Annotated in this window: 58 protein-coding genes (2 of these 58 only partly in view); 31 read left to right on the top strand and 27 right to left on the bottom strand. The window is 70.9% G+C overall.

What is annotated here, in order from left to right; genetic code table 11:
• Together ACRWK8_RS02020 and ACRWK8_RS02015 are read left to right on the top strand one after the other, a co-directional pair.
• A protein-coding gene (locus ACRWK8_RS02020) for a DUF5919 domain-containing protein (protein WP_431867965.1) crosses the window boundary here: on the top strand, positions 1-286 show its 3' portion. It extends 452 nt beyond the left edge of the window; only the last 286 of its 738 coding nucleotides appear in the window; the start codon falls outside the window, past its left edge; it ends in the stop codon at positions 284-286.
• A gap of 14 nt (positions 287-300) precedes the next feature.
• Positions 301-774 carry an NUDIX hydrolase gene (locus ACRWK8_RS02015; protein ID WP_431867963.1) on the top strand — a complete coding sequence of 158 codons (474 nt, stop codon included), beginning with the start codon at positions 301-303 and terminating at the stop codon, positions 772-774.
• Between the two features lie 4 nt (positions 775-778).
• Here the strand turns inward: ACRWK8_RS02015 and ACRWK8_RS02010 are convergent, their stop codons facing one another.
• Together ACRWK8_RS02010 and ACRWK8_RS02005 are read right to left on the bottom strand one after the other, a co-directional pair.
• The gene (locus tag ACRWK8_RS02010; RefSeq protein WP_431867961.1) at positions 779-1,330 is read right to left on the bottom strand and encodes an HD domain-containing protein; all 552 of its coding nucleotides are present in this window, start codon (positions 1,328-1,330) and stop codon (positions 779-781) included.
• 10 nt (positions 1,331-1,340) lie between these two features.
• Positions 1,341-1,826 (bottom strand): GntR family transcriptional regulator, encoded by a 486-nt coding sequence (locus ACRWK8_RS02005; RefSeq protein WP_431867959.1) that lies wholly within the window; start codon positions 1,824-1,826, stop codon positions 1,341-1,343.
• A 920-nt stretch (positions 1,827-2,746) separates the two neighbouring features.
• Between ACRWK8_RS02005 and ACRWK8_RS02000 the strand changes: the two genes are divergently transcribed.
• Positions 2,747-3,481, top strand: coding sequence for an XRE family transcriptional regulator (locus ACRWK8_RS02000; RefSeq protein ID WP_431867957.1), 735 nt, complete (start codon positions 2,747-2,749; stop codon positions 3,479-3,481).
• A 40-nt stretch (positions 3,482-3,521) separates the two neighbouring features.
• On the opposite strand, the gene ACRWK8_RS01995 is transcribed toward ACRWK8_RS02000, so the two are convergent.
• Together ACRWK8_RS01995 and ACRWK8_RS01990 are read right to left on the bottom strand one after the other, a co-directional pair.
• Positions 3,522-5,744 carry an nSTAND3 domain-containing NTPase gene (locus ACRWK8_RS01995; protein WP_431867955.1) on the bottom strand — a complete coding sequence of 741 codons (2,223 nt, stop codon included), beginning with the start codon at positions 5,742-5,744 and terminating at the stop codon, positions 3,522-3,524.
• A gap of 780 nt (positions 5,745-6,524) precedes the next feature.
• Positions 6,525-7,397, bottom strand: coding sequence for a helix-turn-helix domain-containing protein (locus tag ACRWK8_RS01990; RefSeq protein WP_431867953.1), 873 nt, complete (start codon positions 7,395-7,397; stop codon positions 6,525-6,527).
• 267 nt (positions 7,398-7,664) lie between these two features.
• Here ACRWK8_RS01990 and ACRWK8_RS01985 point away from each other — a divergent pair, with 267 nt between their 5' ends.
• On the top strand, positions 7,665-8,561 hold the full coding sequence (locus ACRWK8_RS01985; protein ID WP_378735550.1) for an SDR family NAD(P)-dependent oxidoreductase: 897 nt from the start codon (positions 7,665-7,667) through the stop codon (positions 8,559-8,561).
• A gap of 76 nt (positions 8,562-8,637) precedes the next feature.
• On the opposite strand, the gene ACRWK8_RS01980 is transcribed toward ACRWK8_RS01985, so the two are convergent.
• From ACRWK8_RS01980 to ACRWK8_RS01970, 3 genes are all read right to left on the bottom strand, one after another.
• Positions 8,638-10,029 carry a DEAD/DEAH box helicase gene (locus tag ACRWK8_RS01980; protein ID WP_431867950.1) on the bottom strand — a complete coding sequence of 464 codons (1,392 nt, stop codon included), beginning with the start codon at positions 10,027-10,029 and terminating at the stop codon, positions 8,638-8,640.
• A 234-nt stretch (positions 10,030-10,263) separates the two neighbouring features.
• Positions 10,264-10,467, bottom strand: a complete 204-nt coding sequence (locus tag ACRWK8_RS01975; protein ID WP_378735555.1) for a cold-shock protein — start codon at positions 10,465-10,467, stop codon at positions 10,264-10,266.
• Positions 10,468-10,760: 293 nt separating this feature from the next.
• Positions 10,761-11,708, bottom strand: coding sequence for an SDR family NAD(P)-dependent oxidoreductase (locus ACRWK8_RS01970; protein WP_431867948.1), 948 nt, complete (start codon positions 11,706-11,708; stop codon positions 10,761-10,763).
• 84 nt (positions 11,709-11,792) lie between these two features.
• Between ACRWK8_RS01970 and ACRWK8_RS01965 the strand changes: the two genes are divergently transcribed.
• Positions 11,793-12,365 carry a TetR/AcrR family transcriptional regulator gene (locus tag ACRWK8_RS01965; RefSeq protein WP_378735559.1) on the top strand — a complete coding sequence of 191 codons (573 nt, stop codon included), beginning with the start codon at positions 11,793-11,795 and terminating at the stop codon, positions 12,363-12,365.
• A gap of 230 nt (positions 12,366-12,595) precedes the next feature.
• On the opposite strand, the gene ACRWK8_RS01960 is transcribed toward ACRWK8_RS01965, so the two are convergent.
• Positions 12,596-12,904 carry a GNAT family N-acetyltransferase gene (locus ACRWK8_RS01960; protein ID WP_378735561.1) on the bottom strand — a complete coding sequence of 103 codons (309 nt, stop codon included), beginning with the start codon at positions 12,902-12,904 and terminating at the stop codon, positions 12,596-12,598.
• 14 nt (positions 12,905-12,918) lie between these two features.
• Positions 12,919-13,563: a hydrolase gene (locus tag ACRWK8_RS01955; RefSeq protein WP_431867945.1), complete on the bottom strand. Its 645-nt coding sequence runs from the start codon at positions 13,561-13,563 to the stop codon at positions 12,919-12,921.
• 138 nt (positions 13,564-13,701) lie between these two features.
• Between ACRWK8_RS01955 and ACRWK8_RS01950 the strand changes: the two genes are divergently transcribed.
• From ACRWK8_RS01950 to ACRWK8_RS01905, 10 genes are all read left to right on the top strand, one after another.
• Positions 13,702-14,631 carry a DUF5996 family protein gene (locus tag ACRWK8_RS01950; protein WP_378735565.1) on the top strand — a complete coding sequence of 310 codons (930 nt, stop codon included), beginning with the start codon at positions 13,702-13,704 and terminating at the stop codon, positions 14,629-14,631.
• Between the two features lie 78 nt (positions 14,632-14,709).
• A complete protein-coding gene (locus ACRWK8_RS01945) occupies positions 14,710-15,177 on the top strand; it encodes a MarR family winged helix-turn-helix transcriptional regulator (protein WP_378735567.1) in 468 nt (155 codons plus the stop codon).
• Between the two features lie 48 nt (positions 15,178-15,225).
• Entirely contained in the window at positions 15,226-15,780 is a 555-nt protein-coding gene (locus ACRWK8_RS01940; protein ID WP_431867943.1) for a Clp protease N-terminal domain-containing protein, read from the top strand.
• Positions 15,777-15,968, top strand: coding sequence for a hypothetical protein (locus ACRWK8_RS01935; protein WP_378735575.1), 192 nt, complete (start codon positions 15,777-15,779; stop codon positions 15,966-15,968). Before ACRWK8_RS01940 ends, ACRWK8_RS01935 begins: the two co-directional genes overlap by 4 nt.
• Before the next feature lie 572 nt (positions 15,969-16,540).
• Entirely contained in the window at positions 16,541-16,915 is a 375-nt protein-coding gene (locus ACRWK8_RS01930) for an urease subunit gamma (RefSeq protein ID WP_431867940.1), read from the top strand.
• Complete coding sequence (gene ureB, locus ACRWK8_RS01925) at positions 16,912-17,421, top strand: urease subunit beta (RefSeq protein WP_378735589.1); 510 nt, start codon at positions 16,912-16,914, stop codon at positions 17,419-17,421. Before ACRWK8_RS01930 ends, ureB begins: the two co-directional genes overlap by 4 nt.
• Positions 17,418-19,127, top strand: a complete 1,710-nt coding sequence (locus ACRWK8_RS01920; protein ID WP_378735591.1) for an urease subunit alpha — start codon at positions 17,418-17,420, stop codon at positions 19,125-19,127. The genes ureB and ACRWK8_RS01920 overlap by 4 nt, the downstream gene beginning before the upstream one ends.
• Positions 19,128-19,135: 8 nt before the next feature.
• Positions 19,136-19,846 carry an urease accessory protein UreF gene (locus tag ACRWK8_RS01915; RefSeq protein ID WP_431867938.1) on the top strand — a complete coding sequence of 237 codons (711 nt, stop codon included), beginning with the start codon at positions 19,136-19,138 and terminating at the stop codon, positions 19,844-19,846.
• Between the two features lie 52 nt (positions 19,847-19,898).
• Positions 19,899-20,600 carry an urease accessory protein UreG gene (gene ureG, locus ACRWK8_RS01910; protein ID WP_431868070.1) on the top strand — a complete coding sequence of 234 codons (702 nt, stop codon included), beginning with the start codon at positions 19,899-19,901 and terminating at the stop codon, positions 20,598-20,600.
• Positions 20,597-21,367 (top strand): urease accessory protein UreD, encoded by a 771-nt coding sequence (locus tag ACRWK8_RS01905; protein WP_431867936.1) that lies wholly within the window; start codon positions 20,597-20,599, stop codon positions 21,365-21,367. Before ureG ends, ACRWK8_RS01905 begins: the two co-directional genes overlap by 4 nt.
• Before the next feature lie 199 nt (positions 21,368-21,566).
• Here the strand turns inward: ACRWK8_RS01905 and ACRWK8_RS01900 are convergent, their stop codons facing one another.
• The 5 genes from ACRWK8_RS01900 to ACRWK8_RS01880 form a co-directional block, all read right to left on the bottom strand.
• Positions 21,567-21,743 (bottom strand): hypothetical protein, encoded by a 177-nt coding sequence (locus ACRWK8_RS01900; RefSeq protein WP_431867934.1) that lies wholly within the window; start codon positions 21,741-21,743, stop codon positions 21,567-21,569.
• 49 nt (positions 21,744-21,792) lie between these two features.
• Positions 21,793-22,440, bottom strand: coding sequence for an ABC transporter ATP-binding protein (locus ACRWK8_RS01895; RefSeq protein ID WP_431867932.1), 648 nt, complete (start codon positions 22,438-22,440; stop codon positions 21,793-21,795).
• The gene (locus tag ACRWK8_RS01890) at positions 22,424-24,202 is read right to left on the bottom strand and encodes a dipeptide/oligopeptide/nickel ABC transporter permease/ATP-binding protein (RefSeq protein ID WP_431867930.1); all 1,779 of its coding nucleotides are present in this window, start codon (positions 24,200-24,202) and stop codon (positions 22,424-22,426) included. Before ACRWK8_RS01890 ends, ACRWK8_RS01895 begins: the two co-directional genes overlap by 17 nt.
• 94 nt (positions 24,203-24,296) lie before the next feature.
• The gene (locus ACRWK8_RS01885) at positions 24,297-25,325 is read right to left on the bottom strand and encodes an ABC transporter permease (protein WP_378735603.1); all 1,029 of its coding nucleotides are present in this window, start codon (positions 25,323-25,325) and stop codon (positions 24,297-24,299) included.
• On the bottom strand, positions 25,322-26,929 hold the full coding sequence (locus tag ACRWK8_RS01880) for an ABC transporter substrate-binding protein (protein ID WP_431867927.1): 1,608 nt from the start codon (positions 26,927-26,929) through the stop codon (positions 25,322-25,324). Before ACRWK8_RS01880 ends, ACRWK8_RS01885 begins: the two co-directional genes overlap by 4 nt.
• 164 nt (positions 26,930-27,093) lie before the next feature.
• Between ACRWK8_RS01880 and ACRWK8_RS01875 the strand changes: the two genes are divergently transcribed.
• The gene (locus tag ACRWK8_RS01875; RefSeq protein WP_378735607.1) at positions 27,094-27,408 is read left to right on the top strand and encodes an ArsR/SmtB family transcription factor; all 315 of its coding nucleotides are present in this window, start codon (positions 27,094-27,096) and stop codon (positions 27,406-27,408) included.
• A gap of 78 nt (positions 27,409-27,486) precedes the next feature.
• On the opposite strand, the gene ACRWK8_RS01870 is transcribed toward ACRWK8_RS01875, so the two are convergent.
• The 7 genes from ACRWK8_RS01870 to ACRWK8_RS01840 all read right to left on the bottom strand — a co-directional run bounded on the left by ACRWK8_RS01870 (position 27,487) and on the right by ACRWK8_RS01840 (position 37,482).
• Positions 27,487-29,175, bottom strand: a complete 1,689-nt coding sequence (locus ACRWK8_RS01870; RefSeq protein ID WP_431867925.1) for a choice-of-anchor I family protein — start codon at positions 29,173-29,175, stop codon at positions 27,487-27,489.
• A gap of 362 nt (positions 29,176-29,537) precedes the next feature.
• Positions 29,538-32,399, bottom strand: coding sequence for a DEAD/DEAH box helicase family protein (locus tag ACRWK8_RS01865; protein ID WP_431867923.1), 2,862 nt, complete (start codon positions 32,397-32,399; stop codon positions 29,538-29,540).
• 315 nt (positions 32,400-32,714) lie between these two features.
• On the bottom strand, positions 32,715-33,176 hold the full coding sequence (locus tag ACRWK8_RS01860) for a hypothetical protein (RefSeq protein ID WP_378735613.1): 462 nt from the start codon (positions 33,174-33,176) through the stop codon (positions 32,715-32,717).
• Between the two features lie 404 nt (positions 33,177-33,580).
• Complete coding sequence (locus ACRWK8_RS01855) at positions 33,581-34,357, bottom strand: hypothetical protein (protein WP_431867921.1); 777 nt, start codon at positions 34,355-34,357, stop codon at positions 33,581-33,583.
• A gap of 57 nt (positions 34,358-34,414) precedes the next feature.
• Positions 34,415-35,170, bottom strand: coding sequence for a L,D-transpeptidase family protein (locus ACRWK8_RS01850; protein WP_378735618.1), 756 nt, complete (start codon positions 35,168-35,170; stop codon positions 34,415-34,417).
• Between the two features lie 66 nt (positions 35,171-35,236).
• Positions 35,237-36,484: a hypothetical protein gene (locus tag ACRWK8_RS01845; protein WP_378735620.1), complete on the bottom strand. Its 1,248-nt coding sequence runs from the start codon at positions 36,482-36,484 to the stop codon at positions 35,237-35,239.
• A gap of 146 nt (positions 36,485-36,630) precedes the next feature.
• Positions 36,631-37,482, bottom strand: coding sequence for an ACT domain-containing protein (locus tag ACRWK8_RS01840; RefSeq protein ID WP_431867919.1), 852 nt, complete (start codon positions 37,480-37,482; stop codon positions 36,631-36,633).
• Positions 37,483-37,669: 187 nt separating this feature from the next.
• On the opposite strand from ACRWK8_RS01840, the gene ACRWK8_RS01835 reads away from it, so the two are divergent.
• The gene (locus tag ACRWK8_RS01835; protein WP_378735624.1) at positions 37,670-38,269 is read left to right on the top strand and encodes a CHRD domain-containing protein; all 600 of its coding nucleotides are present in this window, start codon (positions 37,670-37,672) and stop codon (positions 38,267-38,269) included.
• Positions 38,270-38,384: 115 nt separating this feature from the next.
• Here the strand turns inward: ACRWK8_RS01835 and ACRWK8_RS01830 are convergent, their stop codons facing one another.
• The 4 genes from ACRWK8_RS01830 to ACRWK8_RS01815 form a co-directional block, all read right to left on the bottom strand.
• Complete coding sequence (locus ACRWK8_RS01830) at positions 38,385-39,050, bottom strand: zf-HC2 domain-containing protein (RefSeq protein ID WP_378735626.1); 666 nt, start codon at positions 39,048-39,050, stop codon at positions 38,385-38,387.
• Entirely contained in the window at positions 39,047-39,625 is a 579-nt protein-coding gene (locus ACRWK8_RS01825; protein WP_378735628.1) for a sigma-70 family RNA polymerase sigma factor, read from the bottom strand. The genes ACRWK8_RS01830 and ACRWK8_RS01825 overlap by 4 nt, the downstream gene beginning before the upstream one ends.
• A gap of 152 nt (positions 39,626-39,777) precedes the next feature.
• Positions 39,778-40,344, bottom strand: a complete 567-nt coding sequence (locus tag ACRWK8_RS01820; RefSeq protein ID WP_431867916.1) for a hypothetical protein — start codon at positions 40,342-40,344, stop codon at positions 39,778-39,780.
• On the bottom strand, positions 40,335-40,886 hold the full coding sequence (locus ACRWK8_RS01815; RefSeq protein WP_378735632.1) for an RNA polymerase sigma factor: 552 nt from the start codon (positions 40,884-40,886) through the stop codon (positions 40,335-40,337). The genes ACRWK8_RS01820 and ACRWK8_RS01815 overlap by 10 nt, the downstream gene beginning before the upstream one ends.
• A gap of 204 nt (positions 40,887-41,090) precedes the next feature.
• On the opposite strand from ACRWK8_RS01815, the gene ACRWK8_RS01810 reads away from it, so the two are divergent.
• From ACRWK8_RS01810 to ACRWK8_RS01795, 4 genes are read left to right on the top strand one after another with little or no spacing between them, the layout of a single operon-like run.
• Positions 41,091-41,597 (top strand): Asp23/Gls24 family envelope stress response protein, encoded by a 507-nt coding sequence (locus ACRWK8_RS01810; RefSeq protein WP_378735634.1) that lies wholly within the window; start codon positions 41,091-41,093, stop codon positions 41,595-41,597.
• A 38-nt stretch (positions 41,598-41,635) separates the two neighbouring features.
• Positions 41,636-41,827, top strand: a complete 192-nt coding sequence (locus ACRWK8_RS01805) for a hypothetical protein (protein WP_378735636.1) — start codon at positions 41,636-41,638, stop codon at positions 41,825-41,827.
• Complete coding sequence (locus ACRWK8_RS01800; RefSeq protein ID WP_378735638.1) at positions 41,821-42,444, top strand: DUF6286 domain-containing protein; 624 nt, start codon at positions 41,821-41,823, stop codon at positions 42,442-42,444. Before ACRWK8_RS01805 ends, ACRWK8_RS01800 begins: the two co-directional genes overlap by 7 nt.
• Positions 42,441-43,049, top strand: a complete 609-nt coding sequence (locus ACRWK8_RS01795) for a hypothetical protein (RefSeq protein ID WP_378735640.1) — start codon at positions 42,441-42,443, stop codon at positions 43,047-43,049. The genes ACRWK8_RS01800 and ACRWK8_RS01795 overlap by 4 nt, the downstream gene beginning before the upstream one ends.
• A 100-nt stretch (positions 43,050-43,149) precedes the next feature.
• On the opposite strand, the gene ACRWK8_RS01790 is transcribed toward ACRWK8_RS01795, so the two are convergent.
• Positions 43,150-44,367: a DUF418 domain-containing protein gene (locus tag ACRWK8_RS01790; protein ID WP_378735642.1), complete on the bottom strand. Its 1,218-nt coding sequence runs from the start codon at positions 44,365-44,367 to the stop codon at positions 43,150-43,152.
• 184 nt (positions 44,368-44,551) lie between these two features.
• On the opposite strand from ACRWK8_RS01790, the gene ACRWK8_RS01785 reads away from it, so the two are divergent.
• The 9 genes from ACRWK8_RS01785 (at position 44,552) to ACRWK8_RS01745 (ending at position 52,826) form a co-directional block, all read left to right on the top strand.
• On the top strand, positions 44,552-45,547 hold the full coding sequence (locus tag ACRWK8_RS01785) for a dihydroxyacetone kinase subunit DhaK (RefSeq protein WP_431867912.1): 996 nt from the start codon (positions 44,552-44,554) through the stop codon (positions 45,545-45,547).
• Between the two features lie 11 nt (positions 45,548-45,558).
• Positions 45,559-46,167: a DAK2 domain-containing protein gene (locus ACRWK8_RS01780; protein ID WP_431867910.1), complete on the top strand. Its 609-nt coding sequence runs from the start codon at positions 45,559-45,561 to the stop codon at positions 46,165-46,167.
• 152 nt (positions 46,168-46,319) lie between these two features.
• Entirely contained in the window at positions 46,320-47,075 is a 756-nt protein-coding gene (locus ACRWK8_RS01775) for an SDR family oxidoreductase (RefSeq protein WP_378735648.1), read from the top strand.
• A gap of 172 nt (positions 47,076-47,247) precedes the next feature.
• Entirely contained in the window at positions 47,248-48,048 is an 801-nt protein-coding gene (locus ACRWK8_RS01770) for an ABC transporter permease (protein WP_431867907.1), read from the top strand.
• Complete coding sequence (locus ACRWK8_RS01765; RefSeq protein ID WP_431867905.1) at positions 48,041-48,898, top strand: ABC transporter permease; 858 nt, start codon at positions 48,041-48,043, stop codon at positions 48,896-48,898. Before ACRWK8_RS01770 ends, ACRWK8_RS01765 begins: the two co-directional genes overlap by 8 nt.
• A gap of 212 nt (positions 48,899-49,110) precedes the next feature.
• Positions 49,111-49,917 (top strand): ABC transporter permease, encoded by an 807-nt coding sequence (locus tag ACRWK8_RS01760; protein ID WP_378735655.1) that lies wholly within the window; start codon positions 49,111-49,113, stop codon positions 49,915-49,917.
• Positions 49,910-50,776 carry an ABC transporter permease gene (locus tag ACRWK8_RS01755; RefSeq protein ID WP_378735657.1) on the top strand — a complete coding sequence of 289 codons (867 nt, stop codon included), beginning with the start codon at positions 49,910-49,912 and terminating at the stop codon, positions 50,774-50,776. The genes ACRWK8_RS01760 and ACRWK8_RS01755 overlap by 8 nt, the downstream gene beginning before the upstream one ends.
• Positions 50,777-50,779: 3 nt before the next feature.
• Positions 50,780-51,886, top strand: coding sequence for an ABC transporter ATP-binding protein (locus ACRWK8_RS01750; protein ID WP_431867902.1), 1,107 nt, complete (start codon positions 50,780-50,782; stop codon positions 51,884-51,886).
• A 43-nt stretch (positions 51,887-51,929) separates the two neighbouring features.
• Entirely contained in the window at positions 51,930-52,826 is an 897-nt protein-coding gene (locus tag ACRWK8_RS01745; RefSeq protein WP_431867900.1) for a DMT family transporter, read from the top strand.
• Between the two features lie 231 nt (positions 52,827-53,057).
• On the opposite strand, the gene ACRWK8_RS01740 is transcribed toward ACRWK8_RS01745, so the two are convergent.
• Positions 53,058-53,660, bottom strand: coding sequence for a GntR family transcriptional regulator (locus tag ACRWK8_RS01740; RefSeq protein ID WP_431867898.1), 603 nt, complete (start codon positions 53,658-53,660; stop codon positions 53,058-53,060).
• A 751-nt stretch (positions 53,661-54,411) separates the two neighbouring features.
• Between ACRWK8_RS01740 and ACRWK8_RS01735 the strand changes: the two genes are divergently transcribed.
• Positions 54,412-54,568, top strand: the 5' portion of a protein-coding gene (locus tag ACRWK8_RS01735; RefSeq protein ID WP_431867896.1) for an ATP-binding protein. 422 nt of this gene lie beyond the right edge of the window; 157 of the gene's 579 nt are visible here — the first part of the coding sequence; its start codon is at positions 54,412-54,414; its stop codon lies beyond the right edge, outside the window.

Raw genomic sequence — 54,568 nt, 5'->3', positions numbered from 1 at the left:
AGATGAGGGCCTGGACGAGTTGTTCGCTTCCAAGATCAGGAACGTGATCGTGCTCTACCGGAGCCTTCGCCAGGTCGAGGGCATCGAGTTCCGCCTACACGGGACGACGCTGTACAACTCGATCTACCAGGCCGACGACCAGATGATCGTCAACACCCATGTCTACGGCGCCATGGCGTCCGAGGCCCCGGTGTTCCATCTGCGCAAGATCCCCGGTGGTGACATGGTGAGCACCTACCAGGAGAGCTACGAGAAGGTCTGGCAACTCGCGTCCCCGCTGGACTGAGTAAGGTCGCACGCATGGGCAAGCGGATTGACTACTACAACGACCCCCAGGCCCCGGCCGCCAACAGCCTCGTCCCATCCGTGAACGTGTTTGTGGTCAACGACCACGACGAAGTCCTGATGATCCGCCGCAGCGACAACAACAACTGGGCCGTGCCCGGTGGCGCGGTGGACCTGGGCGAATCCGTCCCGGAAGCCGCGGTACGCGAGACCCTGGAAGAGACCGGCATCCACTGCGAGATCACCGGGATCAACGGGATCTACAGCGACCCGAAGCACATCATCTTCTACACCAGCGACGGCGAGGCCCGCCAAGAGTTCTCGTTGGTCTTCACCGCACGCCCGGTGTCCGGCGAACCCACCCCGAGCGACGAGTCCAAAGAAGTTGTGTGGGTGCCCAAGGCCGAGCTTGCCGGGTACCGGATGGACCGTTCCATGCGCCTACGCGTGGACCAGTTCCTCACCGAAGGCCCCACCCACATCGGGTGAGCGGTCAGCCCACCTCGGCCAGGCGCTGTTGCACCGAGCGCACCGAGGCCGTCAGCAGTGGTGAGGACCGGGAGATGGACCGGTGCACCAGGTGCTCGGGCGGGTAGCGGTTCAGGATCTCCGACAACCGGCGCTCCACCGCCAAGTGGTTCCCGTCCGGGCCGGTGGTCATGTCCGAGTAGGTGAGTGCGTCCAGCAGATCATCCCGGGGCGGAGCGAACTCGCCCTTGAGCACGTCCACCAGCCCCCGTTCCTCGGCTTCCACCACCGCGCAGGAGTGGTAGGCCACCAGGGACACCAAGGTCTCGTCCGCCTCCTGGACGTCGCGCAGGTACCGGGCACCGTCGAGCGGGTGAAAGCCCGTGGTGGCCAGGTCGGGTGTGTACCCGATGTCGTGCAGCCAGGCGGAGGACTCCACCAAGTCGGCATGTTCGCCGAGCACCGCGCGCAGGGACCACGCCCGTTCGGCTACCCCCTGGGAGTGCGCCCAGCGACGGGGAAGCGGTCCTTCGAGCAGTTCTCGCGCGAGATCCCGCGCCCAGTGAACATGTCCCACATGCACCAGGCTAGCGGGAGCCCTCTCCGTCCCCAGCGACGAACCTGCCCTTACCGTGTACGGCGACCACGAGCCCGGTCCCCTCCAGCTCAGAGAGCGCCTGACGAGCCGTCCCCCGCGAGACCCCGTACTGACGCACCAACGCCGCCTCACTCGGGAGCCCGGCACCAGGGGCCAGCTCGCCGCTGGTGATCTGTTTCCGGAGTGCGGCGGCGATGCGTCGGTACTGCGCGGGAGGAGGCCCGTCCTCCAGGGCCGCTTCCCGTTCCTGGGGAGTACAGACCACGCGACCTGTACCCGGCAGAGCCTTGATCAGACGCTCCGACTTCAGTTCAGCCAGAGCCCGACGCACCGTCGTGCGAGCCACCCCGAACTCCTGGCCGAGAGCGGCCTCGGACGGGAGCGCGTCACCTGGAGTCAGGTCCCCGCTGGTGATGCGGGATCGCAGGGCGTCTGCGATCTGGTGGTAGGTCCCCCACGGGGTACGCGGGCTCAAACGGGTTCCTCCAGAACGAACAGGTGGGCAAAACGACGTCTAGACAACTCACTTGGCCAAGTGGGTTGGCAAAGCGATACCGCCAGTATGGCTGGGACATGTACATGACGTCCTGTTGTACATCTCGCATGTACGCCCGCCGATGCCGACCAGGCCCGAGAGCCTTCCCCTCGGTCAGCATCAGGCGAAGACAGCGTTATCGGCCCACGGTCGGCCCTGCCCCCTCCAGCCCTCCGCCGGAGAGGTCGGGACGGAACCGGCTTTCGGTGACCTGATCTTCCGAACCACGCGAGCGACCGATGCCGCTTGGTGGATGCATGAGTTGGTGGGCGAAGGTCTCCACGTCCTCTTCGATCAACGTGGGTGCATGTGTGCACTCGGGATCTCTCGTGGTCGCCACCCACAACCCGCCATTGCGGCGGATCGTCCACTCCCGCGCGAACTGACGTTGGAGAAGGAGCAACAGCGTCGTGGGGCGTTCCTCAGCCGTCATGACGCCATCACCTCCGTGCGAGAGATTTCCAGCAGCAGTTCCAGCCCAAGCCAGGATTGGTCAACCAGTTCCACCACACGATGCTTCTCGGCATGCAGGACGTAGGGCCGAACCACACAGGCCAGGGGCGCGACGGGGTGAGCCGGAGGGGGCGGGGTGAACGGCAGTGGCTTGCACGGTTCAGGCCGCACGGCCCGCAGTGTCGTAGGCCTTCGCTCCCGACTGCGTGGGATCAGGTTCCGCATGGTCACCTCTCTTCAGGTCAGGTGAAGCTCGCGGCGAGATCGCAGGATGTGCCGGAGCCCTCTTCCATGCGGAAACGATGCTCTGAGTGAGCGGACATGTGTACCACGTATTGGACAACTGGAGGGACGTCTAGGGACGTCTTCTGTTATCGTCAGGTTCCCGTACCCCGGAGGGCACCGCCGTGAACGTTGCACTGCGCAAGGCACTGACCGCGTCCCAACTCACCGAGACCGACGTAGCCGCACACCTCGACGTGGACCCCAAGACCGTCCGCCGCTGGCTCTCCGGCCAACGCCCCTACCCCCGGCACCGTTGGGCACTGGCCGACCTGCTCAGGTCAGACGAGGGGAGCCTCTGGCCGGAGCAGAGCCAGACAACCGAGGACAGTCCCCCAATCTCCGAGCACGCCCACCGTGTCTACGCGCACCGCTGGCAAGTTCCGCGGCAAGTCTGGTACGACCTTTTCAGCGAAGCGGAACAGGAGATTGGGATCCTGGTCTATAGCGGCCTATTCCTAGCCGACGATGCAGGAATCTTGAAGCTTTTAGAGGACCGCGCGAATAGTGGCGTAAGCATCCGCATAGTCCTTGGAGATCCTGGATCACAGCGGGTGAGGCAACGCGGGCAGGAGGAGAAAATAGGTGAGATCCTTGCATCTAGAGCTGAAAACGCGCTTCTGCTCTTCCGAAAGCTTATCGAAATCGACGGAGTAGAACTTCGCACCCACTCCACCACTCTCTATAATTCCGTCTATCTCACAGAAGGGAGATTGATCGTGAATCAACACGTCTATGGGCTTCCAGCGGCAGAGTCTCCCGTTATGGAAATCGATCGACTCCAGCAATCATCGTTGTACGAAACCTACTTGAGAAGCTTTGAGAAAGTATGGCAGGCGACCATGAATCCCGAAAAATGATCGGATGCATTAACCCAATCGTCTTAACATAACGAGGCTTCTAAATATCCCTCAGAGTGCTAAAGATTTGGTTGATTTGCGCCGCCTCGGAACTCTTGGAGGCACCCCCAGAGCTCAATCTTGAGAAGCTACCCACTTTATCCGAGCTCACCTGCTCCGCTAGGCCGCGTGCTGCAGCATCATCGTAAGTGTGGATACCATTTTGCCGAGCATACTCAAGCATCTCAGGAATAGCGTAATCGTACTCGCCATCTTCGGCTTCCGAAAAAGCCCTATCGATCAATTCCGCTATGGTGAGATCCACGTACTCCGTCACTTCCCGGGGAATCGGAGCGACAATCTGCTGCAGCATGCTCTCTGCGTACGTTGCATTATCCCAGTCACTCATGTCGTCGGCAATGAATTTGGTCGCGCCCAAAGTCACTTTTGCTAAATATTTCTCCATGAAATCGTGTTTGCTCTTAAATATCGCATTTACTAGTTCGACTAGATTTTCGGGGTCGTCCCATCTTCCAATGTACTCACCTGAATCCAGTAACGCCAAGCCGTGCTCCAGCATCCCCGGATCTACGAAAATATCCGAAAGCTTAATTCGCTCAGCCAAGATCATTGCAGTATAGGATGCCTCTTCAGAACTATCCGGATTAGAAAAATGATCCAAGCGTTCCAAGCAAGCAGACTTCAATTCTCTGTCGTTTTTAAAAGATTGACCTTCTGGCGTCTCTATCAGGACGCGTACATTTGCATACTCGCGCAGCGTGGAGGCGGATTTTACTAGATTTACTAAAATCTGACGTTCCCCACGGATTCGTGCCCCCATGTAATCTCGAATCGAAGGGTTATGATACGCAACCGTGCTTTCTCTCCCACGGTCCTGGCCAATAGTCACCATGGAGTTTTCAAGGACTTTAAGCGACCTTCTAAAATCTAAAGGTGAGGAAGTAGCTCCCAGGACGGACCGGTATCTAAAGTAGGCATCCTTTAGCATATTAAGGAGGCAAGGTTGAATAGTTAGCATGATCTCCAGAAGGTGTACGCTTGCCTCGTCTAATTGCTCGGCGACAATATGTTCCCACAATCGCGTCGGGTTCTCCAGGTTTTCAAGAACGAACTTTGCCGGAGTCACGTGTGGATCAAGTGAGGTCAAACGAAAAAGGTCAATCGCGGTAGTTACCAGTCGTGGGTTGAACCCGCGATGATTGATAATTCTTAGATAGGATTCCCTTTCTGAAAATTGCCTTTTTCCTGCCAGGTCCAAACTTGAAAAGTAGACATGATTGTAGAGGATTTTGGCCCGGATAGATGGGGCGTAGTCAGCTAGATTGACCAAGCTCTTCCAAGGATCAAAATCAAACCGCGCCACTGGCTCATACTGAAGTTTTGCCTGTTCAAGGATATAGTCTCTTGTTGTCAGGACAAACTTTTTATTATGTGCGCGACTCACACGACTCAGGGTTTTCAGAATTCGGCTATCTTCGTTCTTCCCAAGCTTTTCATGGGCAGAAGTTTGTCCCAAAAAATCATCATAGAGATAGAGTTGAGGGGCCTCTTCATCCCAAGTATCGTAAACCTCATTTATGTTTTCTGATATCTCTATAATTTCGTACCCTTCCTGCATTGCCTGGATCGCAAGAATGTGGGAGAGAGTAGTCTTTCCGATGCCTGGGAGTCCAGAAATTATACAGACATTTCTTTCTTGAAGTAAATCCTGAGCTCGACGGAGGCTGGGATTCTCTACGTAGGTTAGAGTTGCCTCTTCAATCTCCTCACGCAAAAAGCTTGACCTCAGGAGAACGCCCTTGGAAAGTAAAGTCTGAAACACTGAAGAACTACTCAGCCACAACCTAAGATGTCGCCTTACAATATCACTCCTCCTTCCAAGGAGAGAAACTATCTCACTCAGGCCGATTATGTCGGATGGGTTTTTTATATAGGGATCGAATGCTTCCATAATTTTATCTTTGGAACCTGGGGTCAGTGGGCATGTCGTGATCAAAATATAGCGATCGGGGTCTTGTGCACGTACCTTTGGCAGCTCCTCCTTCTTGAGCTTGCTGATTAATGTCCCCCTCGTGCTCTTTGGCCAATGCTTGCATTGTGCTATTATTTTGTTTTCCTTATTGAAAAAGTACCGCAAGTCTATTCCACCGTCAGGTCCAGGTGTGAATATCTCAAAGGGCAGAGAGAGGGTCTCTTGCAGAATGTCCTGGCAAAGGACCTCAAAGTCAAAATCAGTCAACCTTCCCAGGTCGAAATGATCCATTTCTTCTCTCGTTTCTTCTGTGTTCTTTGCCGAGTTGGGCTGTATGGGATCAAGGCGACGGCGCGAGCGCCGTCGCGGCGGCCTCTGGCCGCTGCTCGGGCTGCGGGCTGACGCCCGGTCCCGAGCGCGGCCGAAGGCCGTGCTGCTTGCCATACTGACGTCGGCTAGCGACCAACGGTTGCCGTTCCGAGACAATCGGCTGATGACGTGCGGGGTTCCGAGGCACCCGATAGCGGACAGGGCTGTCTTGGGCCGCTGTCCCTGTCGCTATCGGGCACCTCGGCCGAGAAGTGTGGTTGCTGGCGCTCTGTGGCTGATGGAGCTTGGCGGGGGAAAGGCAGCCCGGCGCGGCGCCGCTGGGGTCTCCCTGCTTCGCCTCCGCCCGAAACTGCGAAGAAGCGTGAGCGCCAGGAGCAGAGGGCACCGTCCGCCGCGATGCAGATTCAGTGCAGATGACTCCGGGGAGCCGCCGGAAGCAGTGGGAAGCCGCCGGGGCTCACGCCCAGGTCACAAGCGGATCTGTCGGCTTGTCGACAGGTCGACGCTCGCCCCCGGGAGATCAGAAGGTTGGGGGTTCGAGTCCTCCCGAGTGCACCACCTTGAGACAGTGGAGACGATGCCCGGACCTGGAGACAGGTACGGGCATCGTCTTGTGTTGTCCCGTACCCCGTGCCCGAACCGCTCACGCAGCTCGGGCGGCTTCTTTTGTGGGCGGGGGGCCTCGTGCGGGTGCCGCCGGGCCGAGGGTGTCGGGCACCGGCCGCGTGTCGGGTCGACGGACTAGCGTTCGTCGTCTCGGTCGGCGGTGGTCACGCTGGTGAACCGCGTGGAGCCGAGCACCGAGAGCAGTCGCAGTTTCTCCGCCTCGGCGCCGCGCGGGTGAACCGACAGCACGACGAGCGTCTGGGACTGGTCCTCGCTGAAGAGCGCCTGGCAGTCGAAGCGGATCGTTCCGACCTCGGGGTGGACGAGGACCTTGTGGTCCTCGAACCGGTGGGCCACGTCATGGTCCGCCCACAGCCGCGCGAACTCCGGGCTGCTCCGTTCGAGTTCGCGGGCGAGGCGGGCGGCGGCGGAGTTCGCTCCCCGACGAGTGACGGCGATGCGCAGGGAGGCCACGAGTGAGCGGCCCTGGCGCTCCCGGTCCTCGGGCGGGTACACGGCCCGTTCGCTGTCGGGTCGCGTGAACCAGCGGTGGATACCGCTGCGGTCGTCGCCCGAGAACCGACTCCAGTCCCCGAAGAGCGCCACCGCCAGCGAGTTCTGCGCCAGGGGCTCGGCGATGTCGGAGACGACGAAGGCAGGGGTCGCGGAGAGGTTGTCCAGGACCCGCAGAAGAGCGGGTGAGACGTGCGAGGTTCCGGAGACCCGGTCCGGGGCGTTGTGCCCGGCCAACCGGTACAGGTGGTCCCGCTCGTCCAGGCTCAGGCGGAACACGCGTGCCAGGGCGTCCAGCATCGACGTGCTCGGCTCACTGCCGCTGCCGCGCTCCAGGCGGCTGTAGTAGTCGACCGACATCGCGGCCAGCTGCGCGACCTCCTCGCGTCGCAGTCCCCGCACCCGCCTGCGCGCGCCGGCGACCACGCCCACGTCCTCCGGGCGCAGGCTCTCCCGGCGCGACCGCAGGAACTCGGCCAGCCCAGTTCTCTCCATGGGAGACACTCTCCTCCGCCGCGCCACCCGTATCCAGGCCCTGCCAGGGCACGGTTCCACATGTCCTGGATGTGCCCCCGCCACGACCCTAGGTTTCCTGAGTGAACACCACCGGCGGCCGCGTCGTCGTTTCCGGACGCTTCCGAAACCGGCTGTGGCCAGGTCGGATCTCGCGTCGCCCAGCGCGAGGAGGTCGGCCCTCGGGAACCACCCTCGCGGACGCGGTCCCGCCGTTCCCCGAACCAGAGAGCAGACGAGGACATGAGTGTGAAGTGGACAGCGGCGCATCTCCCCGACCTGACCGGCAGGACCTTCGTCATCACTGGCGCCACCGGCGGGATCGGCCTGGTCGCGACGCGCGAACTCGCCCTTGCCGGAGCCGATGTCGTCATGGCCGTGCGCGACCCGGCCAAGGGCGCGCGGGTGGCCGACACCTTCGGCCGCGGCCGCGGCCGGATCGACGTGCGGCGGCTCGACGTCGCGAGTCTGGAGTCCGTCCGGGCGTTCGCCGACTCCTGGACCGGCCCCCTCGACGTCCTGATCAACAACGCCGGGGTCATGATGGTGCCCTACGCGAGCACCCACGAGGGTCTGGAGAGCCAGACGGCCACGAACTACTTCGGCCCGTTCGCGCTCACGAACGCGCTGCTCCCGCACGTCACGGACCGCGTCGTCCACGTGGCGTCGCAGCTGCACCGGTTGGGTACCGTCCGCCCCGACGACCTCAACTGGCAGAAGCGCGAATACGACCCCTGGAAGGCCTACTGCGACTCCAAGCTCGGCCTCCTGCTGTTCTCCCACGAGTTGCAGCGCAGGCTCGACGCCGTCGGCAGCCCCGTGCGGTCGGTCGTCGCGCATCCGGGGATCGCCAGGACGAACCTGGTCAGCCACGTCGGTGGTGTGGCGGGCTGGCTCAACGGTCTGGCGCGGCCCCTGCTGAACGACGCCGAGCACGGCGGGCTCCCCACCCTGTTCGCCGCGACACAGGAGGTCGGCGGCAACGCCTACGTCGGCCCCGACGGGATCGCCAGCGTCCGGGGCTATCCGAAGGTGCGCAGGGCCTCACGGTCCGCGCGCGAGCCGGAGTCGGCCGCGGCCCTGTGGGACGCCACGGTCCGGATCGTCGGTCCGGAGTTCTCCTTCGCGCTCGACCGGCCGAGCTGACCCCACACCGGCCGATGCCTCCGGGCGGTTCTCCCGTTCCCTCCGAGAGAGGCCGGGTGACGGGAGGGGCCCGGGCTCAGCGGCGCGGGCGCCGTCGTCCACGGGGCGTCTGCGCGCGTGCGCGCTCCTGCGGCACGGTGGACCGCACGGTCACCGGCAGGCCCGAGGGTTCGCGCGCCCCGGTCACCTCGGCCAGCTCCGGGGTGTCCGCTCCGGCGCCCAGGGTGCGCGGTTCGATCCGTGCCCTGCCGACCAGACGGGTCATGTCGCGGCGCTGGGCGGGCATCACCAGGGTGACCACGTTGCCGGACTCGCCGGCCCGGGCGGTGCGCCCGCCCCGGTGCAGGTAGTCCTTGTGGTCGGTGGGCGGGTCGATGTTCACGACCAGGTCCAGGCCGTCCACGTGGATACCGCGTGCCGCGACGTTGGTCGCGATCAGTGCCGTGACGTCGCCCCGCTTGAACTGGTCGAGGGTGCGGGTGCGTTGGGGTTGGGTGCGTCCGCCGTGCAGGGGCGCGGCGAGCACTCCGTTGGCGAGCAGGTGTGCGGCCATCCGGTCCACCGCGCGCTTGGTGTCGAGGAACATGATCACCCGGCCCTGTCGAGCGGCGATCCTGGTGGCGACCGACCTCTTCTCACCGGGGGAGACGTGCACGACGTGGTGCTCCATGGTGGACACGGCGCCCTCGGACAGGTCGACCGAGTGGACCACCGGGTCCTCCAGGAACCGGCGGACCAGCTGGTCGACGTTCCGGTCCAGGGTGGCGGAGAACAGCATGCGCCGCCCACTCTTCGGTACCACCTGGAGGATCGCGGTCACCTGGGGCATGAAGCCCATGTCGGTCATCTGGTCGGCCTCGTCCAGGACGGTGGTCTCCACCCGGTCCAGCACGCAGTCGCCGCGCTCCATCAGGTCGCGCAGCCGTCCCGGGGTGGCCACGACCAGGTGGCTCCCCTGCTGAAGGGAACGCGCCTGCCGGTGGAGGGGCATGCCGCCCACGACGGTGGTGGTGCGCACCCCCACCGAACGCGCGTAGGGCTCCAGGGATCCGGCGACCTGCTGGGCCAGCTCCCGGGTGGGGGCCAGGACCACGGCCAGGGGGCGCCGCGGTTCCGCGCTGCGACCGTCGAGGCTGGCGAGCAGGGGCAGGCCGAAGGCCAGGGTCTTGCCGGAACCCGTCCGGCTACGGCCCAGCACGTCGCGTCCGGCCAGGGAGTTGGGCAGGGTCGCCGCCTGGATGTCGGACGGGGTCGTCAGCCCTTGGCGGGCCAGGGTCCGCTTCAGGGCCGAGGGCATGTCCAGTGCCTCGAAGGAGTCCACGGGCGGCAGGGCCGGGGTGACGGTGACGGGGAGCGCGAACTCACCGGAGGGGCCCGCGTTGCGAGGGCGGGCGGAGCCGCCGGGACGCTGTCGACCGTAACTCCGTGCCGGTCGGGCACGGTCAGTGGTGGGGTGGGGATGGCTCATGAATGGCCTTTCGCCGTCGGAGTTCGCCGGGCGGGAGGCCTCACGGCCTCACAGAGAAAACCGGTGACACCGGATGAATGAAATCTGTACGCCCGACTGGAGGATTTCCGGGGCGAGTGGAGATGGTTTGAGAATCGGCGCGCGTGAAACCGGGCGCGGGAAAACAAAAAGACGGGGTCCGGCTCCTGGAGGGCGGACCCCGTCACGGGGGGAGTCGCCTCCCCCGGATCAGGCTTAGCGCAGCGTGATGTTCTCGGCCTGGGGGCCCTTGGCCCCGGCGACGGCGTCGAACTGCACGGACTGGCCTTCCGACAGCTCACGGTAGCCCGTGGCCTGGATGTTCGAGTAGTGGGCGAAGACGTCGGGGCCGCCACCGTCCTGCTCGATGAAGCCGAAGCCCTTTTCGCCGTTGAACCACTTGACTGTACCGGTGGCCATGATGGCACCTCTCGCTCGACAATGAAGAAAACCGCAGATGACGATTTTCCCGTCACTGCGGTGATCTCCTATGGAAGTGAGGTTCCATGGGGCCACTACTGCAACTCGTCTGACAGTAGCACAGAAAATTCCATTATCCCGATTATCTGGTGTGCCACGTGGCGTCAGAAAGAGTGGTGCGGAAAAGAGGGGGTGCACTGGGAGTCGTCGATCCGGTTCTCATGGGCCCCGTCGCGCGTTCGCCCCCGGGAGCGGCGCGAGTCACGACGGTGCGGCCCGTCGTGACCCACCGCTCAGGCCGGGGCGGGGACGGCGGTCGGCAGCCGGACCCCGGCGAGCTCCTCCAGCTGGCGCCACACCGACTCCATCGTGTCCGGAGGGGGCGACTGGGTCAGCGGGTTCGGGGTCAGGCGGACCGGCGGCCCCTTCACACCGCCGCTGGGGGAGTAGAGGTCGCCGCCCTGGGCCCGTGGGTCGGTGAGGGCGCGCAGGGCGGACCAGGCCGCCGCGTCCTTGCCCTGGGCCCACAACGTGTAGGGGTTGCGCTGGAAGGGGACCGTCTCGTCCCGGATGCCCGGGCGGCGCGGTGTCCGGGCGTCCACGCCGACCCCCGGGCGGGAGACCAGGGAGGCCACCGGCGCACTCGAGGCCCGCAGCCGCCGGTCGAGTTCGTAGGCGAACATCTCCGTGACCGCCTTGCTCCGGGTGTAGGCGCGCACACCGACGCGGGAACGGGCCCGCACGTCCCGGACCCCTGCGCGCAGCAGATCCACGAACGACGTCGAGGTGTGCACGATCCTGGCGGTTCCGCCGTGCCTTCGCGCGGTTCGCTCCAGGTGCGGGAGCGTCCCCGCCACAAGGCCCACGTTCGCCCGTACGTGGGTCGCCAGGAGCGTCGACAGGCCGTCGGCGGTCCGGTCGGCGGCGCGCAGCGCCATGGACCCGCCGTTCAGCAGCAGTCCGTCCAGACGTTCGTACTCCGCGAGTCGTGAGACGACCGCGGCCGTCGACGCCGGTGCGGCGAGGTCCAGGAGCAACGAGCTCAGGTTCGCGTCCGGTGCCTGCTCGCGGATCGCGGCCTCGGCGGTGCGCAGGCGTTCGGGCGAGCGCCCCGCGAGCACGACGTGCGCTCCGGCGGCGGCGAGTCGTTCCGCCGCGAAGTACCCGATGCCCGCGGTCGCCCCCGTCACCACCAGCGTGCGTCCGTGCTGCTCGGGCAGCACTTCGGTGTCCCAGTCCATGGTGCCTCTCCCTTGAATCGGATGAACTATCCGCTTACTGTAACAGCAAACGGATGGCTTATCCGATTCAAGTAGGATGCCCTCATGAACGCACTGCGCGCTGACGCCGCCCGGAGCCGGGAGCGCATCCTGGAGGTCGCCCGGCGCAGCGACCCCAAGGACCTGCGCCTCAACGAGATCGCCCGTGAGGCGGGGGTCGGGGTCGGGACCGTCTACCGTCACTTCCCCACGTCCCACGCCCTCGTCGAGGAGCTCACCGTGGAGACGTTGGGCCGACTGCGAGCGCTGACGGCTCAGGCCTGCGCCGACCCGGATCCGGGTCGGGGGTTCGAGGTGGCCCTGCGTGCCGTGGTCGACCTGCACCTGGAGGCGGGCGGTCTCCAGGCGGTCCTCCTCGCCAACGAGGACGTGAGCGAGGAGGTGGCGGCGCTCAAGGCCTCGATCTTCGGGGAGCTCGAGGGGCTTCTCCAGAGGGCGCAGGGGAGCGGTGCGCTCCGTGGGGACCTGACCACGGCCCAGGTCGAGCGTCTGGTCTGCGGGATCGAGCACGCCATCCGGCTGGGGGGCCCGGAGGACCGCGACGTCTTCGTGGACACCCTCGTCGCGGGTCTGCGGCCGACCGCCTCGCCCGCCACCGGGGCGACGTCCACGCGCTGAGGCTCCGTCCGCGCGCCGGGGCCCGCTTCCGGACGCGGCAGCGACGAACGGCCGTCGCTCCGGTGGATCGGCGGACGTGTGAGGGAAGGGGTCGGAGCCTTCGACGGCGGGCCGTGCGGTCCCCGTCGCTCCTCAGGCGCCCCGGTCGGTGGGGTCGCTGGCGCCGGACCGGACGGCGGAGGCCGCCCGGACCGTGCAGGCGGTTCGGGCGGCTTCCGGTGCGGTGCGGCTCAGTCGCTGACCCGGCTCCGGGACTGGTAGAGCAGGTCCTGGTACTCGGGGTGACGCGCGATCCACCCCGCGAAGAAGGGGCAGGTCGCCAGCACCCGCAGGCGCGCGGAGCGGGCCTCGTCGAGCGCGGCGCGGACCAGCGCGGACCCGACCCCACGACCCTCGTACTCCGGGGCCACCTCGGTGTGCACGAACGCGACGAGCTCCGCCGTGCGGATGTACCCCGCGATGCCCGCGACCTTCGTTTCTCCGTCGACGCGGGCCTCGTAGCGCTTCGCTTCGGGGACGTCGTTCACTTCGACCGCCATGGGTCCTCCTTGTGTCAGGCGCGGGAGTTCAACAGCTGCGTCTCCCAGGCGAAGGCGACACCGGTGGCACCACCGTGCTGCTCCAGGACCCCGGTCATGGCCGACACGGTCTCCTCACGGGCCCAGTCGCGCTGCCACTCGCCCGCCACCGCCAGCCAGGTGATCGGCACCACGCCGGCCTGGACCATCCGCCGCACGGCCATGTCGTGGGCCTCCGCCGAGGCACCGCCGGACGCGTCGGTGACCGCGAAGACCTCGTAGCCCTCGCCCGCCGCCTGGATCGCGGGCATCGCCACGCAGATCTCCGTCCAGAGACCGGCGATGACCAGCTTCTTCCGGCCGGTCGCCTTCACGGCGTCGACGACGCGCTCGTCCTGCCAGGTGTTGATGAAGGTGCGGTCGATCGGCTTCTGCTCCGGGAACACGTCCCGCAGCCCCTGGATGAGGTGTCCGCCGCGCTCCTCCAGCACGGTGGTCAGGACGGTCGGGACGTCGAACGCCCTGGCGGCCCTGCCCAGGGCGACGGCGTTGTTGACGACCATCGACGGCTCGTGGCTGTTCAGGTTGGCGAACTGGAACGGCTGGTGGTCGATCAGGAGGAGAACGCTCTCCTCCGGGGTCAGCAGTGCCTGGAGCCCGTTCTTGGGGGTGGTGCTCACGGGGGGTCCCTCTCCACGATGGGTGTGTAGTTGACGCGTCATCCAAATTAGCAGCATTGGTTGATGAGTCAACTATGATCCTCGACCAGGAGGTTGGTGCACCAACCTCCGGTGGTGTCGCGACGGAAGCGAGAGACGATGACCCTCACATCACGGAACTGGCCCGCCCTGCGGGTGTCGGACTGGACCCCCACCCGGGACACCCTGCACATGTGGACCCAGATCGTGGGCAAGATCCGCATGGCCCACGCTCCCCTGGTCAACCACTGGTGGCAGGTGACCTTCTACGTCAGCCCGCGCGGACTGACGACGTCGGCGGTCCCGTACGGCGACGGGGCCTTCGAGATCGAGTTCGACCTCGTCGGCCACCGGCTGGAGGTCCGCGGCAGCGACGGCGGGACGGGGGGCTTCCCGCTGCGTCCGATGACGGTCGCCGAGTTCTACGCCCGGATCCTGGACGTGCTCGGACGGCTCGGGATCGAGGCGCCGATCCGGCCGCGTCCCAACGAGGTCGACCCGGCGATCCCCTTCGCCGAGGACCACGAGCACGCCTCCTACGACGCCGAGGCGGCCACCCTCTTCTGGCGTCAGCTCCTCCAGGCGAACCGGGTGATCGGTGAGTTCCGGTCGCACTTCGTCGGGAAGGTCAGCCCGGTGCACTTCTTCTGGGGAGGGATGGATCTCGCCTGCACCCGCTTCTCCGGCCGGTCGGCTCCCCCGCACCCGGGCGGGGCCCCCAACTGCGGGGACTGGGTCATGGTCGAGGGCTACTCCCGGGAACTGTCCAGCTGCGGGTTCTGGCCCGGTGGCGGCGAGGAGGGCGCCTTCTACTCGTACGCCTACCCCGCCCCCGAGGGCTTCGCCGACCAGCCGGTCGGCCCCGAGGGCGCCTACTACAGCGCCGAGTTCCAGCAGTTCCTGCTGCCCTACGAGGTGGCCCGGGCCGCCCCCGACCCCGACCGGGCGGTCGCCGAGTTCCTCCGCACCACCTACGAGGCCGCCGCGAACCCCGGGCGCTGGGACCGGGCCGCCCTGGAGGACGACCCCCTCCGGTGGGCCGGGGCCTGAACAGACCGGGCGGCGGAGGGCCACTCCTCCGCCGCCCGCAGGTGGGTGAGACGTCAACTTCCTTGTTACGCTGCGTCCATGGACGAGACACCACGTTGGCTGGACGCGGAGGAGAAGGCCGCGTGGGACGGCTTCATTCACATGCAGGAGACGCTCATCGGGCGACTCTCCCGTCTCCTCCAGGCCGACTCCGGGATGTCCGCCTCCGACTACATGATCCTCGTCAACCTCACCGGCACCAGTGACGGGAAGATGCGTTTCCTGGAACTGGCCAAACTCCTGAACTGGGAGAAGAGCCGCATCTCCCACCAGGTGAGGCGGATGACGAAGCGTGGTCTGGTGGCCAGGGAGGAGTGCCCCGACGACGCTCGCGGAGCGTTCATCGTCGTGACCCCGGCCGGTCACGCGGCGATCGAGGAGGCGGCGCCCCTCCACGTCGAGCACGTGCGCCGTCTGTTCGTCGACGCCCTCACTCCGAACCAGCTCAGCACGTTCGCCCGGCTCAGCCAGCGCGTCTCGGACCACATGGAGAAGCAGCCCGACTGAGCCGACCCCCGGGTCGTCGCTGATCCGCGCCCCGCGCGATGATGAGGGATGTCATCCCCCACCGAAGCCGGGAATCCGACCGTGTTCGACATGTTCACCGACGCCGCGAAGCGCGTGGTCGTCCACGCCCAGGAAGAGGGCACGCGGCTCCACCACAGGCGGATGGGCCCCGAGCACCTGCTGCTCGGTCTGCTTCGCGAGGAGGAGGACCTGGCGGCCCGGGCCCTGGGCGGGCTCGGGGTCGGCTACGAGGCGGCCGAGGCGGAGGTCCTCAGGACCATCCCCGCGAGGAAGCGGCCCGTGGACGACGGGCTGCCCTTCTCCCGGGAGACCCGCGCGGCGCTGAGGTACTCCTTCCACGCCTCGGCCCGGCACGGGCACGGCCACCTGGGCACGGAACACCTGCTCCTCGGGGTCCTCTACCGGGACCGCGCGACCGTTCCCGGCCTGCTGCGGAACCTCGGGATCGCACCCGAACGGGTGCGAGGAGAGGTCGAGGACCTGATCGCCGCCATGACGCGGGAGGCCGCCGAGCCGGGGCCGCCCGTCACGAACCCGGCCACCGAAGCGCCCTCCCCCGACTCCGCCCCGGAGTCCCCGTGAGCGGACTCGACCCCGAGGGCCGCCTGAAGCTGGTGATCGCCTGCGTGCTGCTCTTCCTCGGCGGCCTGCTGATCCTGGTGTCCGCCACGCCGCTCACGGGCGATCCGGACCCGACGAACATGCTGGGTGGCGGGGTGATGATGGGGGTCTCGGTCCTGATCTACCTCCTGGTGCTCCGGCGGCGGTGAGGGAGGGACCTTCCGGCGCGGTGGCGTCGGGAACCCGAATATGACCCGCCCCGGTGCGGATTCCCCGAAATCCGAGCCGGGGTTTCTTCACGCGCGGGAAACGACGTCTTGATCCGCGTGAAATCGGGGTCCTGTCGTGTGTTCTCCCGAAGGGCCCACCACGGCACGAACGAACCCCCGGCGGCTCCGGAGCGGCCGGTTCCAACCACGGCGTGACTCGGCGGCTCGAGGCGGCGTCATGACACGCGGGGCGCTACCGCTGACGACGGAGTCGGCGGAGGGGACGCCGAACGACCCCGTCGGCGCCTCCGAGAAGAAGTCTCCTCGAAGGCTGCGCGAACACTCCGTCAGAGCGGGGCGGAGGGGGTGTCTCACCAAAAAATGTACCAGCGTTTGTCGCACATGGTGCGGGGGGTGTTTCCCCTTGTCCGACAGTGCTTCCGGGGTCGGAGTGAGGGCCCGCGAAAGCCTCCCCGGCGCTCGTGGGGACTTGCCACACGGCTCTCACGTGCTAAAACCTAGATGGGTTGGTGTTGCTACCAAACCCATAACGAATCGTTGAGAGGTGGTTCATGCATCTACTTCCCTCCGATACCGAGAAGCTTCTCCTGGCCGTCGCGGGCATGATCGCCCGGGACCGGCGGTCCAGGGGCGTCAAGCTCAACCAACCGGAATCGGTAGCGCTGCTGTCCTGCTGGGTGATCGAGCGGGCTCGTGAAGGAGCCAGAGTGGCCGAGCTCATGCAGGAGGGGCGCACCGTGCTCTCCCGTGAGGAGGTCATGGACGGGGTTCCCGAGATGATCCCGAACCTCCAGGTCGAGGCCACGTTCCCTGACGGACGCAAGCTGGTCACCATCACGGAGCCGATCCAGGCGCGTCCCCATCTCGTCGCCGGTGGCGTCCCGTCCCCGGAGCCGACCCGTCCCGTCCCCGGAGCGACCCCATGATCCCCGGTGAGATTCGTACCCGCTCCGTGCCCCTGGACCTGAACGCCGACCGCGAACGGTTGTCCCTCGTCGTCGTCAACGCCGGTGACCGAGCCATCCAGATCGGCTCCCACCTGCACTTCCCGGACGCCAACCCCGCGCTGCGCTTCGACCGCGAGGCGTGCCAGGGGTTCCGGCTGGACGTTCCCGCGGGCACCTCGGTCCGCCTGGAACCCGGTGTGAGCCGCACCGTCGAACTGGTCGCCCTCGGCGGCCGACGGTACGTTCCGGGCCTCCAGATCGAGGACCTGAGCAAGGAGCCCAGGACCGGCGAACGCGTGCCGCGGACGGTGGTCCCGTTCGGCACCCCCGGCGTCGAGGTCCCCGAACCGGAGCGCGCCTCCGGTACGACGATGCGCGTCGGCGAGGTCGACGCGCACGACGGCGACCCGGCCGAGGTGGTACCCACCGAGGTCCTGCCGGGGGACCAGGACGCGACAGAGGACACTGAGGAGCAGCAACCGTGAGCCGCATCGACCACCGTGAGTACGCGCAGCTGTACGGACCCACGGTCGGGGACCAGATCCGCCTGGGCGACACCGACCTGTGGATCGAGGTCGAGGAGGACCGCACCGTCGGCGGTGACGAGGTCGTCTTCGGCGGCGGCAAGAGCATCCGCGAGTCGATGGGCCAGGGCATGACCCTGCGCTCCGAGGGCGCCCTCGACCTGGTGATCACCAACGTGGTCGTCATGGACCACTGGGGGATCGTCCGGGGCGACGTCGGCATCCGCGACGGCGACATCGTGGCCATCGGCAAGGCCGGCAACCCGGACGTCATGGACGGCGTGCACCCCGACCTGCTGATCGGTCCCGGCACCGACGTCATCGCCGGTGAGGGCAAGATCCTCACCGCCGGCGCGATCGACACCCACGTGCACTTCCTCAGCGAGATCGAGATACGCGAGGCGTTGACCACCGGCACGACCACGGTGATCGGCGGCGGCACCGGCCCCACGGAGGGTTCCAAGGCCACGACGGTCACCCCGGGCGCGCACGCGCTGCGGATGATGCACCGCGCCCTGGACACGTTCCCGCTCAACGTCCTGCTGTTCAGCAAGGGCAGCACGGTGTCCATCGACGCGCTGCAAGAGGACGCCCTGGCCGGGGCGGGCGGCTACAAGGTCCACGAGGACTGGGGCGCGACCCCTGCGGCGATCGACGCGGCCCTGCGCGGCGCCGACGAGTTCGGTCTCCAGGTGGCGCTACACGCGGACTCCCTCAACGAGACCGGCTACGTCCAGCACACACTGGAGGCGATCGCCGGTCGCGGCATCCACGTGTTCCACTCCGAGGGCGCGGGCGGCGGCCACGCACCGGACATCATCATCACCGCCGGTGAGTCGAACGTCCTGCCCGCCTCCACCAACCCGACCCTGCCGTTCACGGTGAACACCGTGGCCGAGCACATGGACATGCTCATGGTGGTGCACCACCTGAACCCGCGTGTCCAGGAGGACCTGGCCTTCGCCGACTCGCGTATCCGCGCCACCACGATGGCGGCCGAGGACGTCCTGCTCGACATGGGCGCGATCGCGATCACCTCCACGGACGCGCAGGCGATGGGCCGCATCGGTGAGCTGATCTGCCGCACGTGGCAGGTGGCTCACGTGATGAAGAACAGGTACGGGCGGCTCTCCTCGGACCTGCCCGCCGACAACGCCCGTGCCCGCCGGTACGTCGCGAAGTACACCATCTGTCCCGCGGTGGCCCACGGCGTCGACCACGTGATCGGTTCCGTCGAGCCCGGGAAGATGGCCGACCTGGTGCTGTGGGACCCGGCGTTCTTCGGTATCCGGCCGTCGGCGGTGATCAAGTCGGGCGCGATCGTCGCGGCTCCTCTGGGCGACCCCAACGGAGCGGTCCCCCTGCCGCAGCCGGTGCTGCTGCGCCCGACCCTGGCCGCGCAGCCGACGTCGGCGGCGGACCTGGCGGTGAGCTTCGTGTCCCCGATGGCGATCGAGGACGGTCTGGCCGAGCGGCTGGGGCTCCAGCGCAGGCTGGTGGGCGTGCGCCCCACCCGGGACGTCACCAAGGCGGACATGCCGAACAACAACGCGCTGCCGAAGATCGACGTGGACCCGGAGACGTTCGCGATCAGCATCAACGGTGAGTTCGTGAAGCCCCAGCCGGTGGACGTGGTACCGCTCGCACAGCGGTACTCGATGTTCTAGGCCGCCGTGTGAGCACTGGACTGGGCACACTCCTGCTGGCCGACGCCCGGCTGCCGGTGGGCGGCCACACCTACTCGGCCGGGCTCGAACCCGCCCTGCTGGACGGCCTCCCGCCGCACCGCGTCCCCGAGTACATCGCGGCCCGCACACGCACGGTGGGCCTGGTGGAGGCGGCCGCCGCCGTCCTCGCCCACCGGGCGGTCGGGGGCGTCACCGCCTCGGCCGTGGACGGGACCGAGGGCGTCGGCGTGGACACCGGAGCCCTGGCCGACGCGCACGAGGCGCTGCTGGCCCGCTCACCGAGCGCGCCGCTCCGGGACATCTCGGGGCTGCTCGGCCGGGGGCTGGTCCGCCTCGCGGACCGCCTGTGGCCCGAGCACCCGGCGGTCAAGGCGCTGCGCACGCTGGGCCGGGCCCCGCAACGGCCGATCGCGCTCGGAGCGGTGGCCGCCGTCATGGGCGCGGACGAGGCGGAGGTCGCCCGGGTGAGCCTGTACGACGACGCCCAGACGGTCGCCTCCGCCGCGCTCAAACTCGCACCCGTCGACCCGGTGGACGCGGCCGGTTGGGTGCTCGGAGCCGAGGGGGTGATCTCCGCGACCGTCGCGGAGGCGCTCGCGGTCCGGGGGACCGACGACCTCCCGGCCCGTACCGCACCCCAGATCGAGGGGTGGTCCCTCGAACACCAACTCAAGACCAGGAGGATCTTCGTTGCCTGAGCAGACCGAAGCCAACGCGGCCGCAGGTTCCACCACCGCCCCCCGTCGCGCGATGCGCCTGGGCGTGGCCGGACCGGTCGGAACCGGCAAGAGCACGCTGATCGCGACCCTGTGCCGTGAGCTCGCGGACGAGCTGAGCATGGCCGTCGTCACCAACGACATCTACACCGACGAGGACGCCCGCCTGCTGCGCGCCGCCGGGGTCCTGCCGGTCGAGCGCATCCACGCGGTGGAGACCGGCGCCTGCCCGCACACGGCCATCCGCGACGACGTCACCCCCAACCTGCTCGCCGTGGAGGACCTGGAGGCGGAGTTCGCGCCGCTGGACCTCGTCGTGGTGGAGAGCGGCGGCGACAACCTCACCGCCACGTTCAGTCCCGCGCTGGCCGACGCGCAGATCTTCTGCCTGGACGTGGCCGGCGGCGGCGACGTGGCCCGCAAGGGCGGGCCCGGCATCGAGCGCGCCGACCTGCTCGTGGTGAACAAGACCGACCTCGCCCCGCACGTGGGCGTGGACGCGGAGCAGATGGTGGCCGACGCCACCAGCTCCCGCGGCGGACTCCCGGTGCTGGCCCTGAGCCAGAGCGACGACGTCTCCATCAGGGCCCTCGCCGGGTGGGTGCAGCAGGTGCTGGCCGACTACCGCGCGGGCCACCACGTGCCGCGCGACCCGGGCCCGATGGCCCCGCACTCCCACGCCGACGGCACCACCCACACCCACGAGGGTGACGGGCACGGCCACGAGCACGGATGAGCGAGACCGTCGCGGCCCGCGTGACCGTCGAACGGGTCGGCGGGCGGGTGCGCCTGACCGACCTGGCGGGGGGAACGTACCTGCGGGCCCAGCCCCTGGGCGTCCGGGGCGACACCGCCCGGGTGGCCCTGCTGGGGACCTACGCGCTGCTGCTCGCCGGGGACGACCTGCGAATGGAGATCACCGTGGGCCCCGGCGTGTGGCTGGAGCTGGTGGAGCCGTCCGGGATGGTCGCCTACGACGCCCGGGGAGGCGCCGCGAGCTGGCGGGCCGACCTGAACGTGGCGGACGGCGCGTGCCTGGTGTGGCGCGGCGCGCCGTTCGTGGTGACCGCGGGCGCGGACATCACCCGGGAGACACGGGTGCGCCTGTCCGGCTCGGGCCGGGCACTGGTGCACGAGACCCTGGTCCTGGGGCGCAGCTACGAGTCGTCCGGGGGGCCGCTGCGTTCGGTCACCCGGGCCGACGTCGACGGTCGTCCGCTCCTGGTGGAGGACCTCGACCTGCGGGATCCGCTGCTGTCCACAGCCCCCGGGGTCATGGGCGGCAACCGGGTGCAGAGCTCGACCTTCCTGCTCGGCGCCCGCCCGGAGCGGTCGGTGGGCGTGCGGGAGACCCTGTTGCACGGTCCCGGCGCCCTGGCCCGGGCGGTGGCGGAGCACGCCCACGAGGCGGACACGCGGGTCGCTGACTCCTGGGAGCGGTGGCGGGCGGAGTTCGCCGATCCGGCTGGGTACGAGGGTGCGACGGAGGACGTGTTCGCCTGAGGCCGCACGGACCACGAGGTACCCGGATCACGCGGGGCCGGGGAGCGTCCCCCGGCCCTTCCCCGTGTCCGGTCGGGGGAGTGGTCTGACGGTGCGGTGTCGGAGGTGTCGGCCAGCGGGTCTCTCGCCCGGTCGGCCGGGTTCTCCGCGACGGTCCGTGCCGAGCACCAGCGGGCCGCTCGGTCGCCCACGCAACCGGTCACTCCTGGCCAGGATCCGGTCGGCTGGTGAGGCGACCGGTCAGGGTCATCAGGACCGGCCCCGCCATGATCCCGCCCCAGTCGTTCTCGTCCGGCTTGAACAGGGACAGCAGGGCGACGTGCAGGGTCTGGTTCTCCGGTCGGGGCGGGACCCCGGGCCGGTGGCGGGCGGGCAACCGGATCTCCGGCCGTCCACCGGTCGGCCCGCGTCCCCGCCCCCTCCGCTCAGCCGGCCAGGTCCCCGAGGTCCACCACCTCGTCGGCCCACGCCCTCAACAGCGCGTGGTCGTGGCTGATCGCGAGGACGCCGACCCCCTCGGCGGCGAGCCCGGACAGCAGGTGCGCGACGGTCGCCGTGGAGGCGGCGTCGAGCATCGCGGTGGGCTCGTCGCAGACCAGGTAGGCGGGGGCGGCGGCCAGGGCCCGGGCCACGCAGGCCCGTTGCAGCTGCCCGGCGGAGACCTGGTCGGGGTACCGGTCGAGCAGGTCCGGGGTGAGCCCCACCCGGCGCGCCAGCTCGGCGGTCCGGTCGGCCGTCTCCGCCGCGCGTGAGCGGCCCCGCGCGGCGAACGGTTCCGCGATGATCCGCCGCAGCGGCATCCTCGGGTCCGTGGCGGCTCCGGGGGACTGGTGCAGCAGTCCGAGGCGGCCGTCCATCCGCCCCCGCCGGGTGGAGACGGGCAGGTCGTCGACGATCACGGTGCCCTCCTCCGGCGGGCGCAGACCCGTGAGGATCCGGGCCAGGGACGACTTGCCGCTGGCGGACGGACCCGTCAGCCCCAGCACGCGTCCGGGTGGGACGGTCAGGCTCACCCCCCGCAGGACCACCCGGTCCCCGTAACGGCAGGCGACGCGGTCAGCCACCAACGACATCGGTTGCTCCCGTCCGGTCGGTGAGGGAAGGGTCGGCGGGCGGGTCCGTCAGTTCCGGGGGCATCCCCGGCAGCGGGTGCAGCCCGTGCGCGGGCAGCGCCGCCATCAGCGCCCGGCTGTAGGGGTGCTCGGGTTCGGAGAGCACGCGTCGGGCGGGGCCACGTTCCACGATCCGCCCCGCGTACATCACCGCCATGTGGTCGGCCACCTCCGTCGTCTCCAGGGCCTGGAGGTCGTGGGTGATGACCAGGACCGCCGTTCCGGAGTCGGCCACGCGACGCAGCAGGCGCAGGACCTGGGCGGCGAGCTCCGGGTCCAGCCCGGCGGTGGGCTCGTCGGCCAGCAGCACCCGGGGCCGACCCGCGAGCGCGGCGGCCGTCACCGCCCGGACGGCCATGCCGCCGGAGAGCTCGTGGGGGAACAGTTCCGCCGCGTCGGCCTCCAGACCGACCCGTTCCAGGAGCTCGGGGACGGTCTCCTCGGTGCCCAGGGCGGAGACGACCTCGGCGATCTGCGGTCCCACCCGGCGCACCGGGGTGAAGGTCCCCGCCCCGGACTGCGCGGCCAGCCCGATCGTGCGCCCCCGGAGCGCGCGCCAGGCGCGCTCGTCGGCGCCCGACATCTCGCGGCCGTCCACCACCACGCTCCCGGAGGAGCGGGTCCCGGCGGGCGACAGCCCGCACAGGGCCGAGGCCAGCGTGGACTTCCCGGAACCGGACTCCCCGACCAGCGCGGTCAGTTCGCCCGCGCGCAGGTCGAGGTCGAGTTCCGTGGCGGCGTGCACCCAGCGGCCGTCGTCGGTGGGCAGCCGCAGGGTCAGGGACCGTACCCGGACCAGCGGCGGGACGGAGTCGGGTGACGTGTCGCCGTCCGGAGGGAGGGTGACCGGCAGCGGGTCCGGACCCCGGCCGCGCCGCCGTCCGGGACGGCCGCCGTCCAGCGCGCGGGTCAGCCCGGCCACCGAGAGCGTGGTGGCCACGAGCACCCCGGCCGGGGCGGCCAGAGTCCACCACGCCCCGGTGAAGACGTCGCCGCGCGCGACCTCCAGCAGGGTGCCCAGGCTGGCCTCGTCGGGGGACAGGCCCAGGCCCAGGAAACTGAGCGTGGACTCGTGCCAGACGGCGTGCGGGACCAGCATGACCAGACCCACCACCGCCTGGGGGAGCGCGGCGGGCAGCAGGTGCCGTCCCAGCACCTGCCCTCGGGAGGCCCCCCACAGGTAGGCGGCCTCGACGTACTCCGAGGAGCGCACCGACAGCATCTCGGCGCGCACCACACGGGCGATCTGCGGCCAGTGCGTGAGCGCGATCGACGCGATGATCGCGGGCAGCGACCCGGGGTAGAGGGCGACGATGACGACGCCGATCAGCAGGTGGGGCAGGGCGTTCACCCCGTCGGTGGTGCGCATGAGAAGGCGGTCCACCCGGCCGCCCGCGGTGGCGGCGACCGCGCCCACGGCCACGCCCAGCACCGTGGCCACCACGGCGCAGACCAGCGCCACCAGCAGGGACACCCGCAGTCCCTCGGCGGAGCGCACGAACAGGTCGTAGCCCGAGTGGTCGGTACCGAACCACTGGCCGGGGCCCGGAGGCAGCAGCGCCCGGGCGAAGTCTGCCGTCTGCGTCCCGGCCCACCAGGGGACCAGGACTGCGTAGGCGACCAGGGCGGCCAGGGTCGCGGCGGGCAGGATCCGGACGGCGCGGCGTCGGCGGGGCCGTGCGACCGCCGGGGACGGTACCGCGTTCGCGCTGGGCCCGGTCACGGCGTGGTGCGTGTCCCGTGTGTCTGGTGTGCCCAGTGCGGTCTGTGAGTCCAGAGGGTCCGACGAGGTCGGGGAGGTCGGGTCGGGTACGGGCTCAGACATCGGCGCTCACCCTCGGATCCAGGAACAGGTACGCGGAGTCGGCCAGCAGCGAGCCGAGCAGTACGACGGCGGTGGTGGCCAGCGTCAGGGCGGCCAGCAGGGGGAAGTCGAGCGACTGCGCCGAGGAGACCAGCGCGGCGGCGATGCCCGGCCAGGCGAAGATCTCCTCCACCAGCACCGCGCCCACGACCAGTTCGGGCAGCCGCGCCCCCACGATCGTGACGAGGGGGGCGAGCGAGACCGGCAGCACGTGACCGGTGACCACCCTGGCGGGGGAGACCCCGCGCGCCCGGGCGGCGCGGACCGGCTCGGACCCCCGGGCACGGGCCACGGCGGTACGCACCGCCAGCAGCAGCCACGGGAGCTGGGTCAGGGCGAGGGTGCAGGCGGGCAGCACCAGGTGGGTCACCACACCGCCGAACGTGGGGGCCTCACCGGGGGCGGCGGCCCCCGCCACCGGGGCCCAGCGCAGGACCACCGCGAACACGGTGACCGAGCCCAGGGCGAGGACGAACGGGGGCACCGCCTGCACCAGCACGCCGACGCGCGTGATGACCCGGTCCGACCACGACCCGGGACGGAGCCCGGCGACCGTGCCCCACACCAGGGCCGACAGTACGGCGACGGCCAGGGCGGTGCCGGAGAGCAGCAGGGTCCACGGGAGTCGTTCGGCGAACACCTCGGAGACCGGCATCGCGTACCCCCGGGACCAGCCCAGGTCCCCTTGGAGCAGGTCGGAGACCCAGGACCACCAGGCCCGCCACCAGGGGACGTCGAACCCCAGAGCGGTGCCGAGGGACTCCCGCTGCTCGGCGGTGGTCCTCTGGTAGCCCGCCCCCAGGTAGGCGGCGAGCGGGTTGAAGGGGGAGCGCGCGGCCAGCAGGAACACCAGCGCGCTCAGTCCCACGAGCATCGGGAGGCCGATGGCGACGCGGCGCGCCACCAGTCCCGCCAGCTCGCGGCGGCGGTCCCGCCACCGGGTCCGGTGCGGCCGGACCCGGCGGACGGGGGAGGAACTCATCGACGCCACTCGGAGAGGTTCCACCACGGGCCCCAGGAGACCCCGTGGGCGTGGGGTTCGAGCACGAGCGGGCCGCGGTCCCAGTCGTCCTCGGCGGCGACGTAGGTGTGGTCGACGAACGCCATGAACACGTAGGTGGGGTTCTCGACGTAGGCCCGCTGGACCCGTTGGTAGGCCTCGACGCGCTCGTCGGGGTCCAGGGTGCGCCGGGCCTCCTCCAGGGCCTCGTCGACGCCCGGGACGGCGAAGTCGCCCGGGTTCTCGTAGGTGGGGGTGTCGGCCTCGCGGGTGTGCAGGGTGGCGTACACCTGGGTGTCCAGGTCGTAGGGCTTGTCACCGCCGCCGAGCAGGATGCCCGCCTCGGTGGAGTTCTCACCCATCTCGTCCCAGGAGGCGCCCTGGATGTCGACCTCGATCCCCAGCGGCAGCATCTCGGCGGCGAAGGCCGTGGCGAGGTCGCGGCGCAGGTTGTCCGAGGCCAGGTAGTACAGGGTGAACTCGGCGCGGTCGCCGTCGCGGACGCGGACCCCGTCCGGGCCCTCCTCCCATCCGGCCTCGTCCAGGAGGTCGGCGGCTGCCTCGGGGTCGTACTCGAAGACGGCCTCAGGGTCGTGCGCCGCGCCGTAGACGTCGGGGACCGGGGTGTGGGCGGGACGGCCGTGACCGGCGAGCACGTTCTCCACGACGCCGTCGCGGTCCACGCCGAGGTTCATCGCGAGCCGGGCGTTCGGGTCGGCGGTGAAGGGGTGGTCCGAGGGGAGGGAGAGGCCGCGCCACTCGGCGGTGCGCACGGGCACGACCTCGGTGCCGTCGACGTCCGCGAAGGTCTGGGCGGTGACCGGGGGGAGCACCGTGCCGTCGATGTTGCCCGCCCGCATGCGCTGGGCACGGGTGTTGTCGTCGGGCACGGAGAGGATGACCAGCTCGGTGACCTCGGGCGCCGTGCCGTGGTACTCGGGGTTGGCCTCGAACACCGCCTGGTCGGCGCTGAGGTCGGCCAGCACGTAGGGGCCGGTCCCGACCGGCGCGCGGTTGCGCTCGGAGTCCGCAGCGGGGCCCGGGGTGATCTCCTCGGACGGGGTGATGCCGAGGGTGAGCCGCGCGGGCATCGCGTAGTAGGGGTAGTTCAGGGTGAAGCGCACGTGGTGGTCGTCGACGGCGGTGACCGACTCGATCATCGAGTACGAACCGGCGACCTCCGACGCGGTGTCGGGGTCGATCACGGCCGAGTAGGTGGCCACGACGTCCTCGGCGTCGAGGGCGGAGCCGTCGGAGAAGGTGACGTCGGTGCGCAGCTCCACGTCCCAGACGGTGTTGTCGTCGTTGGGCTCGGGAGCGGAGGCGGCGAGGGCGGGGACGAGTTCGGGGAGTGCGTCGTCGCCGGAGGACTCGGGGCGCAGGAGGCCCTCGAAGATCGGGGAGACACCGAGTTCGCCGTAGCCGTTCACGGGGTCGAACTCACCGACGGGCTGGGCGTCGGCGAGGACGATCCGGGTCGGCGTGCCCGTGGCGTCGGCCTCGGTGGAACCGGTGCAGGCGGTCAGGAGGAGGGTCGGGGCGAGGGCGGTCGCGAGGAGGGCGCGTGACGGGACGGTTCCGTTCATGCAGTGCTTCCTTGTGGGAGTCGTGGTCTTTCGATGGCGAAAGGTTGACCATCTGATCAGATGATAAGGTATTGATCGTTCCCGTCGGCCACGTGTTCGACCAGGGCCGCCCCGCACCGGAGACGACGGTCACCCTTCGGGCCCGATCGGGGATAATGGACCCGATGACCTCCCACAGCGACGGGTTCCCCTCGGAGCCCAAGATCGACATCGGAGCCTGGGCGGACCGCTTCCGCCTGCTCGGAGACCCGACACGTCTGCGCCTGCTGGCCGCGATGCACCACGCGGGACCGGCGAAGGCCTCGGTCGGGGAGCTCGCCGCGATGGCCGGGATCACCGACGTCGCCGCCTCCCAGGCCCTGAGAACCCTGCGCCTCCAGGGCTGGGTCCAGGACGAGCGGGTCGGGCGCACGGTGCGCTACACACTCGTCGACACCACGGTGCACTCCCTGCTGCACCTGATGGGCGCCGAACACTGAGGGACGCCGAACACCGAGGGGACGCCGTCGGGGCGGGTGCCTCGCGCACCCGCCCCGTCGACGTCCCCCCGTTGACCCCTAGTCGATCCGGAACAGCGTGGTCGTGCCGGAGACCTCGTTGGCCACGGCCAGCACCGGGGTCCCGGGGATCGGGGAGTCACCGGCGCTGATGAAGGTCAGACCCTCCGCGCCCAGGTCACCGGCCTCGCGGCCGGCCGGGTCCTCGGCGAAGTCGCGGTTGTTGAGGTACTGGGCGAAGGTCACGGCGCGCGGGTCCGTGACGTCGTAGACCATCACCCCGCCCACGCGCTCCAGGCCCACGAACGCGTAGGTGCGGCCCCGCACCTCGCCCAGCACGACCCCCTCGGGCTCGGGGCCCTTGTCGTCGCTGCGGCCGTCGAAGGTGTTCTCGCGGTGGTTGGAGTTGAAGAACTCCGGCGCGGCCTCGGCGGTGATCCGCTCGAAGTCGGAACCGGAGTCGAACAGCTGCTCGCCGTCAGCGCCGAAGATCGAGAAGGACCGCCCGCCGAACGAGCGGATCTCCTCGTGGCAGGAACCGTCCTCGCTCAGTCCCTCGGCGGTGCTGACCGAGAGCCGTCCCAGGTTGTGGTCGGCGGTCAGCTCCTCGACGGTCCCGATCCCCCGGTCGTTGTCCTCCAGGAACTCCCGGACGCCCGGGGCGTCCTCGCACAGTTCCAGGTCCTTGAGGCGGGTCTCCTCCGAGTAGCCGTCCCAGTCGCGGGCGTCGCCCTCGTTGGCGGTGACCAGCAGGGTCTGCCCGCGCCACCGGTAGCTGTCGAAGCCGTCGGGCTGGTACATGCCCCGGACCGGCCAGTTCGCGAGGGTGATCGCGCCGTCGCGGTCGGACACGTCCAGCTCGTTCCCGGGCTCCATGTGGTCCTTGGTGCCGAAGGGGACGATGTCGGTGAACTCCGCCCGGCGCAGGTCCAGGACGGCGAAGGCGTTGGCCTCCTGGAGCACCACGTGGGCGCTGTGGTTGGTGTCCGCCACGATGTACTCGGGCTCCAGGTCGCGCGCCACCCGCCCGGGCGTCCCGGCCTCGCCGGTGGACAGGTCCGGGCCGTACACGCGCACGTCCGGGTGGAGCTCGCGGCCCTCGTCCCAGGCACGGAAGTCGGCGGTGCGCACGTCGTCCTGGGTGAGCGCGGCGGGCCTGCGGTTCACCGGGATCACGCTCACGGAGCCCTCGGGGTCGACCGTGACGTCGTCGTTCGGCTCGCCCTCGTTAGCGACGAGCAGGGTGCGGCCCTCGGGGGTGAAGGTCAGCATGTCCGGCAGCGCGCCGACCCGCAGGGCGTTCACGGCCCTGCCGCCGGTGTCGAAGAGAACCACCCATCCGTCGTCGGTGCGGTCGGCGGCCTCCACGGCCACGGCCACCACGTTCCCGTGCACCGCCACGGAGTTGGCGGCCCCGCCCCGCTCCACCACGGACCCGTCCGCCGCCCGGACACCCGCGGTCTCCAGGTCGAAGAGTTTCTCGGGCCGCTCGGGGTCGGACACGTCCAGGACCTCCACCACGGCGGCGGCCGCGTTGACCACGAACAGGCGCTGGGTGCGCGGGTCGTGGGCGACGATCTCCGCGCCCGAGGCGTCGAAGACGTCGGCGTGGTAGGTGCCCAGGGCGGACAGTTCGACGGCCCCGGTCGCCTCGGGAGCACCGTACGAGGTCGCCTCGTCGGCGTGGACGGGGGCGGCCAGGGTGAGGCCGAGGGCCAGGGCGGCCGAGACGGTGAGGGATCTGCGCATGGGGGTTCCTGGGGTTCGCGGGTGGGGAACAGGCGAAGCCAACCATCGCGGGACGAGGGGAGCCCCAACTTCCGGTGACCTCCGGGTGAAGGGGCGGCCCCGATACCAAGCGTTCCCGTCGCAGGTCAGAGGATGAACGGACGGTCGCCTCCCGGAACGCGCTCCGGCGACGCGCCGACCACCGTCCCCGGCACCGTGCGGACCGTGAGATGGCGCCCCCGCGCTCCACCCGTCGTCCCACGCCCAGGTCGGGCGGCGGGCCGTGGTCGTCTCAGGGGGGACCGTCGGGGCTGCATGGCCGGGCGGTCCCAGCCCCCTGAGCCCGGCGAGAACCGTCGGCCCGCTCACCCGCGCCGCCGGTGTCACTCCCAGGTGAGGCGGCGGGCCGTGGTCACCTCCAGCGGAGAGGTGCCGACGTGGGCGGCGAGCAGGACCCGCCCCTCCTCGGAGCGGGTGTGCACCACCGAGCCCAGGGACACCCACCGACGCCAGGCCCGCTCGAACGCGAGCGCGCCCCTCCGGTTGCGGGCCAGGACGGAGGGCACCGCGTGGAACACCGGCACGGTAGCGTCCGTCGGTGTCACCCCGGAACCCGCACCGCTTCCGCCCCCCTCCCGGTCGCTGAGGACGTGCCGGGGGATCAGGTAGCGAGGGTCGCCCACCAACGGCCCCAGGACCTCGTCCAGTGACTCCGCGAACAGCTCCGCCGAACCCGGGTCGGTGAGCGTGAACCGGTACACGCCGTCGGTGTCCACGTGGACGCGGACCCCCTCGGCGCCGGTGGCCGAGCGGCCCGCCCGGCGCAGCGCGTCGGCCACCGCGCACGCGTACCGCGCGGTCCCCACCGGCTCACGGGCCGCCGCGCGGACGCGAGCGGCCTCCCGCCGCCTGCGCAGGGTCTCCCCGCGCACCCGGCGGGTGTCGCGCCACCAGTGGACCAGGGCCGCGAGACCGAACCCGGCGGCCACCGCGAGCGGCGCGGGGCCGTGGGACCCGGGCCCAAAGGAGGCGAACACCAGGCAGAGCGCGGCGATCGTCCCCGCGACGAGGGTGGGTGCCAGGCGTCGGGCGGGCGGTGCGTCGACCGGCTCCGGTCGGATCACCTGGTCCCCCACCAGCACCTCGGGCGGCTCGGGAGGTGCCAGGTCCAGGCCCGCCTCCGGCACATCCGCCGGTACCGCCCGCCCCGCGTGCACCCGGAGCGTGGGCAGCACCAGGTCCGCGTAGCCCGAGCCCAGACGCCACCGCGCCCGCGTGCCCTCGCGGTCGGCCGCGCGTCCGGCCATCCGGCGGTTGACCCGCACCGGGTCCTCGGGCGGTTCGTACGGGGAGAGCTCCGGGTCCACGTGCGCGACCCCGCTCATCACCTCGCCGTCGGCGCCCACACCGAGATACCCCTCGTGCTTGCGCACGAACCGGCTCCAGTCGGCCGCGCCGCGCGGGTGCTCGTGGCTCACGCACACCACCGACCAGGTGTGCGCCACCTTCTCCGGCCACTCAGGGTCGAGCCGCAGCGCCCGCCCCCGACTCTGCACCACCGAGGTGGGGGTGGTGGCGGTGGTCAGGTCCACCACGGTGTTCACACCGCGTGCGTCCCATCCCTCACCCAGCAGCGCCCGTGTCCCCACCAGCACCTGGGCGCCGCCGGACTCCAGGAACCGCGTCACCACGCCCACCCAGGAGCGTGAGGTCCAGGCCCCCTCGACGGAGTGCAGGCCGTCGACCTCGCGGAGGGCCAGCTCCACCCCGGGCAGCTCCGCCCGGGCGAACTCCAGGAGCGCCGCGCCGGTGCGGGGGCCGGTCGCGACGGTGCGGCCGGTGACTAGGACCGGATCCAGCGCCGAGGTGCGCGGATCGGCGGCGAGCTGGCTCACCTGGAGCCAGGCCGACCCGGCGTCGTCGGGGAGCACGCCCCGGAGCGCGGCGGGGGCGCGGGCGGACGCGCGTTCGTGGTCGCACAGGACCAGTGCCCGCAGCCGTGGGCCCACGGCGTCCTTCTCGGCGGCGAGGATCTCCACCGTGGCCAGCGACTTCGCGGCGCTGCGGGCCAGGACCCGGTCCACCGGGGAGGTGCCGCGACGGACACCGTCGCGCGTGAGGTGGTGGCCCACGGACGGCAGGGCGGCGCGGATCCGCTCACGGGCCTCCCGGTCGGAGTCCGGGGACAGGCAGTTCCCGGCGTAGTCACCGATCAGCGCCGTCCAGTCCTCCGCCCGGGGAGGGTGCCGGTGCCGTTCGTGGACCCTCGCCCCCTCGGGCAGCGCCACCAGCCCCCGGTGGTGCAGGCGCAGCACCGCGTCGGTGAGCTCGGGCTCCCGCACAGCCAGGTCACCCCACCCGACCCGGCCGCCCTCCCGGGTCTCCCGGGAGACGAAGCGCGCGTCCAGCCAGGGCAGGAAGTCGGTGGTGGCGAACCCGGGGGCGAGCAGGTCCGTGCACATCTCCTCGAACCGTTCCGCCTGCCCGGCCAGGTACTCGTGTTCGGTCAGGGTGGGTCCGGTGACGTGCACGAGCTCGGCGAACGGGGCGAGGTATCCGTCCCGGACCAGAGCGGGGATGGACGCGCCGGTCACGGGCGGGCCGAAGAGCCGGTCGACGAGGTCCCGCTCCGTCGCGGTGAGGCTCGCGGCGGGGGTTCCGGTGAGCCCGACCACGCGGGTGTCGGGGAGTTCGTCGAGGATCTCGGAGAGCAGGCGTCCCCACACCTGGAGGAGGTGGTGGCACTCGTCCAGCAGGAGCGTGAGCGGACCCGCGTCGTGCAGCGCGTCCACCAGGGCCCGTCCGTTGGCGTGCAGCCGGTCGCGGACCGGGGTGGCCGAACGCCCCTCCTCGTCGGTCTCGGCGTCGGGGTCGAAGACGGCCAGCGACTGGTAGGTGAGCACGTTGACGGCGTGCCCGAGGTCCCGGCCGCTCCCGGCGGTGCGTCCCTCGGGCCGGGTGAACCCCTCCCAGTGCCGGATCCACTGCCCCTGGATGGCGGTGTTGGGGACCAGGACCACGGTGCGGCGGCCCAGACGGCGGGCGGCTTCCAGCCCGACGAGGGTCTTCCCGGAGCCGGGCGGGAGCACGATCCAGGTCCGCCGGGCCCCGTCCGCCCAGCGCCGGTCCACCTGCGCGAGGGCCTCGCACTGGTAGGGGCGCAGCTCACCGGGCCAGGCGGCGCCGCTCAGCGGTGCCGTGTCCGGCGGTGGCCCGCCCTCGGGCCGCGCCCCGGTCTCCGACATCCCCCCAGCCTAGCCAGGGCGGTCCGGTGTGCCGGTACCGGTGTCGGGGGTGGGCGATGGGGGTTCGTGGCGGCCGGAGCGTGACGGGGTGCCCGGGGACCGGTGATGAGGGCCCGGGCCACCGCGACCCTTTGCCCCTCACCGTCCGAGCGCGTGCCGGGGCGCGCACGCGCGCGGTGACGGCCCGTGCGGACCGCACGGGATGGCTCGCGAGGGGCGCGCGGCGCGGATGTCACCGGTCCGGGCGCGCGGGCGGGAGCCCCGGCCCGGAACGCGGCCGGGGCCGGGGCACCGGGACCGGACCGCTCCGGCCGGTCAGTGCTGGGGCTGTTCGTCCTGTCTCGGGACGCTCGCGCGGGCGTCCTCCTCCGCGCGGGCCGCGCGGCGCAGGCGGTGCCAGGAGGTGGCCCAGCGGAGTCGCTCACCCTCGTCGGTGCCCACGCAGGCGGTGACGAAGGCCATCAGGAACACGTACCCGGGCAGGTCGGAGCCCTCCAGCGCACGCTGGAACTTGGCGGCGCTGACCACGCCTCCGCACTTGTACTCCAGTTCCAGGTACGACCAGCCGCCCGCCCAGGACAGGTAGCGGCGCATGGTGAGGAGGAACTCGGCGGGGGTCCGCGCGTCCATGGGGTTGGGGCGCACCGGCTCGGGGCGCACGCTCTCGACGGGATCGACGGGGAGGCTCATGGTTTCGGAGGGGGCGTGGTCCAGCCAACCGGCCAGGTGTGGTGTGCGGTTGGGTCCGGTCGGTTCGAGGAGGCCCGGGACACTCACACGGTCTCCTTTTCGGCGGTCGAGACGACGGCCTGTGTCATGGAAAGACTCTCCAGTGCCCGTGGGTCACGGGCACGGACAAGGGGGGATCTGAGAGAGCCGACCGTCTGAGAGGGAGCGTCGTGGCGGGAACGCTGACCGGCCGGTTGCAGGGAATCTACCCGAAGAAGGCGAAACGCGAAAGCGCCTGTTGTCCGCGTCCATGCGAGGCGTACGTCTCTTTTTCGAGGTGACGGCCCCGCGGCGCCGTGTTCGGTTGGGAAGTTCTCTCAGAAAACGGATTTCCGGTCATCGCTGGTCCCAATGAAAACGTCAGCAATGCCGGGAACATTCTTATCCCAGTTCACTTGGGCTCCACTCGAAAATGATCTTTCCTTTTCACCAGATTCGGCGTCCGAAACCCCTTATTTTTGGGTGTCCGTAATCTGAAGAGACTCAGGGGCCCAGCAGAGGGCGGTGGCGTCGTCCCGCACCTTGCCCCGAGGGAACCGACGGCGGGAGGGATCAGCCGCCTCCAACTCACGGACCCGGCGCACCAGGGCCTCGGGCCCCCGATGCCGGACCAGCGCGAACGCGCCCTCCCAGGAGAGGTCCCCGAACACCTCCACGGCCCGGCTCGCGCCGTCGGTCATCGCGACGAAGGGGCCCAGAGGAGCCGTTCCGACCACGGCCTCCTCCGCGGCGCGGGGGTCGGCGCCCGCCGTCCAGAACCCGCCCGGGACGTTGCGCCAATCGCGGACACGCGTCCCCGGGGCGACCCGGGGACGGAGGTCGTCCAGCGTGGTGTCCGCGACCAAGCGGACCCCGCCGTCGCCCTCGGTGAGCAGCACGGAGTCGGACAGCACGAGGTACTCCAGGTGGTCGGCCCCGATCCGGACCGCCACCACCGTGGCCGAGGGCGTCTGCTGGACGCCGAGGTCGCAGGTCCCCTCGTGCAGGGACGACACGGTGGTGATCGCCTCGGACAGGGCCTCGCGCGGGGCGGCGCCCCCGTCCAGTCCGGCGAGCAGCAGCGACCCCAGGCGCCGGGTGTGCCAGGCGACCCCGTGCGAGCATCCGTCGTCCAGGTCGGTGGGGGCGCTCACCCCGTCGAGCAGCACCGCGACCGTGGCGGTCGCGGCGGCGAAGTCCTCGTTCGGACGGTCGGGGAGTCCCGGGGCGGTGGCGATGCGGAAGGGCACGAGCCCCCTCCTACCCGCGACGGGCGAGCCGACACGGGCGGAGGGGGCGGGGATCGGTCAGCGCACGACCACGGTGGAGTAGACGTCCATGTGGCCCTGCTCCCACAGCCAGTCCATGGCGGCGAGGCTCACGCGGGCGCACCCCTTGGAGGCGGGCTGGGCCGGGACGCTGGGGTACCCGTGCACGGCGATGCCGCCGTTGAAGTACTTGGGACGGTAGAGGGCGCCGTACGGACCCGGGTCCCAGGCGTCCACGTCACGGAAGACCGAGTACTCGCCCGTCGGCGTGGTGGCGATCCGCTCGGAGCCGTCCGAGCCCTCGTAGGGCTGGCCGGAACCGGTGGACGTGTGGATGACCTTCTCGACCGCGCCGTCGACGACCACCAGCAGCAACTGGCGTTCGAGGTCGATCTCCACCGCCGTGCCCGAGCTCGTGGCCGAGGGCACCGTGCCCTCGTCGAGTGCGGTGCGGGTGGCGGGGCCGACGATCCCGTCGCGGTCGATTCCGGCGGCCTTCTGGAGGGCGATCACGGCCTGCTCGGTGTGCGGGCCGAACTCGCCGTCCACACCGTCGATCCAGTAGCCGAGCTCGGACAGTCTTTCCTGGAGGGCGTTCACCTGGGCGCCGGAGTCACCCGTGCGCAGGTCCGAGGTCACTCCCACGGGGGAGGACGCCGGGGCGGGGGCCGCCTGGACGGCGTGCGCCGGTGTGGCCAGCAGCGCCGAGCCCACCGCCAGGGCGCAGGCCGCCCCGAGGGTGAGGGTCGTAGTGCGGAGGGTCTTCCTTGCGAAGTGTGATCGGGGGGAAACCATAGGTTCCATTTACCCACAAGTCAGCCGACGTCCCGGAATCGGGGCGGCGGACGTTCGTGCGGAGGGTCACTCGAAGCGTGAGCTGCGCACGGGGCCGGAGGTGGAGACGGGCAGGCGCGGCCCCCGGGCCCAGAGGCCCGCGACGGCCCCGGCGAAGGTCGGCAGGGCGGGGTCCGCCGGGTCCTCGGCACCGGCCGCGACGACGCGTTCGGCCAGTTCCTCCTCGGGGGACGCGTCGGCGGGGACGCGCTCCACCTCGTCGTCCACCACCCGGAGGTGCTCGCCCCACGGTGACGCGACGTTCTGGTGGAGCACGGAGACCACGTCGGCGGTGACCCCGGGCGGGGAGGTCCAGCAGGAGGCGTGCTCGAAGAGGACCTGTCCGGGGGCCCGGGGCACCAGATCACGCACGAGGTCCGGCTCCGTGTCGTTGAGGTCGTAGGCGACCACCAGGGCGTCCGAGCGCTCCGGGTCCACCGGGACCACGGGCAGGCCCAGCACGCGGGCGGCGGCCAGGCCGAGGACACGGCTGGAGCGGTCCGGGAGCGGCATGACCGCGTCCGGTCGGCTTCCCGTGGCCTCCAGCACCGTGGTGAGGTCGCGGAGCCCGCTCCGGCACGCCTCGTAGGAGTCGCCCAGGTGGGCGTAGCGGCCGTTCATCCCCTCGTCGAACCCGAACGGGGAGATCTGCCCGAGCAGCGCCCCGGTCAGCGCGAACTGCCAGCCGCGCAGGTCACGGCCGTCCAGGGGCCCCGCCGCCCTGGCCGCACCGGCGCGCTCCACCATGCGGGTGACACGGTCGTGGGCGAGGTCCCAGCCGTCGTCCTCGGGGGTGGACAGGCGGTCGAGGACCTCCCGCGCGGTGTCCACGTCCCCGGAGCACAGGGAGTTGTACGCGAGCAGGTAGCCGCCCGGCCAGTCCGGCAGGCCGTCCTCCCAGGCGCGTAGCTCACGGACCGCGTCGGCGTGCCGTTCCTGGTCCTCCAGGGCCGAGACCAGCTCCCACAGGGCGGGGGCGGCGGTCGGGGCGAGCCGACGCGCCGCGCGCAGGGCCGGGACCGCGAGGTGCGGGGCGCCGACCTCCAGGCACTCGAACCCGAAGTCGTAGCAGGCCTGGGCGCTGTCGGGATCGGCCCTCAGCGCCCCGGCGGCGGTCGAGAGGTCGTCGAGGCCCAGGGCCCCGGCGACCGCCGAGGCGAACGCGGCCAGGTCCGCGAGCGGCAGGTCGTCCGAGGCGTGCCGCAAGGAGCTCACGGCGGCCGGGGCGTCCCCCGCCTCCAGCAGCTTCCAGGCGCCGGGGAGTGCCGATGTCATGGTGGTGCCCTTCGCTCCGGGTACGGGCCCCGTTCGGGACCCGTGGTGGTCCGGCACCCGGCCCCGCCGACCATGTCGGCGCGCGGACAGCGTCCAGGGTCCCCGCCCGGTCGGTGCGGGCACCCGTGCCGTCGGCGGTGGTGCGGTCACCGACCCAGCGGTGCCTCCGCCAGGGAACGGGCCACCTGGGCCAGGGCTCGGCAGCGGGCGAACTCTACCGGAGTGAAGGGCAGCCCCGCACGGTGCACGGTCAGGGAGCCACCGCCGGGCGCGGGCAGGGTCATGACGGTGCCGGACAGTTCCTCCCGTGGCCCGGACATTCCCGGTCCCGCGCCCTCCACGCTCCGCTGGATCTGCCGTGGCCCCACGTGGCGGACCTCGTGGGCGGCGGCGAGGGCGATCAGGCAGCGTTCGAGTGTGGTCGCACCGGTGACCAGCGCGTCCACCAGGGTGAGGGTGCGGCTCGTGGTGTCGCTGAGCTCGTGGACGTCGGCGGTGCGCACCACGGCGCGACGGCCCCCGGCGTCCCGCACGGCGCGGCGCAGGTCCGCCTCGTCCACGTTCGGGGGCACGGTCACGAAGAACTCGTCGACGGCGTCGGTGCCGTCGGGGTGGACCTGCATGAGGCGGATGTCGACCCCGAGCGCCGCGAACCGGCCCGTGAGGGCGGCGAGTCCGCCCGGCACGTCGGCGACGGTGACCCGCACGCTCCAGAGCCGGTCCTCGACGGGGGAACGGGTGTGGTCGGGGAAAGGTGCCGTGGTCGTGTTCACGGGTGACCGGCGGCGGTGCCTGCGCCAGCGGTGCAGGGCGGAGAAGGCGAGGAGAAGGGACCCCAGCACGATCAGGGCCCGGACCCCGCTGTCGCTGTGCCCCAGGGAGACCACCAGCAGGTGGGCCGCCCCGGCCGCGAACAGCAGGGTCCCCAACTCCAGCACCTCACGGCCGAGGAATCCGTGACGGTCGTCGTTCGCATGGCTGCCACTGAAAGCGTCCATGCACCGAAGGTCGCAGGCCCAGGTTGCGCTCGTCCTTCGTTCTGTGTCCTCCCGGTAACGACGGAGCGTGACCTCAGTCACGATTTTGTGCAGGCTTGGTGACTCCGGGTGAACGGAAGGGAGGGGGCGGACGTATTCACCTGGGTCCGCGAAGGGCTCGCGGGCGGCGACAGGGGGATTCCCAAGCATGAGGACAGCAACGAGGCGGATCACGACCGGAGCGCTCGCGGCGGCGGTCGCCGGGCTCCTGGCGGCGGCACCGGGAACGGCCGCGCACGCCGGTGAGGAGGTCCCCGAGCCGGAGGTGTTCACCAGCGAGTTCCGGGTCGTGGCCACCCCCGACATGGTGGTCGACAACCAGGGTGCCCCCGTCCCCGGGGAGGAGGGCGCGTGGGGCTCCTTCAGGTTCCGGCTCAACAGCGCCGAGGACGTCATCTGCTACGACATCAGGTTCTTCGGTGTCACTCCGCCCTACCTGAGCCCCGCCAAGACGGCCACGCACATCCACCAGGCGGCCGACGGCGAGTTCGGCCCGCCGCGCCTGGCGTTCCCGGACCCCGAGAGGGACGGCCGGGGAGGCCTGCGCAGTTCCGGCTGCATGCGGGGGCCGTTCACCACCGGTCTGGAGGGCGACGACGGCAACGACACCGGCGCGGGCTTCACGGTGGCCCAGATCGAGGACGACCCGTCGAGCTTCTACGCCGACACCCACACTGCCGACTTCCCGGCCGGTGCGATCCGAGGCCAGCTCAAGGACGCGGACCGCGGATACGGCCGGCCCGGGTAGAGCGCTCGGACGCACCGTGAGGGAGTCGCGGTGACGGTGTCGCGATGAGGGAGCCGCGGTGGCCTCGGGGACGGGGCCACCGCGGCGTTCTCCCGCCCCGGCCGCCGCGCCGTCCTCAGAACGAGGAGCTCACCACGGCAACGCCGTCCTCATCGGTGATCTCGAACCCCACCGCGTCCTCACGGAGCAGCGCGCTGTTGAGATTGCACACCATGGGGTCGGGGCCCACCCCCACGAACTCACCCGCCGGATGCTCGGCGCCCTCCTCGTCGAAGAGCGTGGCCCGATAGGTCCGCCCCGCCTCGAACCCGGTGCCGGACAGTCGGATCTCCACACCCCACGTGTGCGGGACCAGTTCGGCCTCGGCGTCCACGTCACCGCCGTACACGGTGGTGGCCACGCTCTCCAGCGGGACCGGGTCCGGGGCGAAGACCGCGTGGCCGCCGGCCATCCCCGCGCCGACTCCCACGAGGAGGGCGACGGCGCAGGCGGCCACGAGCCCTCGGGTCCTCCCGGCGCGGGCACGCGGCGCGGCTTCGGCGCGCACCCCCGCCAGTACGCGCTCTCCCAGTTCGGGAGGGGGAGCGGGCGGTTCGGACGCGCGGTCGGGGTCGGCGAGGGGGAGGAGCGCGGCGGCCGGGGCGACGAAGTCGAGTTCGGCACGGCAGTCCGCGCAGCCGTCCAGGTGTGCGGAGACCGCCGCGCGCTGCTCGGGGCCGAGCATGTCCAGGGCGTGGGCGCCCAGGAGGTCACGCACCGCCCGGTGGGAGTCCCTGCTCATTCGCGCACCCCCATCTCGTCCATGACCACGCGCAGGGCCTTGAGCCCGTAGAAGAGGCGGCTGCGCAGGGTGCCGACCGGAATGCCCTGTTCGGCGGCGACCTCGGCGTAGGGTCGGCCGCGCAGGTAGGTCTCCACGAGGGCGGCCCGGTGCTCGGGGCCGATCCGTTGGAGCGCCTCCTCCACGAGCCAGGATTGCATCACCTGCTCGTCGATGCTCCGCCCGGTGGAGCGGTCCGGGAGCCGCCCGTTCCCGCTGGGTGCCATGGGGACGGGCCTCCTGGCGGCGCGACGAAGTTCGTCCACCAGGACGTTTCGGGCGATGGCGAACAGCCAGACCCGCAGGCTGGCGAGCTCCGGATCGAAGCGGTCCGCCGCGCGCCACGCGCGCAGGAACACCTCCTGGACCACGTCCTGCGCCGCCACCTCGTCGCTGAGCTGGCGCAGGGCGAACCGGTACAGCTCGGGCCCGTGTGCGTCGTAGGCCGCCTGGAGCCCGCCCTCGTCGCGCAGATCCGGCGCGGGGGCACCCGCACCGGCCCCGCGTCGACGGCGTCGTCGAAGCACACGGGCCATCCGTCCCCCCGTCCCTGTTCACCACCGGAGCTCTCCCGAGCCGTGTGTTGGAAGAGTGTCTACTCCCCTCGGGCGCGTGGCGTTCACGGTTCGGCCGAGTTGACCCGACGGGGGCTCGGTGACCGGCTCGGCCGGAGGCGGGTTGCGGTGGTTCAGGGAAGGTCGATGACGTCGGTGACGTCGATGTCGATCCGCGCCACCCGCAGGCCCAGGCGATCCTCGACGAAGGTGCTCATGTCCCGGCGCGCCGACGCGGTGGCCTCGGGGATGACGGTGCCGGTCAGGACCCGGGCGGTGGCGGCGACGACCAGCCCCTCCGAGGTCTCCTCGATCCGGCAGCGGCCCAGGAGCAGTCCCCCGGCCGGGTCCACGCGGGCCCGCAGCATCGCGGAGACCGCCGAGTGGCGGACGCGCGTGTTGCCGGGGGCTCCGTCCCCGCCGGTGCGGGGCAGCCGGATCGTGCTCCGGGAACGGCCCTCGGCGCGCACCACGCTCATGACGTCGTCGAGCAGCCCGGGCGGGGCGGTGACCTGACGGTCGTCGTCCAGTGCCGCGCCCAGGGCCGACAGCAGGGGCCGGAACTCCTCGGCGGCGGCCCGGCAGTGCGGGCAGGTCCGTTCGTGGTCGGTGACGGTGCCCGCCCGGAGGTGGTCCAGGAGCGTGTCGGCGGAGGTGCCGCAGGGCAGCCGTTCGTGGTCGTCGGACGGTTCTACCGCCATGGTTCGAGCGCCTCCACGAGATGGGTACGCGCGCGGTGGATGCGCCCGCGTACGGCGGTCGGGGTCGTGTCGACGATCTCCGCTATCTCCTCATAACCCAATCCTTCCATTTCCCGGAGGACCCAGCAGATCCGCTGCGGGGGCGGCAGACCGGCCAGCGCCGCGCGCAGGGCCTCGTGCAGGTCGGTGGCCAGGGCCCGGTCCACGGGGCCCGCGCCGCGCTCCCTGAGCTCGGAGTGGTCCTCCTCGGCGGGGTCCTCGGGGCGGCGGGCGCGCAGGGCGTTCAGCGCGAGACGGCCGACCATCCGGTGCAGCCAGGCGGGGAACGCCTGCGGGTCCCGCAGGTCCGGCAGCCTGCGCCAGGCCGTGATCAGGGCCTCCTGCGCGGTGTCCCTGGCCTCGGCGGCGTCGCCGAGGGTGCGCAGGGCGATGCGGTAGACGGTGTCCTGGTGGCGGCGCACCAGGGCCTCGAAGGCGTGGTCGTCACCGTCCTGTGCCCGTTCCACGAGCACGCTCTCCGGTAGTGCGGTGTCCGTGTGCATCTGCGGGGTCCAGCTCCCGAGGCCGGGTCAACTACCTGTGGTCAGAAGGTGACCACCTTACGCAAGGACGCCGCGATGTCTAGTGTGGTGCAGGTCACATAGAAACGTGCGTGAGCCGGAGCCCTCCGCCCGTGTCCTCCATGTGACGGCCCGAAAGAACGCAGGGCCGCGTCGAACGTCCGTACCGATCCGCAGGAGCACCCCATGGCAGCCAAGGACCCCGCGACCGCCCGCACCGACATCCACGAGGCCCCCGCCCCGACCGCCCTGGACACCACCTCGTCCGGGCGCACCGACCGGAGCCCCGCCCGCTCCGGCGAGCACGGGCGCACCGACATCGCCGACCACGTGGTCGCCAAGATCGCGGGGATGGCCGCCCGTGAGGTGCGCGGCGTCCACCAGATGGGCGGGGGAGCGGCGCGGGCCTTCGACGCCGTCCGCGAGCGCATCCCCGGCTCCACCTCCACCAACGCCGCCGCCCGCGGCGTCTCCGTCGAGGTCGGCCAGACCCAGGCCGCCGTCGACATCAACCTGGTGGTCGAGTACGGGATCTCCATCCCGGACCTCGCCGGGGTGGTCCGCCGCAACGTCATCGCCGGGGTGGAGCGCATGACCGGCCTGGAGGTCACCGAGGTCAACGTGACCGTCGACGACATCCACCTGCCCGACGACGAGGCCCCGGAGACCCCGTCCGAGCCGCGCGTCCGCTGACGCGCGTCCCCTCTCACAGCAGTTAAGGAGCACGAACGATGTGGTCGATCGTCGGACTGGCCTACGGGTCGTTCCTCGGCCTGGTGGCCTACTTCGGCGGGTTCGGGGCCTTCCTCCTGGTCCTGCTCCTCGGGGCGGTCGGGTTCCTGGCCGGGCGCGCCTACGCGGGGGAGACGGACCTGTCGCCGCTCTTCTCCCGCGAGCGCTCGGGCAAGGACACGCGATGGTGAGCGCCACGGTGGTCGACCCGGCCCGCCCGCCCGCCTCCGGGGCCGGGGAGCGTGCCGCCCGCCGCGTCGCGGTCCGTACCTTCCGGCCCCGGCGGTCCACCGCCGCCGTCCTGGTCAGTGCCGTCACGGCGCTGGTCGCGGGGGTGGCCGCCGCCGAGCTGATCGCCACGCTGGTCGGCAGCCCGCTGCGGATCGTCCCGCTGGACCGGGTCGCCGAGCCGGCCGCCGGAGTCCACTGGGACGGCCCCGAGATGCTCGTGGCCTCCGCGGTCACCGCCGTCGTCGGTCTGTTCCTGCTGCTCACCGCGCTCGTGCCGGGACAGGGCAGCCACATGGTGCTGCGCACCGACGACCAGGACCTCGTCGTCGGCCTGTCCCGGCGGGGGCTGTGCCAGCTGGCCGAGACCACCGCCCGTGAGGTCGGCGGGGTCACCGGTGCCCGCGCCCGTGTCCGGGGACGCACCGTGCGGATCACCGTCCGCGCTCCCGCGCCGGTCGACACCGGACTCCGGGAGCGGGTGGAGGGCCTGGTCCGGGACCGCCTGCACGCTCTCGACACCGTCCGTCCGGTACGCGTGCGCGCCAGGATCCGCCGGGTGGAAGGGGGACTCCGGTGAGGCGCCACCCGCACCGTGCCGCACGTCGGACCGCCCGGGGGAACCGGCAGGGGCTGGCCCTGGTCGGCGTGGTGCTGACGGCCGTGGGGGCGACCGTCCCCCTGCTCGCGTACGGGCCCTTCGACCTCCTCCCTCCGGGAGCCTCGGGGGAGACCCTCGGATCCGTGGGCGCACTCCTCGCCCCGCACCTGTCCGCGCCGTGGGTCCCGTACGCGGCGGCCGGGCTGGCCGTGGTGGTGGCGGTGCTGGCCCTGCGCTGGCTGGTCGTGCAGGGGCGCACCGCGCGGGTGCCCTCGCTCCGCCTCGACGAGGGGGAGCGGGGCCGCACCGACGTCGCGGCCCGCGCCGCCTGTTCCGCCCTGGCCAGGGAGGTCGGCGGATACCCGGGGGTGCGCAGGGGGCGCGCCCAGCTGACCGAGTCGCCGCGCGAGCCCTGCCTGCGTCTGGACCTCGTCCTGGCGGAGGACGCCGACCCCGTCGCCGTGTGGCGGCGGTGCCGCGACGACGGACTCGTCAGGCTGCGGGCCTCCCTGGGGCTGGACCGGCTGCCCACGGTGCTGCGCGTCTCGGTCTCCGGGCAGCCGTCCGACCGCGAACTCGCCTGAGCCCGCCGCGCACGCGCGCGGGCTCAGGCTGAGCGACGGGGGTGGCGCGGGCCCCGGGTCACTGGGGAGGACCCGGCACGGCCCCCACCCCCGTCCGACCTCAGCCGTCGCCTCGGGCGGGCTCCTCCGCGGCGGCGGGTCCGCGGGCCCTCCGCCCGCCGTGGACGCAGCGGCGCATCAGCTGGTCGAGCGGACCCGGCCGGTTCCGGACCTCCAGCCAGGCCGCCAGCACCAGGCTGACCGACCAGGCCAGCGCCGCCACCAGCAGCGCGCCGAAGCCGCCCACCCGGGTGCCCAGACCGAGCAGGTCCGGGTGGAGGACCACCGCGACCAGCACGGAGTTCAGGATGTAGAAGGTCAGCGAGCGCTGACCCATCGCGGCGACGGCCCTGGCCAGCGGGGAGCTCCGGCGTTCCAGACGGATGCCCCACAGGGCGAACAGCGCCGCGTACCCGGCGCCGCCGAGCACGCCGCTGAGTACCTGGAGGCCCATGGCCAGGCCCTCGGTGAGCGCCCCCGGGGAGAGCAGCCCCTGCACGGTCAGCGCGACGGGCAGCGCGCCCAGCACCGACAGCGAGGTGCCCACGACCGCCACCCGGGTGAGGAAGCCCCGGTGTGCGGCGGGGTCGTCCAGCAGGCCGGCCCGACCGGCCCGGTAGCCGAGCACCACCAGGATCAGCAGGGGGTAGGCGAAGGCGATGAACAGCGGACCGAACGGCAGGAAGACCAGGCGTTCGATCCAGTCCCCCGCGGTGAGGTAGCCGGGGACGAGCCCGTACTCGTCGGCGGCGTCCGACCCGCCCGCCACGGCCATGCCGACCATGGCGAGCGGCACCGTGACCACGTAGAACACGGCGAACACCACGGCCGCGCGCACGATCGCCCTGTTGGAGCGGAACAGCAGCCAGCCGGTGACCAGCGCCGCCAGGCCGTACGAGGTGAGGATCTCGCCGGGGAAGACCAGGAAGGCGTGGACGAAGCCGAACAGCAGCAGGAAACCGCCGCGCCGCCGCAGCAGGCGCCGGACCTCCCGCTCGGACGTGCCCCTTGCGAGCTGACGCGAGACCATCCAGGCCATCCCGTAGCCGAAGAGGATCGCGAACATCGGGAAGGCCCGGTTGTCCAGGAAGAGCGTGGTGAACAGTGACGCCGCACGGTCCCGGAACGGGTCGCCCGCGACGTCCGTGCCGAACCCGCCCCCGACGTACACCCCCGCGTACGCCATCGCGATGAGCATGAGCATGGCGCCGCGCGCGAGGTCGGGCGCCAGCTTGCGTGGGGCTCGGGTGGGTGGCCCGACCCCTGTAGTTGCCGACATGTCGATGGGTCCCCTCTTTTTCGTGGCACGCCTGGGAGTCTGGTCGCAGTCTTCGCCAGCCGGTCGGTGCGGGGCATCGGCCGACCGGCCAGCCGATCGGCCAGAACTGGGTAGGCAGGAGGTGGGAGGCGGCGCCCCGCGCGGCGCGGTCCCCGGCCGAGGGATTCCCGAACCAGGAGGCGGCATGAGCCGGTTCTTCATGAACGAACGCGAGACCCTGGTGCCACAGGCGTTGGAGGGGCTGGTCGAGGCCCACGGCGGGCTGGTCGAGGTCCATACCGACCCCCTCTTCGTCACCCGGCGCACACCCGCCACGGGCAAGGTCGCGCTGTTGTCCGGAGGGGGATCGGGCCACGAACCGCTGCACACCGGGTTCGTGGGCACCGGGATGCTCGACGCCGCCGTGCCCGGCGACGTCTTCGCCAGCCCCACCGCGCTCCAGGTGCGCGCGGCCCTCCGGGAGGTGGACGCCGGGGAGGGCACGGTGATGGTCGTCAAGAACTACACGGGCGACGTCCTCAACTTCTCGATCGCCGCCGAGCTCCTGGCCGAGACCCACCGGGTCGAGCAGGTGCTGGTCGACGACGACCTCGCCACCCAGAAGGAGGACGACGGCGGTCCCGGGCGCCGGGGCACCGCCGCGGTGGTGGCGGTGGAGAAGGTCTGCGGTGCGGCGGCCGAGGCCGGTGCGCCCCTCTCCGAGGTGCGGGCGCTCGGCCAGGACGTGGTGGCCCGGTCCGCCACGCTCAGCGTGGCCTTCGAGGCCTGCACCAACCCGATGACCGGGAAGCGCTCCTTCGAGCTGGAGCCGGGCCGGATGGAGTTCGGCGTGGGCATCCACGGCGAACGCGGGATCGAGACCCGGGCCGCCACCGAGGCCGCCGCCCTGGTGGAGAGCCTGGTCGACCCGCTCGTCGCGTCCGTGGGCATCAGGCGGGGGGACCGGGTCCTGGCGATCGTCAACGGGCTCGGCGCCACCCACGGCCTGGAGCTCGGGGTGGCGGCCCGGGAGACCCGCAGGGTCCTCGACGGCAGGGGCGTGACCCTCGCGCGGTCGCTGGTGGGGCCGTACGTCACTTCGCTGGACATGAAGGGGTTGTCGATCACGCTCACCGCGCTGACCGACGACCTGGTGAAGCTCTGGGACGCGCCGGTGCGGACCCCCGCACTGGCCTGGTGAGAGGAACGACCATGTCCGACAACGAACTCACCGGTGCGGACGCCAGGGCCTGGCTGCTGGCCTTCGCGGACTGGGTGGTGGCCGACGCCGACGAGCTCACCGAGCTCGACCGGCAGGCGGGGGACGGCGACTTCGGCTGGAACATCGGCTCCGCGCTGAAGCGGGCCCGGGCCAACCTGGACGGCGACGATCCGGCGGCGGTCTTCCAGTCCGTCTCGGACACGTTCCTGGCCTCCGGCGGCACCAGCGGACCGCTCTTCGGCCTGTGGTTCGGTCGCCTCGGTGCGGGGCCCTCCGCTTCCTGGTCCGTTCCCGACCTGGCCGGGGCCTTCGAGACCGCCACCGGTGCCGTCCGGCGGCTGGGTAAGGCGGAGGTGGGCCACAAGACCATGGTCGACGCGATGGTCCCCGCGACGCACGCGCTCGCCACGACGGGGTCGCCGCACTGGCGGGAGGCCCTGCGCGAGGCGGCCGTGGCCGCCCGGGCCGGGGCCGAGTCCACCAGCGGAATGGTCGCCCACCGGGGTCGGGCCAGCTACCTGGGGGAACGGGCCCGGGAGGTTCTCGACCCCGGGGCCGTCTCGATCGCCTGGTTCTTCGAGGCGGCGGACGGGATCTGACCCGGTCCTCTGCCCGGGGCCCGGGTCCCGGTCCGGGGCGGGGGGTGTCGTCGGGTTGTCCACAGGCTGTGGACAACCCGACGGGTCCCGTGTCGGTAGTCTCCAGCTGGCGGCGCCACGGCGGGCCGCCGAACCGAACGAGGGAGCCGACCGTGGGTGCTGCTGTCAACGACCACAAGGTCATCGTGATCACCGGGGCGGGCGCGGGGATCGGCCGGGAGACGGCCCGGAGACTGCTCGGCGACGGCCACTCCGTGGTGCTCGCCGGGCGGCGCCGGGAGACCCTGGAGGAGACGGCGGGGGAGCGCCCCGGAGCGGTGGTGGTCGAGGCGGACGTGACCTCCTCGGAGTCGGTCGCGGCGCTCTTCGGGACGGTCCGGGAACGCTTCGGCCGCGTCGACGTCCTCTTCAACAACGCCGGGGTGTTCGGCCCCGCCGCGTCGGTGGACGAGATCGAGGACGACGCCTGGCGCGAGGTCCTCGACACCAACGTCACGGGTTCGCTGAACTGCGCCCGCGAGGCCGCGCGGATGATGAAGGAGCAGACCCCCGGCGGCGGGCGGATCATCAACAACGGCTCGATCTCCGCGCACGTCCCCCGGCCGTCGAGCGTGGCCTACACCGTCAGCAAGCACGCGATCAGCGGCCTCACCGCCTCCCTCAACCTGGACCTGCGGGGTCACGGGATCGCCTGCACCCAGATCGACGTCGGCAACGCCGCCACCGCGATGACCACCGGTTTCGGCGCCAACGCGTTGCAGGCCGACGGTTCGGTCCGTCCGGAACCCACCATCGACGTCACGCACGTGGCCGACACCATCGCGCACATCGTCTCCCTGCCCCTGGACGTCAGCGTGCCGACCGTCACCGTGATGGCCCGGGAGATGCCCCTCGCCGGTCGCGGCTGAGTTCCGCGAAGGCGTGGCGGCCCGCCGGACACCGTGCTAACGTCGCTCCTTCGCGGCGACCCGGACCTGGCCTCCCGGCCCAGGGACGTGCCGAACCCGTGTCTCCCCGCCCGTCGAGGGCGTGGAGAGCGGACGTTTCTGCACGTTCTCCGACTGCCAGGGAGCCACGCCCGTGCGTGTCCACTGCGCGGTGTACGCCCTGGGGCTGCGCCGCTACTCCACCTACCGCGCGGCCACCGTCGCCGGGGTGTTCACCAACGCGGTCTTCGGCGCGATCAACGCCATGGTGCTGCTCGCGCTGTTCGCCGCCCGCCCCGAGATCAACGGCTACGACGCCACCGACGCCGTCACCCAGGTCTTCGTGGCCCAGGCGCTGCTGGCGCCGCTCGCCATCATGGGGCCCGCACTGGACCTCAGCGAGCGCATCCGCACGGGCGCGGTCGGCGTCGACCTGCTCCGCCCCGTGCCGCTGCTCGGCTGGACCCTGGCCCAGGACATGGGCCGGGCCACCTTCGACCTCGCCTTCCGCAGCGCCCCCACCTTCGCGGTCGGCGCCCTGCTGTTCACCCTGGCCCTGCCCGGTGACCCCGTGCGCTGGCTCCTCACCCTGCTCTCGTTCGTGCTGGCCGTCGTGGTGGGCTTCGCGCTGCGCTACCTGTACTCGGTGGTGGGGTTCTGGCTCATGGACACCCGGGGCGTGTGGGCCGTGATGGGACCGGCCGGGCCGGTCCTCGCCGGGATGCTGCTCCCACTCACGCTCTTCCCCACCGGTGTCGCCGACGTGCTGCGGTACCTGCCGTGGGCGTCGATGGTGCAGATCCCGGCGGAGGTCTTCCTCGGCAAGGACTCGTTGCCGGGCGGCGGCGTGTTCGGCGGGTTGGCGTTGCAGGCGGGGTGGGCGGTCGCGCTGCTCTCCCTGGCCGCCTGGCTGACCGGCCGGGCCACGCGCAGGGTGGTGGTCCAGGGTGGCTGACACGCTCTCCGCGAGGAGGCGGGGCCTGCCCGCCCCGCTCCACGACCTCGCCCGGGAACCGCGCACGTACGCCCGCCTGGCCTGGACCTGGACCCGCGCGGTCGCGCAGTACCCGATGGCGCTGTCCCTGTTCACCTTCGGGGTCACGCTCGCCTCGCTGGCGGAGATGGGCGCCGTCGTGGTGGTGTTCGCGCACGCGGGGACGCTGGCCGGGTTCACGGTGTACGAGGGCCTGCTGGTCTACGCGCTGGCCGCGTTCTCCTTCGGCGCCGCCCAGCTGCTCACGGGCTCGGTGGACCGTCTTGGGGAGCACATCCGCACGGGCAGCTTCGACACCATGCTGGTGCGGCCGGTGTCGCCGCTGGTCCAGCTGGCCGCCGACCAGTTCTCGCCCCGCCGCTTCGGCCGGATCGTCCCGGCCCTGGTCGTGCTGGTGGTGGCGCTGGTCATGTGCGACATCGACTGGACCCTCGAACGGATCCTCATGCTCCCGGTGCTGCTGACCTCGGGCGTGGTCATCTGCACCTCGGTGTGGCTGATCGCGGGCTGTCTCCAGTTCTTCGCGACCGACGCCCGGGAGGCGGCCAACTCGGTCACCTACGGCGGGCAGGCGCTCACCGAGTACCCGATCGCGATCTACGGGCGCGGTCTTGTGCGGTCGGTGACCTACGTGGTGCCGCTCGCCTTCGTGAGCTGGCAGCCCGCGCTCCACCTGCTGGACCGGGCCGACCCGACGGGCCTGCCCGGGTTCCTGCGCTTCCTCGGACCCGTCGTGGCCGTCGCCCTCGCACTGGTGGCGGCCCAGGTGTGGCGGTTCGGCCTGCGCCGGTACCGCTCCACCGGAAGCTGACCCCGCGCCCGTTCCGACACCTGCCCCGGCGGGACGGGGCACCCCGGACCGCCCGCCCCCCGACCCGGCCTGAGCCCTCACGACGAACTAGCCCTCACGATCCCGCCAGCCCTGACCGCGCCCCCGACCTCGCCTCCTCGACTCCGATCCCGTGCTCCCGTGCCCCGACCCTGGCTCCCCCACCCCCTACCGACCGAAAGGAGTGTGCCCCCTTGCGGGTCCACGCAGCGGTGTACGCCCGAGGGCTGCGCCGCCACTCGACCTACCGCGCCGCGCTCGTCGCCGGTGCCCTCACCAACGCGGTCTTCGGCGCGATCAACGCCATGGTGCTCCTGGCCGTGTTCGCCGCCCGCCCCGAGATCAACGGCTACGACGCGAGTGACGCCGTCACCCAGGTGTTCGTCGGGCAGGCGCTGATCGCCGTCACGATGATCGTCAACACCGCGCCCTCCCTCGACCTCGCGGAGCGCGTGCGCGGCGGCGAGGTGGCCACCGACCTGCTCCGCCCGGTCTCCCTCCTGGGCTGGTGGATGGCGGAGGACCTCGGCCGGGCCACGTTCACGTTCCTCTTCCGTGGCGTACCGACCTTCTGCGTCGGCCTCCTCCTCTTCGACGTGGTCCTGCCGGGCAGCCCGGTCCAGGTCGTGGCGGTCCTGCTCTCCGCGGTCCTGGCCACCGTGATCGGGTTCGCGCTGCGCTACCTGTGCTCGTTGAGCGGATTCTGGCTGCTGGACTCCCGGGGGCTGTGGACGGCGAGCGGCCTCGTGGCGCCGGTGGCCGCCGGGATGCTGCTCCCGCTGGCCCTGTTCCCGCCCGCGCTCGCGGACGTGCTGCGGTATCTCCCGTGGGCGTCGATGGTGCAGATCCCGGCGGAGATCCTGCTCGGCAAGGACTCGTTGCCGGGCGGCGGCGCGTTCGGCGGGTTGGCGTTGCAGGCGGGGTGGGCGGTCGCTCTGCTCGTGTTCGCCGCCTGGCTGACCGGCCGGGCCACGCGCAGGGTGGTGATCCAGGGTGGTTGAGACACCGACCCGGGTCCGTGCGACCGGGAACCCGCTGGTCCACGCCGCCGGGGCCGTCCTCCGGCCGGTCCAGGACTACCACCGGCTGGCCTGGATCTGGGTGCGCGCCTTCGCCCAGTACCCGGCCTCCCTCCTCCTGATGTCGCTCGCCGTCACGGTGAGCGTGCTCGCCCAGGTCGGGGCGGTGGTGATCGTGTTCGGGCACGCCGGAACGCTGGCCGGGTTCACGGTGTACGAGGGGCTGATGGTGTTCGGGCTGGCCGCGAGCGCCTTCGGTATCGCTGACATGTTCATGGGGGCCGTCGAACGCCTCGGCTCGCACATCCGGGCCGGTTCCTTCGACGCCATGCTGGTCCGCCCGGTGTCCCCGCTGGTCCAGCTGGCGGCGGACGAGTTCTCCCCGCGCCGCCTCGGCAAGGTCGTCCCCGCCCTCGTGGTGCTGGGGATCGCGCTGGCCAACATCGACGTGGAGTGGACGCCCGGCAGGGTGCTCCTGCTTCCGGTGATGATGCTCTCCGGGGTGCTGATCTGCGGCGCGATCTGGGTGGCCACGGCCTGCCTCCAGTTCTTCGTCGCGAACGCCCGCGAGGCGGCCAACTCGCTCACCTACGGCGGGCAGGCGCTCAGCGAGTATCCGCTGGCGATCTACGGGCGGGAGATCGTCCGCTCGGTGACGTACGTGGTGCCGCTCGCCTTCATCAGCTGGCAGCCCGCCCTGCTCGTGCTCGACCGACCCGACCCCCTCGGCATGCCGGAGGCCCTGCGCCACGCGGGCCCGGTCATCGCCGTACTCGCCTGCACCGGAGCCGCGCTGCTGTGGCGTTTCGGGCTCCGCCACTACCGATCCACCGGGAGTTGACCGATGACCGCAGAAGGAACAGAGGAACCCACCACCGTGGCCGTCGAGACCGTCGCGGCCACTGGGTCCCAGGAGGACACAGGGACCGTCGGGACCCACGACGAGACCGCCGCGCCGAGCTTGCCACGCGGGTCCGGAGCCGAGACCGAGCCGATCATCGAGGCCACCGGCCTCGGCCGCGACTTCGTCGTCTCCGAGGGTCCCTTCCTGCGCCGGACCCGGCGCACCGTGAGCGCGGTCCGGGACGTGACGTTCTCCGTGCGGAGGGGGGAGATCGTCGGGTACCTGGGGCCCAACGGGGCGGGGAAGTCCAGCACCATGAAGATGCTCACCGGCATCCTCACCCCCACCTCGGGCAGCGTCCGGGTGGTCGGGCGGGACCCGTCCCGCCAGCGCACCCGGCTGGCGAGGGACATCGGCGTCGTGTTCGGGCAGCGCACCACGCTGTGGTGGGACCTGCCCCTGCGCGACAGCCTCAGCCTCACCCGGCACCTGTACCGGGTGCCCGCCGACGTCCACGCCGAGCGCCTGGCCGAACTCACCGGGCTCCTGGAGCTGGAGCCCTTCCTGGACACCCCGGTCCGCCAGCTCAGCCTGGGGCAGCGGATGCGCGGGGACCTCACCGCGGCCCTGCTGCACGCACCGCCACTGTTGGTGCTGGACGAGCCGACCATCGGCCTGGACGTGGTCAGCAAGTCGACCATCCGGGAGTTCCTGCTGCGGATCAACCGGGAGCGGGGTACGACCATCCTCATCACCACGCACGACCTCGGGGACGTGGAGCGGTTGTGTGACCGGGTGATCGTGATCGACAAGGGACGGTTGGCCTTCGACGGGGGGTTGCCGGAGCTGCGCGCCACGGTGCCCACGCCGCGTGTGCTGGTGGTCGACCTGGCGGCTCCGGCGCCCGCGATCGAGGTGGAGGGGGCGGTCACGGTGCGAGTGGACGGGCCTCGCCAGTGGCTGGAGCTCGCGGACAACCCGGCGCGGGTGATCTCCCGGGTCACGGCGGGGCACGAGGTGGCCGACCTGACGCTGCGGGAGCCCGACATCGAAGGTGTGGTGTCCGCCCTGTACCGAGGGGCCGCCCCCAACGAAAGTCGGGTGTGATCCCGCTGTACTCAGGGGGTCGCGCTGCGGGATCATGGTACGTATGTCCCCTTTGTCATACGGCCTGTGGCTCGGGGTCGCCTTCGGAGTGATGTCCTGTTGCGCGTACACGGCCGCCGCTGTCGCGCAGCGCAGACTCGCCGTGCGCGTACCCGAGCCGCTGACCGGCGGACACCAGATCGGAGCGCTGCTCCGGCACCCCCTCTGGTGGATCTCCCTCGTGTTCAACGGTGGTCGCGCCGGGTTCCAGGTGGCGGCGGTGAGCTTCGCGCCGTTGACCGTCGTGCAGCCCCTCGGTGTGCTGGTGCTGGTGCTCGGTATCCCGTGGTCGGCGCGGCTCGCCCACCGGAGGGTGAGCCGCGCGGAGTGGTGGGGCGCGGCGTACACGATGGTGGCGCTGGGGGTGCTGCTGGCGGTCACGGTCACCGGGGACCATGGCGGGGTCCTGTCCCACGGGGACTCGGTGCTGGTGGGGGTCGCGACGGTGGTCCTGCTTGGAGCGGTCGCGTGGGTCGCGGGTCGGGTGCCGTCGCGGGCCTGGCGGAGTTACCTGCTCGCGGGTGCGGCCGGGGTGGCGTTCGGGGTGTCGGCGGCGACGGTGAAGACCGCCGTTGGGGCCTTTGGTGAGGGTGTGCTGGCGGGGCTCACGCACCCGTCGAGCCCGGCGACGGCGGTGATCGCGGTGTTCGGGTTGTTGCTCGCCCAGGCTGCGTACCAGGGGATGGATCTCGGGGCGCCGCTGGGCATCACCACGCTGGCCAACCCGGTCGCGGCCGCCGTGGTGGGGGTGGCCCTCATGGGGGAGACCTACGCGGGCGGTTGGTTGGGCGGGGTGGTCGCGCTTGGATGCGCGCTGGTCGCCGCGCACGGGATCCGGTTGCTGACGGTGGCTTCCACTGAAGAGGTGGAGGCGGTGCCACCGGGGACACGGGGAACGTAGGGGCGGGGGACCGGCAGGGCGGCAACCTGCCGCTCGCAGCCGGGAAAAGGGGTGCTCATGGTCGGGGAGCTGACTGACTCATACACCGGTCTCGCCCGCTGCCACGCCGTGTGTAGCTGTGGACAAGCGACCTTGCTTCACCTCAGAGCCGGGAGGCGCAGTGCGCTCGGGAACTCGCCAGGAACGTAGAGCGGCCCCGACCACTCGGGTCGGGGCCGTTTCTCGTATCGGTCAGAACTGGTCCGAGCCAACTGCCTGGCCGATGGGGAAGGTGTGTCGGGTGGCGGCGCAGATCGTCTCCAGCGCATGGATCGGCACGTCCTTGGTCGAGTAGCTGATGCGGAGAACCTGCACCACCCACTCACCCGGGATGTCGAGAAGGTCGGCCTCGTAGGGTGTGGGCGGCCGGGCCGTCAGAGTCTCCGAGGCATGCCCGAACTCGTGCCCCAAGTCCTCGATGGCGGCTTGGAGTGTTGGCAGGACGAAGCCTTCTCCATCCAGTCGGGTGTTCTCGCCTACGTCCACCCGGAAGTAGGACGTTGAGATCCTGACCGGAACCTCGTTGGCCCAGAACATCTTCCGCCTCGCGATCACGGGCGCACCGGGCTCCACCCGAAGACCCAGGGCGACATGCTCGTTCGCGGGTTCCTGTCCGACGAACAGCATCTTCCGCTCTGGCGTCAGACCTTGCTGTTGGGCCTCTGTGAGGTAGAGGCTCTTGGACCCCCGTGTGCTCGGCGGAGTCGGCAGCGCCCTCTGCACCAACACTCGAGGGCGTGGGTCCACGGGTCCTGTCGGCGCCTTGTGCACTGAGTCGGCACCTGCCTTCTTCATCTGGGACACCCGTCCGGGCGAGACTCCCAACTGGCGAGCAATGTCTTCCTGTCGCATGCCGCCTTGCTGCGCCTCGATGATCGCAGCTCGACGGATTCGGGAGAGTTCAACGCTCTGGCCTTGAAGGCTGCTCATGGCGGAGGAGGCCGCGCGAGCTCTCTCTAGTGGGTCGGGCATGGCGGCAATTTCATGCAATGTCCGTGCATCCATGGCAAATCCTCATCTCGGGTGCTCCACTGCGGACTTTAGCCCCCCTATTGCGCTGAGCGAAAGAGGGGGTTACTGTCGTCACACGCGAGGGTTTAGCCCCTATAAAGTCGACGCTGCTTCGTCGGCTTGTGGGCGGTGGAGCGGTCGGCGGTCACACAACCAGTGTGCCTGAGCACGTGAGGCCCAAGCGCGGCACCGCGTGATCTGGCTTGGCGGTCACGGTCACGCGGTGTCGATCCTGATGACCTTCTCTGTCGGTTTCCTATCCGGCACTGTCCGTACCGGAGGTGTGCGCCGTGGCGCCCCGTTCCCTGAATCTCTCCGCGCTGGCATGTGTGTGCCATCTCGCGTCCGTGGCGTTCCATCGCCGTCGTCCCAGGCAGGCCGCGCGTGTGCGTGCCTTCGCCGCCAACCCTCCCCGCCGCACCACGTCTTGCTCTCGTGGTCCGTTGGTCCCCGCGCCCAGGAGGCCGATCGATTCCGTCCCCTTGCAGGTCCTGGCGGTCGTCCTGGCCGGGCTGCGGCGGTTGGCGGTGGCCACGTGAGCGTGTTCTCCCCCGAACTGACCTCCCGCGAGGCCACAGTCCCTTTGGCGAGCTTCATCAAGCCGTTCCACGCTCACTACTTCTCCCGGACCGTGGGCACCCCGTTTCGTAAGCGCAAGTACGCCTTCGCAGGACTCCCCAGCCTGATGCCCC

It is taken from the genome of Nocardiopsis eucommiae (assembly GCF_965344335.1).
Taxonomy (GTDB): domain Bacteria; phylum Actinomycetota; class Actinomycetes; order Streptosporangiales; family Streptosporangiaceae; genus Nocardiopsis; species Nocardiopsis eucommiae.
The sequence above is the reverse complement of the archived record's forward strand: the minus strand, read 5'-3'. Positions and strand labels throughout refer to the sequence as shown.

What these genes read in the sequence shown, in the direction of transcription:
- ACRWK8_RS02015 (WP_431867963.1), top strand. Translation starts at nt 301, where the DNA reads ATGGGCAAGCGGATTGACTACTACAACGACCCCCAGGCCCCGGCCGCC.
- ACRWK8_RS01995 (WP_431867955.1), bottom strand. Translation starts at nt 5,744, where the DNA reads ATGGATCATTTCGACCTGGGAAGGTTGACTGATTTTGACTTTGAGGTC.
- ACRWK8_RS01990 (WP_431867953.1), bottom strand. Translation starts at nt 7,397, where the DNA reads ATGGAGAGAACTGGGCTGGCCGAGTTCCTGCGGTCGCGCCGGGAGAGC.
- ACRWK8_RS01980 (WP_431867950.1), bottom strand. Translation starts at nt 10,029, where the DNA reads ATGAGCCATCCCCACCCCACCACTGACCGTGCCCGACCGGCACGGAGT.
- ACRWK8_RS01975 (WP_378735555.1), bottom strand. Translation starts at nt 10,467, where the DNA reads ATGGCCACCGGTACAGTCAAGTGGTTCAACGGCGAAAAGGGCTTCGGC.
- ACRWK8_RS01970 (WP_431867948.1), bottom strand. Translation starts at nt 11,708, where the DNA reads ATGGACTGGGACACCGAAGTGCTGCCCGAGCAGCACGGACGCACGCTG.
- ACRWK8_RS01965 (WP_378735559.1), top strand. Translation starts at nt 11,793, where the DNA reads ATGAACGCACTGCGCGCTGACGCCGCCCGGAGCCGGGAGCGCATCCTG.
- ACRWK8_RS01960 (WP_378735561.1), bottom strand. Translation starts at nt 12,904, where the DNA reads ATGGCGGTCGAAGTGAACGACGTCCCCGAAGCGAAGCGCTACGAGGCC.
- ACRWK8_RS01950 (WP_378735565.1), top strand. Translation starts at nt 13,702, where the DNA reads ATGACCCTCACATCACGGAACTGGCCCGCCCTGCGGGTGTCGGACTGG.
- ACRWK8_RS01945 (WP_378735567.1), top strand. Translation starts at nt 14,710, where the DNA reads ATGGACGAGACACCACGTTGGCTGGACGCGGAGGAGAAGGCCGCGTGG.
- ACRWK8_RS01940 (WP_431867943.1), top strand. Translation starts at nt 15,226, where the DNA reads ATGTCATCCCCCACCGAAGCCGGGAATCCGACCGTGTTCGACATGTTC.
- ACRWK8_RS01930 (WP_431867940.1), top strand. Translation starts at nt 16,541, where the DNA reads ATGCATCTACTTCCCTCCGATACCGAGAAGCTTCTCCTGGCCGTCGCG.
- ureB (WP_378735589.1), top strand. Translation starts at nt 16,912, where the DNA reads ATGATCCCCGGTGAGATTCGTACCCGCTCCGTGCCCCTGGACCTGAAC.
- ureG (WP_431868070.1), top strand. Translation starts at nt 19,899, where the DNA reads ATGCGCCTGGGCGTGGCCGGACCGGTCGGAACCGGCAAGAGCACGCTG.
- ACRWK8_RS01905 (WP_431867936.1), top strand. Translation starts at nt 20,597, where the DNA reads ATGAGCGAGACCGTCGCGGCCCGCGTGACCGTCGAACGGGTCGGCGGG.
- ACRWK8_RS01895 (WP_431867932.1), bottom strand. Translation starts at nt 22,440, where the DNA reads ATGTCGTTGGTGGCTGACCGCGTCGCCTGCCGTTACGGGGACCGGGTG.
- ACRWK8_RS01885 (WP_378735603.1), bottom strand. Translation starts at nt 25,325, where the DNA reads ATGAGTTCCTCCCCCGTCCGCCGGGTCCGGCCGCACCGGACCCGGTGG.
- ACRWK8_RS01880 (WP_431867927.1), bottom strand. Translation starts at nt 26,929, where the DNA reads ATGAACGGAACCGTCCCGTCACGCGCCCTCCTCGCGACCGCCCTCGCC.
- ACRWK8_RS01875 (WP_378735607.1), top strand. Translation starts at nt 27,094, where the DNA reads ATGACCTCCCACAGCGACGGGTTCCCCTCGGAGCCCAAGATCGACATC.
- ACRWK8_RS01870 (WP_431867925.1), bottom strand. Translation starts at nt 29,175, where the DNA reads ATGCGCAGATCCCTCACCGTCTCGGCCGCCCTGGCCCTCGGCCTCACC.
- ACRWK8_RS01865 (WP_431867923.1), bottom strand. Translation starts at nt 32,399, where the DNA reads ATGTCGGAGACCGGGGCGCGGCCCGAGGGCGGGCCACCGCCGGACACG.
- ACRWK8_RS01850 (WP_378735618.1), bottom strand. Translation starts at nt 35,170, where the DNA reads ATGGTTTCCCCCCGATCACACTTCGCAAGGAAGACCCTCCGCACTACG.
- ACRWK8_RS01845 (WP_378735620.1), bottom strand. Translation starts at nt 36,484, where the DNA reads ATGACATCGGCACTCCCCGGCGCCTGGAAGCTGCTGGAGGCGGGGGAC.
- ACRWK8_RS01840 (WP_431867919.1), bottom strand. Translation starts at nt 37,482, where the DNA reads ATGGACGCTTTCAGTGGCAGCCATGCGAACGACGACCGTCACGGATTC.
- ACRWK8_RS01835 (WP_378735624.1), top strand. Translation starts at nt 37,670, where the DNA reads ATGAGGACAGCAACGAGGCGGATCACGACCGGAGCGCTCGCGGCGGCG.
- ACRWK8_RS01830 (WP_378735626.1), bottom strand. Translation starts at nt 39,050, where the DNA reads ATGAGCAGGGACTCCCACCGGGCGGTGCGTGACCTCCTGGGCGCCCAC.
- ACRWK8_RS01825 (WP_378735628.1), bottom strand. Translation starts at nt 39,625, where the DNA reads ATGGCCCGTGTGCTTCGACGACGCCGTCGACGCGGGGCCGGTGCGGGT.
- ACRWK8_RS01820 (WP_431867916.1), bottom strand. Translation starts at nt 40,344, where the DNA reads ATGGCGGTAGAACCGTCCGACGACCACGAACGGCTGCCCTGCGGCACC.
- ACRWK8_RS01815 (WP_378735632.1), bottom strand. Translation starts at nt 40,886, where the DNA reads ATGCACACGGACACCGCACTACCGGAGAGCGTGCTCGTGGAACGGGCA.
- ACRWK8_RS01810 (WP_378735634.1), top strand. Translation starts at nt 41,091, where the DNA reads ATGGCAGCCAAGGACCCCGCGACCGCCCGCACCGACATCCACGAGGCC.
- ACRWK8_RS01805 (WP_378735636.1), top strand. Translation starts at nt 41,636, where the DNA reads ATGTGGTCGATCGTCGGACTGGCCTACGGGTCGTTCCTCGGCCTGGTG.
- ACRWK8_RS01800 (WP_378735638.1), top strand. Translation starts at nt 41,821, where the DNA reads ATGGTGAGCGCCACGGTGGTCGACCCGGCCCGCCCGCCCGCCTCCGGG.
- ACRWK8_RS01790 (WP_378735642.1), bottom strand. Translation starts at nt 44,367, where the DNA reads ATGTCGGCAACTACAGGGGTCGGGCCACCCACCCGAGCCCCACGCAAG.
- ACRWK8_RS01785 (WP_431867912.1), top strand. Translation starts at nt 44,552, where the DNA reads ATGAGCCGGTTCTTCATGAACGAACGCGAGACCCTGGTGCCACAGGCG.
- ACRWK8_RS01780 (WP_431867910.1), top strand. Translation starts at nt 45,559, where the DNA reads ATGTCCGACAACGAACTCACCGGTGCGGACGCCAGGGCCTGGCTGCTG.
- ACRWK8_RS01750 (WP_431867902.1), top strand. Translation starts at nt 50,780, where the DNA reads ATGACCGCAGAAGGAACAGAGGAACCCACCACCGTGGCCGTCGAGACC.
- ACRWK8_RS01745 (WP_431867900.1), top strand. Translation starts at nt 51,930, where the DNA reads ATGTCCCCTTTGTCATACGGCCTGTGGCTCGGGGTCGCCTTCGGAGTG.
- ACRWK8_RS01740 (WP_431867898.1), bottom strand. Translation starts at nt 53,660, where the DNA reads ATGAAGAAGGCAGGTGCCGACTCAGTGCACAAGGCGCCGACAGGACCC.